Source organism: Actinosynnema sp. NPDC020468, from assembly GCF_040642015.1.
Taxonomy (GTDB): Bacteria; Actinomycetota; Actinomycetes; order Mycobacteriales; family Pseudonocardiaceae; genus Actinosynnema.
Genome location: NZ_JBFAEO010000003.1, coordinates 169,075 through 224,804, shown reverse-complemented (window position 1 = coordinate 224,804; position 55,730 = coordinate 169,075). Strand labels below are relative to the sequence as shown.

At 72.0% G+C, this 55,730-nt stretch carries 57 protein-coding genes and 2 tRNA genes (2 of these 59 only partly in view); 28 read left to right on the top strand and 31 right to left on the bottom strand.

The window, feature by feature from the left end; translation table 11 throughout:
• The 4 genes from AB0G50_RS04735 to AB0G50_RS04720 form a co-directional block, all read right to left on the bottom strand.
• Window positions 1–973, bottom strand: partial view of an FtsW/RodA/SpoVE family cell cycle protein gene (locus tag AB0G50_RS04735; protein WP_360102331.1) — the 5' portion only. It extends 425 nt beyond the left edge of the window; 973 of the gene's 1,398 nt are visible here — the first part of the coding sequence; its start codon is at window positions 971–973; its stop codon lies beyond the left edge, outside the window.
• A gap of 70 nt (window positions 974–1,043) precedes the next feature.
• Entirely contained in the window at window positions 1,044–2,465 is a 1,422-nt protein-coding gene (locus AB0G50_RS04730) for a protein phosphatase 2C domain-containing protein (protein WP_360102275.1), read from the bottom strand.
• Window positions 2,462–2,923 (bottom strand): FHA domain-containing protein, encoded by a 462-nt coding sequence (locus AB0G50_RS04725; RefSeq protein ID WP_360102273.1) that lies wholly within the window; start codon window positions 2,921–2,923, stop codon window positions 2,462–2,464. Before AB0G50_RS04725 ends, AB0G50_RS04730 begins: the two co-directional genes overlap by 4 nt.
• 47 nt (window positions 2,924–2,970) lie before the next feature.
• Window positions 2,971–4,170 carry a DUF3662 and FHA domain-containing protein gene (locus tag AB0G50_RS04720; protein ID WP_360102271.1) on the bottom strand — a complete coding sequence of 400 codons (1,200 nt, stop codon included), beginning with the start codon at window positions 4,168–4,170 and terminating at the stop codon, window positions 2,971–2,973.
• 118 nt (window positions 4,171–4,288) lie between these two features.
• Between AB0G50_RS04720 and AB0G50_RS04715 the strand changes: the two genes are divergently transcribed.
• A tRNA-Leu gene (locus AB0G50_RS04715) sits at window positions 4,289–4,374 on the top strand.
• A 268-nt stretch (window positions 4,375–4,642) separates the two neighbouring features.
• Here the strand turns inward: AB0G50_RS04715 and AB0G50_RS04710 are convergent.
• Both AB0G50_RS04710 and AB0G50_RS04705 read right to left on the bottom strand, forming a co-directional pair.
• Window positions 4,643–5,626: a hypothetical protein gene (locus AB0G50_RS04710; protein ID WP_360102269.1), complete on the bottom strand. Its 984-nt coding sequence runs from the start codon at window positions 5,624–5,626 to the stop codon at window positions 4,643–4,645.
• A gap of 37 nt (window positions 5,627–5,663) precedes the next feature.
• Window positions 5,664–6,401: a hypothetical protein gene (locus AB0G50_RS04705; RefSeq protein WP_360102267.1), complete on the bottom strand. Its 738-nt coding sequence runs from the start codon at window positions 6,399–6,401 to the stop codon at window positions 5,664–5,666.
• A gap of 544 nt (window positions 6,402–6,945) precedes the next feature.
• Between AB0G50_RS04705 and AB0G50_RS04700 the strand changes: the two genes are divergently transcribed.
• From AB0G50_RS04700 to AB0G50_RS04685, 4 genes are all read left to right on the top strand, one after another.
• Window positions 6,946–7,563, top strand: coding sequence for a hypothetical protein (locus AB0G50_RS04700; protein WP_360102265.1), 618 nt, complete (start codon window positions 6,946–6,948; stop codon window positions 7,561–7,563).
• A gap of 15 nt (window positions 7,564–7,578) precedes the next feature.
• On the top strand, window positions 7,579–8,211 hold the full coding sequence (locus tag AB0G50_RS04695; RefSeq protein WP_360102263.1) for an NAD(P)H-binding protein: 633 nt from the start codon (window positions 7,579–7,581) through the stop codon (window positions 8,209–8,211).
• Between the two features lie 354 nt (window positions 8,212–8,565).
• Entirely contained in the window at window positions 8,566–8,730 is a 165-nt protein-coding gene (locus AB0G50_RS04690; protein ID WP_360102261.1) for a hypothetical protein, read from the top strand.
• Window positions 8,731–8,733: 3 nt separating this feature from the next.
• Complete coding sequence (locus AB0G50_RS04685; protein ID WP_360102259.1) at window positions 8,734–9,384, top strand: helix-turn-helix transcriptional regulator; 651 nt, start codon at window positions 8,734–8,736, stop codon at window positions 9,382–9,384.
• On the opposite strand, the gene AB0G50_RS04680 is transcribed toward AB0G50_RS04685, so the two are convergent.
• Complete coding sequence (locus AB0G50_RS04680; protein ID WP_360102257.1) at window positions 9,350–10,627, bottom strand: D-arabinono-1,4-lactone oxidase; 1,278 nt, start codon at window positions 10,625–10,627, stop codon at window positions 9,350–9,352. The two genes, AB0G50_RS04685 and AB0G50_RS04680, sit on opposite strands and share 35 nt — an antisense overlap.
• Window positions 10,628–10,702: 75 nt before the next feature.
• Here AB0G50_RS04680 and AB0G50_RS04675 point away from each other — a divergent pair, with 75 nt between their 5' ends.
• On the top strand, window positions 10,703–11,890 hold the full coding sequence (locus AB0G50_RS04675; RefSeq protein ID WP_360102255.1) for an amino acid deaminase/aldolase: 1,188 nt from the start codon (window positions 10,703–10,705) through the stop codon (window positions 11,888–11,890).
• Here the strand turns inward: AB0G50_RS04675 and AB0G50_RS04670 are convergent.
• Entirely contained in the window at window positions 11,887–12,537 is a 651-nt protein-coding gene (locus tag AB0G50_RS04670) for a TetR family transcriptional regulator (RefSeq protein WP_360102253.1), read from the bottom strand. The two genes, AB0G50_RS04675 and AB0G50_RS04670, sit on opposite strands and share 4 nt — an antisense overlap.
• A gap of 85 nt (window positions 12,538–12,622) precedes the next feature.
• Here AB0G50_RS04670 and AB0G50_RS04665 point away from each other — a divergent pair, with 85 nt between their 5' ends.
• The 3 genes from AB0G50_RS04665 to AB0G50_RS04655 all read left to right on the top strand — a co-directional run bounded on the left by AB0G50_RS04665 (window position 12,623) and on the right by AB0G50_RS04655 (window position 15,907).
• Complete coding sequence (locus AB0G50_RS04665; RefSeq protein ID WP_360102251.1) at window positions 12,623–13,870, top strand: GH1 family beta-glucosidase; 1,248 nt, start codon at window positions 12,623–12,625, stop codon at window positions 13,868–13,870.
• The gene (locus tag AB0G50_RS04660; protein WP_360102249.1) at window positions 13,867–15,102 is read left to right on the top strand and encodes an MFS transporter; all 1,236 of its coding nucleotides are present in this window, start codon (window positions 13,867–13,869) and stop codon (window positions 15,100–15,102) included. Before AB0G50_RS04665 ends, AB0G50_RS04660 begins: the two co-directional genes overlap by 4 nt.
• Window positions 15,103–15,166: 64 nt before the next feature.
• Window positions 15,167–15,907 (top strand): SDR family NAD(P)-dependent oxidoreductase, encoded by a 741-nt coding sequence (locus AB0G50_RS04655; protein WP_360102247.1) that lies wholly within the window; start codon window positions 15,167–15,169, stop codon window positions 15,905–15,907.
• A 266-nt stretch (window positions 15,908–16,173) separates the two neighbouring features.
• Here AB0G50_RS04655 and AB0G50_RS04650 read toward each other — a convergent pair whose 3' ends face one another.
• Both AB0G50_RS04650 and AB0G50_RS04645 read right to left on the bottom strand, forming a co-directional pair.
• Entirely contained in the window at window positions 16,174–16,539 is a 366-nt protein-coding gene (locus AB0G50_RS04650; protein ID WP_360102245.1) for a hypothetical protein, read from the bottom strand.
• A gap of 13 nt (window positions 16,540–16,552) precedes the next feature.
• Window positions 16,553–16,867 (bottom strand): hypothetical protein, encoded by a 315-nt coding sequence (locus tag AB0G50_RS04645; protein WP_360102243.1) that lies wholly within the window; start codon window positions 16,865–16,867, stop codon window positions 16,553–16,555.
• A gap of 276 nt (window positions 16,868–17,143) precedes the next feature.
• Between AB0G50_RS04645 and AB0G50_RS04640 the strand changes: the two genes are divergently transcribed.
• From AB0G50_RS04640 to AB0G50_RS04630, 3 genes are all read left to right on the top strand, one after another.
• Window positions 17,144–18,466: a helix-turn-helix transcriptional regulator gene (locus AB0G50_RS04640; protein WP_360102329.1), complete on the top strand. Its 1,323-nt coding sequence runs from the start codon at window positions 17,144–17,146 to the stop codon at window positions 18,464–18,466.
• A gap of 14 nt (window positions 18,467–18,480) precedes the next feature.
• Entirely contained in the window at window positions 18,481–19,368 is an 888-nt protein-coding gene (locus AB0G50_RS04635; protein WP_360102328.1) for an aminoglycoside phosphotransferase family protein, read from the top strand.
• 91 nt (window positions 19,369–19,459) lie between these two features.
• The gene (locus tag AB0G50_RS04630) at window positions 19,460–19,732 is read left to right on the top strand and encodes a hypothetical protein (RefSeq protein WP_360102241.1); all 273 of its coding nucleotides are present in this window, start codon (window positions 19,460–19,462) and stop codon (window positions 19,730–19,732) included.
• A gap of 151 nt (window positions 19,733–19,883) precedes the next feature.
• Here AB0G50_RS04630 and AB0G50_RS04625 read toward each other — a convergent pair whose 3' ends face one another.
• The 5 genes from AB0G50_RS04625 to AB0G50_RS04605 all read right to left on the bottom strand — a co-directional run bounded on the left by AB0G50_RS04625 (window position 19,884) and on the right by AB0G50_RS04605 (window position 23,264).
• Entirely contained in the window at window positions 19,884–20,906 is a 1,023-nt protein-coding gene (locus AB0G50_RS04625; protein ID WP_360102239.1) for a CopD family protein, read from the bottom strand.
• Entirely contained in the window at window positions 20,903–21,448 is a 546-nt protein-coding gene (locus tag AB0G50_RS04620; protein ID WP_360102237.1) for a copper resistance CopC family protein, read from the bottom strand. The genes AB0G50_RS04625 and AB0G50_RS04620 overlap by 4 nt, the downstream gene beginning before the upstream one ends.
• Complete coding sequence (locus AB0G50_RS04615; RefSeq protein WP_360102235.1) at window positions 21,445–22,185, bottom strand: YcnI family protein; 741 nt, start codon at window positions 22,183–22,185, stop codon at window positions 21,445–21,447. The genes AB0G50_RS04620 and AB0G50_RS04615 overlap by 4 nt, the downstream gene beginning before the upstream one ends.
• Before the next feature lie 52 nt (window positions 22,186–22,237).
• Window positions 22,238–22,774: a hypothetical protein gene (locus AB0G50_RS04610; RefSeq protein ID WP_360102234.1), complete on the bottom strand. Its 537-nt coding sequence runs from the start codon at window positions 22,772–22,774 to the stop codon at window positions 22,238–22,240.
• Window positions 22,775–22,841: 67 nt separating this feature from the next.
• The gene (locus AB0G50_RS04605; protein WP_360102232.1) at window positions 22,842–23,264 is read right to left on the bottom strand and encodes a DUF6474 family protein; all 423 of its coding nucleotides are present in this window, start codon (window positions 23,262–23,264) and stop codon (window positions 22,842–22,844) included.
• 104 nt (window positions 23,265–23,368) lie between these two features.
• Here AB0G50_RS04605 and AB0G50_RS04600 point away from each other — a divergent pair, with 104 nt between their 5' ends.
• Window positions 23,369–25,006 (top strand): TM0106 family RecB-like putative nuclease, encoded by a 1,638-nt coding sequence (locus tag AB0G50_RS04600; protein WP_360102230.1) that lies wholly within the window; start codon window positions 23,369–23,371, stop codon window positions 25,004–25,006.
• 40 nt (window positions 25,007–25,046) lie between these two features.
• On the opposite strand, the gene AB0G50_RS04595 is transcribed toward AB0G50_RS04600, so the two are convergent.
• Window positions 25,047–25,799: an SDR family NAD(P)-dependent oxidoreductase gene (locus AB0G50_RS04595; protein ID WP_360102228.1), complete on the bottom strand. Its 753-nt coding sequence runs from the start codon at window positions 25,797–25,799 to the stop codon at window positions 25,047–25,049.
• Window positions 25,800–26,080: 281 nt separating this feature from the next.
• Here AB0G50_RS04595 and AB0G50_RS04590 point away from each other — a divergent pair, with 281 nt between their 5' ends.
• On the top strand, window positions 26,081–27,370 hold the full coding sequence (locus tag AB0G50_RS04590) for a UDP-glucose/GDP-mannose dehydrogenase family protein (protein WP_360102225.1): 1,290 nt from the start codon (window positions 26,081–26,083) through the stop codon (window positions 27,368–27,370).
• Between the two features lie 60 nt (window positions 27,371–27,430).
• Window positions 27,431–29,431 (top strand): gamma-glutamyltransferase, encoded by a 2,001-nt coding sequence (locus AB0G50_RS04585; protein WP_360102223.1) that lies wholly within the window; start codon window positions 27,431–27,433, stop codon window positions 29,429–29,431.
• A gap of 258 nt (window positions 29,432–29,689) precedes the next feature.
• Here the strand turns inward: AB0G50_RS04585 and AB0G50_RS04580 are convergent, their stop codons facing one another.
• A complete protein-coding gene (locus AB0G50_RS04580) occupies window positions 29,690–30,025 on the bottom strand; it encodes a hypothetical protein (RefSeq protein WP_360102221.1) in 336 nt (111 codons plus the stop codon).
• Window positions 30,026–30,314: 289 nt separating this feature from the next.
• Between AB0G50_RS04580 and AB0G50_RS04575 the strand changes: the two genes are divergently transcribed.
• The gene (locus tag AB0G50_RS04575; RefSeq protein WP_360102219.1) at window positions 30,315–31,223 is read left to right on the top strand and encodes a sensor histidine kinase; all 909 of its coding nucleotides are present in this window, start codon (window positions 30,315–30,317) and stop codon (window positions 31,221–31,223) included.
• A complete protein-coding gene (locus AB0G50_RS04570) occupies window positions 31,114–31,779 on the top strand; it encodes a response regulator transcription factor (protein ID WP_360102217.1) in 666 nt (221 codons plus the stop codon). Before AB0G50_RS04575 ends, AB0G50_RS04570 begins: the two co-directional genes overlap by 110 nt.
• 269 nt (window positions 31,780–32,048) lie before the next feature.
• Here AB0G50_RS04570 and AB0G50_RS04565 read toward each other — a convergent pair whose 3' ends face one another.
• Window positions 32,049–32,423, bottom strand: coding sequence for a hypothetical protein (locus tag AB0G50_RS04565; RefSeq protein ID WP_360102215.1), 375 nt, complete (start codon window positions 32,421–32,423; stop codon window positions 32,049–32,051).
• Window positions 32,424–32,809: 386 nt separating this feature from the next.
• Here AB0G50_RS04565 and AB0G50_RS04560 point away from each other — a divergent pair, with 386 nt between their 5' ends.
• Window positions 32,810–34,111: a hypothetical protein gene (locus AB0G50_RS04560; protein ID WP_360102213.1), complete on the top strand. Its 1,302-nt coding sequence runs from the start codon at window positions 32,810–32,812 to the stop codon at window positions 34,109–34,111.
• A 49-nt stretch (window positions 34,112–34,160) separates the two neighbouring features.
• Entirely contained in the window at window positions 34,161–35,447 is a 1,287-nt protein-coding gene (locus tag AB0G50_RS04555; RefSeq protein WP_360102211.1) for a UDP-glucose/GDP-mannose dehydrogenase family protein, read from the top strand.
• Window positions 35,448–35,460: 13 nt separating this feature from the next.
• On the opposite strand, the gene AB0G50_RS04550 is transcribed toward AB0G50_RS04555, so the two are convergent.
• The 3 genes from AB0G50_RS04550 to AB0G50_RS04540 are packed head-to-tail and all read right to left on the bottom strand — an operon-like array spanning window position 35,461 to window position 39,818.
• On the bottom strand, window positions 35,461–36,393 hold the full coding sequence (locus AB0G50_RS04550) for a UDP-glucuronic acid decarboxylase family protein (protein ID WP_360102209.1): 933 nt from the start codon (window positions 36,391–36,393) through the stop codon (window positions 35,461–35,463).
• Window positions 36,394–36,430: 37 nt separating this feature from the next.
• Window positions 36,431–38,374, bottom strand: coding sequence for a glycosyltransferase family 2 protein (locus AB0G50_RS04545; RefSeq protein WP_360102207.1), 1,944 nt, complete (start codon window positions 38,372–38,374; stop codon window positions 36,431–36,433).
• The gene (locus AB0G50_RS04540) at window positions 38,367–39,818 is read right to left on the bottom strand and encodes a glycosyltransferase (protein WP_360102205.1); all 1,452 of its coding nucleotides are present in this window, start codon (window positions 39,816–39,818) and stop codon (window positions 38,367–38,369) included. Before AB0G50_RS04540 ends, AB0G50_RS04545 begins: the two co-directional genes overlap by 8 nt.
• An 86-nt stretch (window positions 39,819–39,904) precedes the next feature.
• Here AB0G50_RS04540 and galE point away from each other — a divergent pair, with 86 nt between their 5' ends.
• Window positions 39,905–40,897, top strand: coding sequence for a UDP-glucose 4-epimerase GalE (galE, locus tag AB0G50_RS04535; RefSeq protein ID WP_360102203.1), 993 nt, complete (start codon window positions 39,905–39,907; stop codon window positions 40,895–40,897).
• Here the strand turns inward: galE and AB0G50_RS04530 are convergent.
• The 6 genes from AB0G50_RS04530 to AB0G50_RS04505 all read right to left on the bottom strand — a co-directional run bounded on the left by AB0G50_RS04530 (window position 40,872) and on the right by AB0G50_RS04505 (window position 44,825).
• Window positions 40,872–42,017, bottom strand: coding sequence for a hypothetical protein (locus AB0G50_RS04530; protein ID WP_360102201.1), 1,146 nt, complete (start codon window positions 42,015–42,017; stop codon window positions 40,872–40,874). The two genes, galE and AB0G50_RS04530, sit on opposite strands and share 26 nt — an antisense overlap.
• 246 nt (window positions 42,018–42,263) lie before the next feature.
• Complete coding sequence (locus tag AB0G50_RS04525) at window positions 42,264–43,283, bottom strand: hypothetical protein (RefSeq protein ID WP_360102199.1); 1,020 nt, start codon at window positions 43,281–43,283, stop codon at window positions 42,264–42,266.
• 44 nt (window positions 43,284–43,327) lie between these two features.
• Entirely contained in the window at window positions 43,328–43,735 is a 408-nt protein-coding gene (locus tag AB0G50_RS04520) for a hypothetical protein (RefSeq protein WP_360102197.1), read from the bottom strand.
• 91 nt (window positions 43,736–43,826) lie between these two features.
• The gene (locus AB0G50_RS04515) at window positions 43,827–44,252 is read right to left on the bottom strand and encodes an OsmC family protein (RefSeq protein WP_360102195.1); all 426 of its coding nucleotides are present in this window, start codon (window positions 44,250–44,252) and stop codon (window positions 43,827–43,829) included.
• 77 nt (window positions 44,253–44,329) lie between these two features.
• A tRNA-Gly gene (locus tag AB0G50_RS04510) sits at window positions 44,330–44,402 on the bottom strand.
• Between the two features lie 27 nt (window positions 44,403–44,429).
• Window positions 44,430–44,825 (bottom strand): hypothetical protein, encoded by a 396-nt coding sequence (locus tag AB0G50_RS04505; protein WP_360102193.1) that lies wholly within the window; start codon window positions 44,823–44,825, stop codon window positions 44,430–44,432.
• 246 nt (window positions 44,826–45,071) lie between these two features.
• On the opposite strand from AB0G50_RS04505, the gene AB0G50_RS04500 reads away from it, so the two are divergent.
• The 3 genes from AB0G50_RS04500 (at window position 45,072) to AB0G50_RS04490 (ending at window position 47,877) form a co-directional block, all read left to right on the top strand.
• Window positions 45,072–46,415: a sigma-70 family RNA polymerase sigma factor gene (locus AB0G50_RS04500; protein WP_360102191.1), complete on the top strand. Its 1,344-nt coding sequence runs from the start codon at window positions 45,072–45,074 to the stop codon at window positions 46,413–46,415.
• Window positions 46,416–46,499: 84 nt separating this feature from the next.
• Window positions 46,500–46,934 (top strand): DUF983 domain-containing protein, encoded by a 435-nt coding sequence (locus AB0G50_RS04495; RefSeq protein WP_360102190.1) that lies wholly within the window; start codon window positions 46,500–46,502, stop codon window positions 46,932–46,934.
• Window positions 46,935–47,013: 79 nt separating this feature from the next.
• A complete protein-coding gene (locus AB0G50_RS04490) occupies window positions 47,014–47,877 on the top strand; it encodes a DNA-formamidopyrimidine glycosylase family protein (RefSeq protein WP_360102187.1) in 864 nt (287 codons plus the stop codon).
• On the opposite strand, the gene AB0G50_RS04485 is transcribed toward AB0G50_RS04490, so the two are convergent.
• The 3 genes from AB0G50_RS04485 to AB0G50_RS04475 are packed head-to-tail and all read right to left on the bottom strand — an operon-like array spanning window position 47,878 to window position 50,580.
• Window positions 47,878–48,477, bottom strand: coding sequence for an LUD domain-containing protein (locus AB0G50_RS04485; protein WP_360102185.1), 600 nt, complete (start codon window positions 48,475–48,477; stop codon window positions 47,878–47,880). It lies immediately after the preceding gene.
• Entirely contained in the window at window positions 48,470–49,882 is a 1,413-nt protein-coding gene (locus tag AB0G50_RS04480; RefSeq protein ID WP_360102183.1) for a LutB/LldF family L-lactate oxidation iron-sulfur protein, read from the bottom strand. The genes AB0G50_RS04485 and AB0G50_RS04480 overlap by 8 nt, the downstream gene beginning before the upstream one ends.
• Window positions 49,861–50,580 carry a (Fe-S)-binding protein gene (locus tag AB0G50_RS04475; protein ID WP_360102181.1) on the bottom strand — a complete coding sequence of 240 codons (720 nt, stop codon included), beginning with the start codon at window positions 50,578–50,580 and terminating at the stop codon, window positions 49,861–49,863. The genes AB0G50_RS04480 and AB0G50_RS04475 overlap by 22 nt, the downstream gene beginning before the upstream one ends.
• An 85-nt stretch (window positions 50,581–50,665) precedes the next feature.
• Between AB0G50_RS04475 and AB0G50_RS04470 the strand changes: the two genes are divergently transcribed.
• Window positions 50,666–51,928, top strand: a complete 1,263-nt coding sequence (locus AB0G50_RS04470; RefSeq protein ID WP_360102179.1) for a histidine kinase — start codon at window positions 50,666–50,668, stop codon at window positions 51,926–51,928.
• 15 nt (window positions 51,929–51,943) lie between these two features.
• On the opposite strand, the gene AB0G50_RS04465 is transcribed toward AB0G50_RS04470, so the two are convergent.
• Window positions 51,944–52,111 carry a hypothetical protein gene (locus AB0G50_RS04465; RefSeq protein WP_360102177.1) on the bottom strand — a complete coding sequence of 56 codons (168 nt, stop codon included), beginning with the start codon at window positions 52,109–52,111 and terminating at the stop codon, window positions 51,944–51,946.
• Between the two features lie 36 nt (window positions 52,112–52,147).
• Here AB0G50_RS04465 and AB0G50_RS04460 point away from each other — a divergent pair, with 36 nt between their 5' ends.
• The 4 genes in view from AB0G50_RS04460 to AB0G50_RS04445 are tightly spaced (at most 52 nt apart) and all read left to right on the top strand, a layout consistent with a single transcriptional unit that may run on beyond the window.
• Window positions 52,148–53,011 (top strand): S49 family peptidase, encoded by an 864-nt coding sequence (locus AB0G50_RS04460; RefSeq protein WP_360102175.1) that lies wholly within the window; start codon window positions 52,148–52,150, stop codon window positions 53,009–53,011.
• A 52-nt stretch (window positions 53,012–53,063) separates the two neighbouring features.
• Window positions 53,064–53,921 carry a LytTR family DNA-binding domain-containing protein gene (locus AB0G50_RS04455; RefSeq protein ID WP_360102173.1) on the top strand — a complete coding sequence of 286 codons (858 nt, stop codon included), beginning with the start codon at window positions 53,064–53,066 and terminating at the stop codon, window positions 53,919–53,921.
• Complete coding sequence (locus tag AB0G50_RS04450) at window positions 53,918–54,361, top strand: hypothetical protein (protein WP_360102171.1); 444 nt, start codon at window positions 53,918–53,920, stop codon at window positions 54,359–54,361. The genes AB0G50_RS04455 and AB0G50_RS04450 overlap by 4 nt, the downstream gene beginning before the upstream one ends.
• Window positions 54,358–55,730, top strand: the 5' portion of a protein-coding gene (locus AB0G50_RS04445; protein ID WP_360102166.1) for a cation acetate symporter. Its footprint extends 409 nt past the window's final position; only the first 1,373 of its 1,782 coding nucleotides appear in the window; the start codon lies at window positions 54,358–54,360; the stop codon falls past the right edge of the window. The genes AB0G50_RS04450 and AB0G50_RS04445 overlap by 4 nt, the downstream gene beginning before the upstream one ends.

The window sequence follows — 55,730 nt, the reverse complement described above, 5'->3', positions numbered from 1 at the left end:
CGCCGCCGAGACCCGCGCCGAACAGACCGCCCGTGCCGAGGCCGAACAGCGACTGCACGATCTGGTAGCCCGAACCCGACGGGTCCACGAACGGGTCCAGCCAGTTCTGCACGCGCACCTGGACGTGGGTGAACAGCTTCCACGCCACGAACGCGCCACCGCAGAACAGCACCACGCCCAGCACCACCCACGCGGCGCGCTCCGTCGCCACGTACAGCAGCACCAGCACGATGCCGAAGAACAGCAGCGACGAGCCGAGGTCCTTCTGCAACACCATGATCGACACGCCGACGGCCCACGCGGCCACCAGCGGACCGAGGTCGCGGGCCCGGGGCAGGTCGAGGCCGAACACCCGGCGGCCCGCCGCGGTGAACAGGTCCCGCTTCGACACCAGGAACGCCGCGAAGAACACCATCAGCAGGATCTTCGCGAACTCGCCCGGCTGGATGGAGAACGCGCCGAAGCTCAGCCAGATCTTCGCGCCGTTGATCTCCGGCGCGATGAAGCTCGGCAGCACACCGGGCAGCACCAGCGCGATCAGACCCAGGAAGCCGAACGTGTAGCCGTACTTGGCCAGCGTCCGGTGGTCGGTCAGGAACTTCAGGCACGCGCAGAACAGGGCGAGCGCGATCGCCGTCCACAGCACCTGCTTGGGCGCGGCGGGCGACCACATCGACCCGTCCGGCATCTTCACGTCCGCCATGGCCAGGTCGATCCGGTGGATCATCACCAGGCCGAGGCCGTTGAGCAGGCCGACGCACGGCAGCATCACCGGGTCCGCGTACGGCGCCCACCGCCGCACCGCGAGGTGCGCGATCGACAACAGCGCGAGGTAGGCCAGGCCGAGCCAGACGATGTTCATCGTCAGCTCCTGCTCCTGGTTGGCCTCCACCAGGATCAGCGCACCCGTCACGAGCACGGCCGCGAAGCCGAGCATGATGAGTTCGGTGGTCCGTTTCGTGGGCGGCCTCATCCCGGGTGACGTGCTGCTCGCCGCTGCGAGCGGGGTGCTCTCCGCGCCGGGACCCGGCGAACTCATGTGACTACTGACCCTTCCGGCAGTCCACGCCCGGCTTCTGCACGGGCGTCGGGAGCGGCGTCCCCTCCACTGTGGTGGACGTGGTCGGCGCGATGGAGGTTGCCGACGGATCCGGGTTTCCCGTCACGCCGGTGGTCGGCGCCGGCGTCGTCGTCGTGGTCGGGACGGCCGTCGTCGTGGTGGTGGTCTCCTTCGGGCAGAACGGCAGCGTCTGCTCGGTCCGCAGCCGGCGGATCGCCTCCCGGGCGCCCTCCAGGCCGTCCACGTCGGTGATGCCGTTGCGCACCACGTCCCGCGTGGACACCTTCAGGTCGTCCACCCTGATCGGCTCGCACGCCTGCGCGCCGGGTGGGCACGAGCCCTCCACCAGCGAGTGCAGCCCGATGCCGAACACGCTGCCGGTGACCCCGCGGAAGATCGACACCTGGCCGTCCTCCGTCGCGCCCACGTAGTACTGGCGCAGCACGTACCACCGGGTGCCCAGACCCGCCGCGGCCAGCACCAGCAGCAGGAACACCACCAGCGCCAACGCCTTGACCCGCCCGCCGCGACCGCGCTTGGCGTCCACCGGCGGCGGCGGCTCGACCCGCTGCGGCACCGGCCTCGGCCCGGTGATCGAACTCGCCCGCGAGGCGGGCGAGTCGGGCGGCGGCGGGTCCTCGCTGCCGTCACCCGCGGCGCCGCCCACGATCGGGGCGTCCTCGCCGAAGTCCACGTCCACGACGTCGGCGATCACCACCGTCACGTTGTCCGGTCCGCCGCCCTTGAGCGCCAGCTCGATCATCCGGTCCGCGCACGCCTGCGGGTCCGGGATGCGGATCGCCTCGTCCAGGGTCTCCATGCTCACGACGCCCGACAGGCCGTCCGAGCACAGCAGGTAGCGGTCGCCCGGCCGGGCCTCCCGCACCATCAGCCGGGGCTCCACCTCGTGGCCGGTCAGCGCGCGGAGCAGCAACGAGCGCTGCGGGTGCGTCGCCGCCTCCTCCTCGGTGATCCGACCCTCGTCGATCAACGACTGGACGAACGTGTCGTCGTGCGTGATCTGGGTGAACACGCCGTTGCGGCTCATGTAGGCCCGCGAGTCGCCGATGTGCACCATGCCCAGCCTGCTGCCCGCGAACAGCACGGCGGTGAGCGTCGTGCCCATGCCGTCCAGGTCCGGGTCGGACTGCACCAGCTCGGAGATCGCGCCGTTGCCGGCGATCACCGCCTCGCGCAGCTGGCCGAGCAGGTCGTCGCCGGGCTCGTCGTCGTCAAGGGGTGCCAGCGCGGCGATGACGACCTTGCTGGCCACCTCTCCCGCGGCGTGGCCGCCCATGCCGTCGGCGAGCGCCAGCAGTCGCGGACCGGCGTACACCGAGTCCTGGTTGTTCGAGCGCACCAAGCCCCGGTCACTGCGGGCCGCGTAGCGAAGGACAAGCGTCATGAGCGCAGCTCGATCACCGTTTTGCCGATCCGGATCGGGGAGCCGAGCGGGACCCGGAGTGGGGCCGTGACCTTCGCCCGGTCGAGATAAGTGCCGTTCGTGGAGCCGAGGTCCTCCACGTACCAGTCGGTACCGCGCATGGACAGCCGCGCGTGCCTGGTCGACGCGAAGTCGTCGTCCAGCACGAGCGTGGAGTCGTCGGCGCGACCGATCAGGATCGGCCTTCCGTCGAGGGAGATCCGGGTGCCCGCCAGCGCGCCGTGCGTCACGACGAGCTGCCGGGCGGCCTTGTTGCCCTTGACGGCCCCCTTCGAACCCTTGCGGAAGCCCGGCGTCGGAACCCTGAGTCCCGACGCCGCGTACAGGTCCGAGCGGACCACTCGAAGCGCAGCCAACACGAACAACCAGAGCAGGACGAGGAAACCCGCTCTGGTCAGCTGCATCACCAGCTCTGGCACCGGTTGTAACCGCTCCTGACTTGAGTGCCGACTACGCCTTCTCGGCCTCAGCCCTGGGTGCGGAAGACCAGCGAGGAGTGGCCGATGCGGACGACGTCGCCTTCCGCGAGTTGCCAAGTCTGCACTGGAGTGCCGTTCACCGTGGTGCCGTTTGTCGAACCGAGATCAGCGAGCATCGCACTGTGCCCGTCCCAGGTGATCTCCAGGTGCCTCCTGGAGACCCCCGTGTCGGGCAGTCGGAAGTCGGCCTCCTGGCCGCGACCCACGACGTTGCCGCCCTGCTTGAGGTTGTAGGTGCGGTTCGAGCCGTCGTCCAGGTGCAGCGTCGCGTTCAGCTGGCGAGGACCGGACTGGACGGCCGGAGGCGCGTAACCCGCGCCCGCGTCGCCGTAGCCCTGCTGGCCGTAACCCTGGTCGTAGCCGCCCTGCTGCTGGCCGGCGCCGTAACCCTGGTCGTAGCCCTGCTGGCCGTAGCCCTGCTGCTGGCCGCCGGCGTAACCCTGGTCGTAGCCCTGCTGGCCGTAACCCTGGTCGTAGCCCTGCTGCTGCTGTTGGCCGTAGCCCTGGTCGTAGCCGCCGCCCTGTTGCTGGCCGCCGGCGTAGCCCTGGTCGTAGCCCTGCTGCTGGCCGTAGCCCTGCTGCTGCTGGCCGCCGTAGCCCTGGTCGTAGCCCTGTTGGCCGTAACCCTGCTCGTAGCCCTGCTGCTGCTGGCCGTAGCCCTGCTGCCCTTGGCCCTGGCCGTAGCCACCCTGCGCGTAGGGGTCGTAGCCGGGCTGGCCCTGTCCTTGTCCGTAGCCGGGAGGCTGGCTCATGGATCCGTCTCCTGCAGTGCGAAGTGGTGCTGACCGTCGGCTGGCAACTTTCACGTCGGGGTCGACGGACGAGCTGGTTCGGAACTGACCGGTGTGCAGCGCGTCGGAGCGCTCCAAGGAGACTACGACGTCACCATAGGTATCCCATCCGCTCTCTTCGAGGTGCTCCCGGATGGAGTCCTCCAGCGGCTGGGTGATGCGTAGTTCATCCTGCCCGTCACCGGCAAGCCGATCGTGGTCCTGTGGACCCAGCAGGACCTTGAAGTGGTTCGGGGCGAGCAACCTCCCGCCCGCGAGCTCGCGGATGTTGCTCTCGGCCTCCCGCTGTAGGGCCTGGGCCACTTCCTGCGGGTGGACGTTCCCGCCGAACACACGGGCGAAGGAGTTGCCCACTATGCCTTCGAGACGGCGCTCGAAGCGCTGTACGAGGCCCACGGCAAACCCTCCGACTTCGGTCGACTTCCGGCCCCGATCGTATCTGGGGTCACGGACCGGTACACGGGCCGATTTGGAGACGCGTGAACGCGACTGCTAGGGTTCTCCTCGTCGCTCCGGGCGAGTGGCGGAATGGCAGACGCGCACGGTTCAGGTCCGTGTGTCCGAAAGGACGTGGGGGTTCAACTCCCCCCTCGCCCACCAGCATAGTGAGGCCTCGCGGTTCGCGGGGCCTCACTGGCGTTTCGGGACGGTGACGGTGCCCGTGCCTCTCCCCGTGTGGCCTGAACCACTCTTTCGGACTAGCGCCTCCGTCTCGTCGTGCGCCCGGCCGGCGGAACCCGGCGTGACCTGTTTGTGACATGCGTTACGTCGCCCCGGCGGGCGCCGGTATCGCCCGATCGGGCCTGACATCACGGGGCGTGCTCAACCGGCCACGCAATTCCCCGTTCGAGTGACCTTCGTCGCACCACTACTGCCCTCGCAGGTAGCGCTCACTCTGCGCTTCGCCCACCGGCGGCAGGTGCGGCAGGAGCCGGTCGAGGCTCGCGAGGCTGTCCAACCCGGCGGCGGAGAGGAGCGTCGTCACCGGCACCCGCTCCGCCAGACGCGCGGAGAGCCAGGTGTTCCGCAGCCGGGAAACCCGGATCGGCGGCGTGTCCTCGCGGCGGTGCGCACGGGCGAGAACGGTCGCCGTCAGGTTCTTCGTCCGCACGGCGTTGTGGCTGAAGAGGTATCCGGCGGCGGCGCCCTCCGCCAGTTCGGCGAGTTCGTCCTCCTCGGTGTGCCGGCAGACGACCAGCCGCTCCCGCCGCCCGACGACCGCCACCACGACGGCCCCGTTGCTCTCGGCGGTCCGGATGCCGGCCGTGCGCAGGCCGACGATCTCCTCCGCGGTCAACCCGCAGCCGAGGCCGAGCGCGAGGAGCAGTCGGCAGTCGAAGCGCAAGGCCTCGGTCGACTGGCTCCGCGCCCAGGACCAGAGGGCCCGTTGTTCCTCCGCCCGGTAGGGGCGGGAGCAGTCGGACGCGGACAGCGGGACGGGCTTGGCGCCGTCGACGCCGAAGATCGCTTCGGACAGCCTGCGCAGACGTGCCCGGTAGACCGAGCGGGTCTGCGGTTTCAGGTCTCCGCAACCCGTGTCGAGGAACCAGGCGACGGTGTCGGGCTCCGGCCAGGAACCCGGGTCGAGTCGGCGGTTGAGGTGGCAGTGCAGGGCCAGCCTCGCCACCACGAGCAGGAGTTCGGTCGCCTCTTGCGGAGTGCCAGGACCCGCTTTCCACACCAGGGCCCGCACGTCGTCCGCAACCAGGTTCCAGCGCCGGGGCGCGTGACGCGGGACGTAGTCCGCGATCCGCTGCCGGACCAGGCGCTGCGGCGAGTAGACGCCGGGCGCGAAGACGAGTCGCTCCCGGCCGTCCGGCGGGGGATTCGACTCAGGTCGGCGACTGGGCAAGGTGCTCCCCCGGTAGGCACGTGTCATGGGCGTCCGATCAAGTGGTCCGCCCGTCGTCCGCGGGTATCTGGCGCGCCGCGACGTACCACCCGTTCCTGGTCGCGACGACGGTGCCGTCCTTCACCAGGGCCTTCAGCGTCTGGTCGATCGCGCGTGATGTCGTTCGCAGGGTTTTCGCCAGATCCCGCGGTCGCCAGGCCCGCTGGTCCTGCTGGAGCACCGACACCACGTCCCGCCGAACCCCGGAGGTGCCGGTCGCCAGTCGGTACGCGCCGGCGCGCGGCTTCCCGTCGTCGAGCCGCACGACCAGTCCCCTGTCGCGCAACTTCCGGAGGATCTGGCCGAGTGTGTGCTTGTCCGTGCCCGGAAACCGTTGTTGCAGCGCCGTCGACGTCCACGTCCCGTCCGGCTTGGAGTTGATCACCTCGATCACCCTCGCGGTCATCGTCCGGTCGTCCGCGCGGTTGCGGGCCTTCGGCGGCGTCCGGCGGGTGGGCCGGGAAGGTGCGCGTGCGGGCAGGGCCGGCTCGAACGCTTTGTCGTCCGAGGCCCCGAGTTCCGTTCGCACGGCGTCGAGACGGGTGGCTTTCGTCCGTTTCGCCTCGGCCAAAGCCATCAGTTCGTCGGCTTTCGCGGTCAGTTCGTCGGCTTCGCGGAGCGTGCGGCGCATCTCCTCCTCCAGCGCTTCGAGCAGGTTCCCGGTGGCGGATTTCGGGTTCTTCGATCTCACGGGGCTGCAACGTAATGCCTGGATCAGGCCGGGGTAGGCCGTCACGAGCGGTTCACGCGAAGGAAGGGATGCCGGACCGCGACGGGATGATTTCCGCATTCCGACGGGATTTCGCGGCCCTCGGGCCGGCATGGGTGCGGTCGGTGCGCGGCTGGTCGCCCGTTCGGGGGTAGTCGGCGGTGGGGTGGGTTGGCAGGGGTGGGGCAGGGGAAGTCCTTGAGCGGCCGTTCGGTGGCTCTGTCGGCGAACGGTCGGTGGAAGGCGGTCGGTCGGTCTGGTGCGGCGAGCGGTCGGTCGGGGAGGGTTCTGTTCGGGGTTCCGGGTGGGTTCGGGGGTTGTTCCAGGCGTCGGAAGCACACTCTGAGCACGAGTTTTGGTCTGCACCGCCGGTCGTTGTCACCCGGACGGCAGCATCGTCGGACTGAACTCCGCTTACCGCGGTTCGACCGGTTACCGACCGGTCGACGCCGTCGATCGCAGGAGCCCGGTCGGGCCGCCGGCGTGGGCGTTCCCACCTGGTACGCCTTATCCAGAGCACGAGTCGAAGCACGGCGGGCCGCCCCGCCGAGCCTGCCGAGGAGGCCCTGGCGTGAGCAGCACACCAGCACGGATCGCGGACACCGACGACGCCAGGGCGCAGTCGACGATCGCGGTTCCCGTTCCCGAACTGCCCGGCTCCGTCGAGGAGCTGGCTGCCGCGGCGGCCGACCGCCTCGGCTGGCACGGGGTCGTGCTGCCCGAGATGGTGCTCATGGGGCGCAAGGTCGTCGTCGTGGCCGAACTGCTCGCCGACGCGCACGCCGAGCGGGTGTGCCTGGGCGCGGCTCCCGAGTCCGACCGCACGACCGTCAGCACCTGGGTGTGGCCGGAGATGGACGGGCGCGTGCCGCCCGCCGCCATCCGCATCGTCGGCGTCCTGGCCGTGGCACGGCACTGGCGCACCGCGCTGGCCTCCGCGGTCCCCTTCGCCCGCTTCGGCAACGCCGCCGCCGTGCTGCCCACCTCGGTCGCCTTCACCCACGACTACCTCGCCAATTGCCTCCCGCGCGTGCGCCGCTACGGCGTCTCGGTGCTGCTCGCCGACGACGACCGCGCGCTGACCACCGACGTGGCCGGCCGCAACGAGTGCGTCCCGGTCGAGGACACCGCCACCACCCGCTGGGTGAACGAGCTCGTGTACGAGCAGGTGCTGGCCTCCGCCGTGTGACCTACCGTGGCCGTCATGCGACTCGTGATCGCCGGCGGCCACGGCGCCATCGCCCTGCACGTCACCCGACTGCTCGCGGCCAGGGGTGACGCGATCACCTCCCTCGTGCGCAACCCGGACCACTTCGCCGACGTCTCCGCGGCCGGCGGCGTCCCGGTGCACTGCGACCTCGAGACGACCGACGCCCCCGCCGTCGCCGAGTACCTGACGGGCGCCGACGCGGCGCTGTTCGCGGCCGGCGCGGGGCCGGGCAGCGGCGCGGCCCGCAAGGACACCGTCGACCGGGCGGCCGCCGTGCTGTTCGCCGACGCGGCGACCGAGGCGGGCGTGTCCCGGTTCCTCCAGATCAGCGCGACCGGCCTGGACCGCGAGACCGGCGACGAGGTGTTCGACGCCTACCTCCGCGCCAAGGCCGCCGCCGAGGACGACCTGCGCCGCCGCGCGCTGGCGTGGACCGTCCTGCGCCCGGGTCGCCTCACCGACGACCCGCCGACCGGTCGCGTGCAACTCGCCGAAACCCCGCTGCGCGGCTCCGTGCCGCGGGCCGACGTGGCCGCCGTTCTGGTGGCGCTGCTCGACCACCCGTCGACCGCGCACCACACGTACGACCTGATCGCCGGCGACGTGCCGATCACCGATCTGTTCTGACCCGGTGATCGATCGCCGAATCGTCTTGGACGGATTTGGACGGCGTCCACCAGGCGTGACGGCACTTGAGCGGCCGTGTGGCGGGGAAATTCCGTTGCGTGGAAGCGCAATTGCTTGGACGAATTTGCACGGCCGGAGGAGGAATCCCGCGCCCGGCGCTTGGGCGTGGTGTCCGTCGATGTCAGGATGGTGCGGTCCCGGTCGCCGGGTTTCACCGAATACCGGCGCCACTCCGCGGTAATCGCACCAGGAAGAGACATGTCGTACAACGCATCCCGTGGTATTCCCCGACCCCGCCGGCAATGCGCGTCGAATCGACGGGCCGTCACCGTCGCGGAAACGATTCTCGTCGCCGTGGTGCTCATGTTCGTCGCCTGGTCGTCGGCGACCGGCCGCACGCTCGCGGACGCGGTGTGGACGGCGTCGGCCGTGGTCGGGTTCGTGCTGGTGGCGGCCCGGGTGGAGCCGGCGGGCACCCGGGACCTGGTGGGCCGGCTGGTCGGCCCGCGGGAGGGGTGACGGGTGGCCGGGGACGACCGGACGCCCGTCGACCTGTTCCACCGGGCCGTCCTGCGGCTGTTCACGGTCAAGCGCGCCGGGTCGCCCGTCGAACTGATCGACGCGCTCGACCGCCGGCGGCTGTTGCCGTGGGGCACCTACGCGACGTTGGTGTTCGAACTCGACACGACCGTCGAGGAGCGGAAAGCGCTCAGATCGGCGTGGGACGTCGCGTTCCGCACGAGTCCGGTGGTCGCTCGACTGGTCGACCGGGACGACCGGTCGGCGCTCACACCGGTGAACCCGGTGCTCGACTCCGAATTGCAGGCCACCGATCCCGCCGGTTTCACCGCGCTGCTCAAGGTGATCCAGGTCAGGTCCGGGTTGACGCCGGCACGGATCGGCGTGCTGACCGGGATTTCGCGCAGTCAGGTCTACTCGATGCTCTCCCGCGGCACGCTGCCGTCCAAACCCGGGCAGGTGGTGGCGCTGGTCGAGGCGTGCGGGTTGTCGCACGCCCAGGTCCGGCGGGTGATGGCGCTGTGGAGCGAGTTGCGGTGGCGCGGCCGGTTCCACTTCGCGGACGGCGTGGTGTTCGCGTCCGAGGAACCCGGGCCGCGCCGGCTCGCCGGGCTCGCGTTCAGCCCAGGACCCGCTCCAGGTGGGCGTTGGTGAACTTGCGGGTCGGGTCGACGGCGTCGCGCACCCGGCGGAAGTCGGCGAAGTGGGGGTAGCGGGGCTCGAGGTCCGCGGCGGTCAGGGTGTGGATCTTGCCCCAGTGCGGACGGCCGCCCACCGCGGTGGCGATGTCCTCGAAGGTCTTGAAGTACTGCTCGTGCGGCATGCCCAGGTACTGGTGGACGGCGATGTAGGCGGTGTCCCTGCCGTGGGCGGTGGACAGCCAGATGTCGTCGCCCTGTGCCACCCGCACCTCCACCGGGACGATGACGCCGTGGTGCAGGGACGCGACCGCGCGGCGGAGTTCGGTCAGCACGGCGTGCAGCGACTCGCGCGGGACGGCGTACTCCGATTCCACGAAGCGCACCCGGCGCGGGGTGACGAAGACGCGGTGCGAGACGTCCGAGTAGACGCGTTCCGAGATCAGCGAGCCGCACAGTCGGTTCAGCCGGGCGGTGAGCGGCGGGAACGTCCGGGCGGTGCGGCAGACCAGACCGAACGCGGCGTTCTCCATCACCTCGTACTCGTAGAAGTGCCGGAACCGGGACAGCGGGCGCGGCTGCTCGTCCACCCTGTTGTTGCGCTTCACGATCACCTGGTCGCCGTGCGGGAACCAGTGGAACTCGACGTGGTCCTCCACCGACGTCCAGTGGTCGAACTCCTCCAGCACCTCCTCGAGCCTGCCCGGCGTCTCCCGCGCGTGCAGGACGAACGACGGCACGCAGCGCAGCGTCACGGTGGAGATCACGCCCAGCGCGCCCAGACCGACCCGGGCGGCGGCGAACAGGTCGGGGCGCTCGGTGGCCGAGCAGCGGGCCACCGACCCGTCGGCGAGCACCAGTTCCAGCGCCACCACCAGGGTCGCCAGGCCGCCGAGCTTCGCGCCCGTGCCGTGGGTGCCGGTGGACAGCGCGCCCGCGATGGTCTGCGCGTCGATGTCGCCCAGGTTGGCCATGGCCAGGCCCAGCGTGTCCAGCAGTGCGTTGAGCTGCCGCAACGGGGTGCCCGACCGCACCGTCACGAGGTTGCCGGACACCTCGACCACGCCGGTCCACCCGTCGAGGTCCAGGGCGACGCCCGGCGCGACGGCGATGGCGGTGAACGAGTGGCCGCTGCCCCGGGGGCGCACGGCGGACGCACCCGAGACGGCGGCCGCGATCCCGTCGAGGCTGGTCGGGTGCTCGACCCGGTGCGGGTTCGCGGACGCGGTGCGCGCCCAGTTCGTCCACGGCGTACCCAAGACCCAACACCTCCGTTGTGACGGGATCCCCGCACCGTAGGTGAAACGTATTCACCTTTCAAGTACGGTGACCCCATGCAGCACCGAACCCGGCTCGACGCCGCGACCAAGGGGCTCGAAGCCCCGTTCGCGATAGTCGACCTGGACGCCTTCGACCACAACGCGGCGGACCTGGTGCGCCGCGCGGGCGGGAAGCCGATCCGGGTCGCGAGCAAGTCCGTGCGGGTCCGCGCGCTGGTGGAACGAGTGCTGGCCCACCCCGGTTACGCCGGACTCATGTGCTTCTCGCTGCCCGAAGCCCTCTGGCTGTCCGACCGGGACACCGCCGAGGACCTGCTCGTCGCCTACCCCACCGTCGACCACACCGCGCTGCGCGAACTCGCGGCCGACCCCAAGGCACGTCGGCGCGTCACGATCATGGTCGACTCGACCGCGCACCTGGACCTCGTGGACGCCGCCCTCGGGCCCGACCACCCCGACATCCGGGTGTGCCTGGAGCTGGACGTCTCCTGGCGCCCGGCGCCCGGTCTGCACGTCGGACCGCGCCGCTCGCCCGTGCACACCGCGGCCCAGGCGGGCAGGCTCGCCAGGGCCGTCGTGGCACGGCCGGGGTTCGCGCTGGTCGGGGTCATGGCCTACGAGGGCCAGATCGCGGGGCTCGGCGACGCGCCGCCCGGACGTCCGCTGCGCGCCGCGGCACTGCGGTGGATGCAGCGGCACTCGGCGCGGGAGCTGGTGGAACGCCGGACCGCGGCCGTCGCGGCGGTGCGGGCGGTGGCGGACCTGGAGTTCGTCAACGGCGGTGGCACGGGCAGCCTGGAGTCCACCGCGGCCGACCCGTCGGTCACCGAGCTGGCCGCCGGGTCCGGGCTGATCGGGCCGACCCTGTTCGACGGCTACCGGCACTTCCGCCCGCAGCCCGCCGTGCTGTTCGCGCTGCCGGTCGTGCGCCGTCCGACGAAGACCGTCGCGACGCTGTTCTCCGGCGGCTACGTCGCCTCGGGCACCGCGACCGCGGACCGCCAGCCCACCCCGTACCTGCCGCACGGCCTGAAGTTGCTGCCGCTGGAAGGCGCCGGCGAGGTGCAGACGCCCGTCACCGGCAAGGCCGCGGCCGGGCTCGCGCTGGGGGACCGGGTGTGGTTGCGGCACGCCAAGGCGGGCGAGTCGGCCGAGCGGTTCACCCACTACCACCTGGTGCGCGGCGACGTGGTGGAGGACGTGGTGCCGACCTACCGCGGCGAGGGCCGCTGCTTCGGCTAGTCCGGCAGCCGGGTGGACAGGTAGCCCCTGACCAGTGCCTTCGCCTCGTCCAGGATGCGCTGGTCGCCCGCCGGGTCGCGCCGGAACGCCAGGTTCAGCACGCCGTCCGCCGCCTCCACGGCGATCGAGATCGGCAGGTGGATGTCGGCGAGCGGGATGTCGAACTTGGTCGAGATCATCTCCGAGATGCGGTCGGAGATGACCGTGTTGTTGTCCCTGCGGTCGTCCAGCAGGCGCAGGTCGACGACGTCGCCGAAGTGCAGCTTGCTGAACGCCGGCACCTCGCGGTGCATCGACACGTAGACGTCGAAGATCGAGTCGACGGCGTCCCACCAGTGCTCCAACGTGGTGGACGTGAACTTGCTGTCGACGGTCAGCACGAACTTCTCCAGGTTGCGCAGCGTCAGCGCCTGCACGACGGCCCGCTTGTCCGGGAAGAACTGGTACAGGGAACCGACGGCGACCCCGGCCCGCTCGGCGATGAGCGTCGTGGTGACGCCGTCGTAGCCGACCTCCTCGATGAGGGAGGCGCAGGCTTCGAGCATCCGTTCGACGCGCTTGGCACTGCGCTGCTGCACCGGCTGTCGGCGCAGCGGGGTCGTACTGGTCACGGCGACTCCATGCGTTTCGGTGGTCGGGGACTTCATAGTGCCCGGTCGGCCGCCGTCGTACTTCCCAGTCGAGCACAACACGCCTACTATCCGAATCTCTTTCGCGTTTTGGGAGGCTCTGGTGACCCTGCCCGACCGGTTCCTGTGGGGTGTGTCCACATCCGCGTTCCAGATCGAGGGCGCGTTCGCCGAAGGAGGGCGCACACCCTCGGTGTGGGACCGGTTTCCGGTGCACGAGGGCCAGGACGCGTCGGTCGCGTGCGACCACTACCACCGGTACCGGGAGGACGTCGCGCTGCTGCGCGACCTCGGCGTCGGGGCCTACCGGTTCTCCGTGGCGTGGCCCAGAATTCAACCGTTCGGGCGAACCTCGGAAGGGCTCGACTTCTACGACCGACTGGTGGACGAACTGGTCGCCGCCGGCATCGCGCCCGTCGCCACCCTCTACCACTGGGATACCCCGCTGGCCCTCGAGGAAGCCGGGGGATGGCTGAACCGGGACACCGCGCACCGGTTCGCCGAGTACGCCGCCACCGTCGCCGACCGCCTCGCCGACCGGGTCGCGCTGTGGATCCCCGTCAACGAACCCGCGATGCTCACCCTCCAGGGCTACGCCGTGGGTCAGCACGCGCCCGGCAAGGCGCTGCTCTACGACGCGCTGCCCGTCGCGCACCACCTCAACCTCGCGCACGGGCTCGCGGTGTCCGCGCTCCGCTCGGCCGGTGCGCGCGCCGTCGGCACCGCCAACAACCACACCCCCGCCTGGCCCGCGACACCCGACCCGGCCGACGTGGCCGCCGCGCAGGCCTACTCCGCCGTGCACAACCTGCTGTTCTCCGACCCCGTGCTGACCGGGCGCTACCCGGACGCGCTCGCCGACCGCTTGCCGATCCTGGACGGCGATCCGGCGATCGTCTCCGCGCCGCTCGACTTCTACGGCGTCAACTACTACAACCCGACCCGGCTGCGGGCACCGTCACCGGGCAACCCGCTGCCGTTCGAGCTGGTCGACATCACCGAGCACCCGCTCACCGGGTTCGGCTGGCCGGTCGTCCCCTCCGGGTTGACCGAGGTCGTCACGTGGCTGCGCGACCGGTACCCCGACCTGCCGCCGGTCTACGTCACCGAGAACGGGTGCAGCTTCCCGCACGCCGCCGACGACACCGACCGGGTCGACTACCTGTCCGCGCACGTCGACGCCGCCCTCGAAGCCGGGGTGCGCGGGTACTTCGTGTGGTCGGTGATGGACAACTTCGAGTGGGAGGCCGGGTACTCGCAGCGGTTCGGCCTGGTGCACGTCGACTACGACACCGGGGTCCGCACGCCGCGCGCCTCCTACCACTGGTACCGCGATCGGATCGGCCGATGACCGCCCCGTCCGCGGACACCGCCCTCGCCGAACCGGTCGTGCCGGTCCGGCGCTCCTGGATGACCTGGCTGTTCCTGGCCAACCTCGGGCTGTGGCTCGGCATCTACGCGCCCATCCAGGTGCTGCTGCCACAACAGGCCGCCGACCTCGGCCCCGGCGCCAAGGAAGCGGTGTTCGGGCTGGTCACGGGAGTGGGCGCGATCGTGGCCCTGGTCGCCAACCCGCTCATCGGGTTGTCCTCGGACCGCACCACCTCGCGGTTCGGCAGGCGGCACCCGTGGACGCTGCTCGGCGCCCTGCTCGGCGCGTCCGGACTCGTGGTGCTCTCGATCGCGCCGTCCGTGCCGGTCATGACCCTCGGCTGGTGCCTCGTGCAGGCCGGTTTGAACGGCATGCTCGCGTCCCTCACCTCCGCCGTGCCCGACCGGGTGCCCGTGCGGCAGCGCGCCCAGGTCGGCGGGCTCGTCGGGGTCAGCCAGATGCTCGGCACCGTCCTCGGCGCGGTCCTGGTGACCGTCGTGGTGTCCGGGCTCGTCGCCGGCTACCTCGCGTGCGCGGTCGTCGTGGTGGCGGGCGCGCTGCTGTTCGTGCTGGTCACGCCCGACGCGCGGCTGCCGCCCGCGCACCGGCCCGCGTTCCGGGCCGCCGACCTGTGGGTCTCGCCGCGCCGGCACCCCGACTTCGCCTGGGCGTGGGCCACCCACTTCGCGATCAACCTCGGCAACGCGTTCGGCACCCTCTACCTGCTGTACTTCCTCGCCGACGAGGTGCACCACCCGTCGCCCGAGGACGGGCTCCTCGTGCTGATGCTGCTCTACGGGGTGGCGCTGGCGGGCGGCGCGTTCGTCGTCGGACCGTGGTCGGACCGGATCGGGCGGCGCAAACCGTTCGTCCTCGCCGCGTCCGGCGTCATGGGGTTCGCCGCGCTGCTGCTGGTCGTCTGGCCGACGTGGCCCGCCGCCCTCGTCGCCGCGCCGCTGCTCGGCGTCGGGTTCGGCGGGTACTGGGCGGTGGCGCTCGCGCTGCTCACCCAGGTGCTGCCGGCCGCGTCCGACCGGGCCAAGGACCTCGGCGTCGTCAACATCGCCAACTCGTTGCCGCAGGTGGTGGCACCGTTGCTGACCACGTTCGTCCTCGCCGGACTGGGCGGCTACCGGGGGCTGTTCGCGGTGTCCGCCGCCGCGACCCTGCTCGCCGCCGTGCTGGTGACCCGCGTCCGCTCCGTCGCCTGAAGCCGCCCGAAGTCGCCCGAAGTCGCCCGAAGTCGCCCGAAGTCGCCTGAACGGGGAGAACCGCTTGCCCACCGTCCTGATCACCGGCGCGTCCCAGGGCATCGGCCTCGCCACCGCCCGACTGTTCGCGGCACGCGGCGCGCACGTCGTGCTGGTCGCCCGCACCGCCTCGAAGGTCGACCTGCCCGGCGCGACCGCCCACGACGTCGACCTCGCCGACCCCACCGCGATCGCCGACCTGGTCGCCGCCGTGCCCACGCCCGACGTGCTGGTGAACAACGCGGGCGTCGGGCGGTGGCTGTTCCTCGAGGACACGCCCGTCGAGGAGCTCGCGACCATGGCCGCGCTGCCCTACCTCGCCGCGCTGCACGTCACCCGCGGGTTCCTGCCCGGGATGCTCGCGCGCGGCAGCGGGCACGTCGTCACCGTCAACTCGCCCGTCTCCCGCATCCCGATCCCCGGCGCGGCCGGCTACACCTCGTCCCGGTACGCGCTGCGCGGACTCGCCGCGGCACTGCGCCTCGACCTGCGCGGAACCGGCGTCGGCGCGTCCGAGGTCGTGCCGGGGAAGGTGTCGAGCAACTACTTCGCCAACAACCCCGGCGCGGAGGAGCGGATCCCGCTCGTCGCCCGGCTCATCCCCACCGTGTCACCCGAACGGGTGGCGGAGGAGATCGTCCGGGCCGTCGCCCGGCGCCGCGCGGAAGTGGTGTTCCCCTGGCAGCTCAAGGCGTTCGAGGTCGCCGGGCGGCTGTTCCCCGGCGTGACCCGGTACCTCACCTGGAGGACCGGCGCGCGCCGCTGACGTGGATACGGCCCCGATTGCCTGTGCGGGAGGGACAGGCAATCGGGGCCGACGTGGTGCCCGCGGACCGGTGCCGGTCGGGGAGGGAGGTGCACAGCACCGGCCCGCGGATGTCTTCTGTTGTGCCCGCCGGGTGTGAGCCGGTGGGTATGACCTGGCCGACGGTCCGTTCGTCGCGGTCGGGGGTTCGCTCGTCCCGGACCGCCGGCCAGTAGGCGGGTGATCGAGCCTGTCGCGTCGGGGGAACGACAGGTCGGTACCGCCCGTTAGTGGGCTCGGAGCACAGCCGCGGCTCGACGACTCCGGGTGACAGGAGGGGTCACCGGTGCCGAGCGCAGGTGCCGAGCCGGGCGCGGGGCCAAACCGCCCGCGACCAGGTGTTCGTACGCGGCGCGCCACACCGAGCAGGGGCTCTTCTGCTGCCGCCAACGACCGGAGCACTCGGGGCAGTTGCCCTTGTCGTCCGGTTCGTGCGCGGCGAGCAGCGCCCGCCACCCCTCGGTCAGCCGAGGGAGCTCGGATCGTGCCACCGACAGGAGGGACGGGGCGTCGGCCTCGTTGGCCAGCTCGGTGAGCAGGTCCAGCCGTTCCCACACCGCGTTGCGAAGAACTTGTCCGAGGATCTCGTCCACCGAAACGTCACCGTCACCTTTCCGCCTGCTCGGCGGCTTCACGTAGCGCAGCCCTGAGCTGTACGAGTTGGTCTGCCGACAGCACCGCCGTCTCGCCGGGAGGACCGACCAGGACCACACGGCCCCGGTCGACCAGCACGGTGAGGCAGCGCTCCCGGTCGACCACGTCACTGCAACGGATCCGCCACGAGCGACGTTGCCCGGTCGAGCCGCGCCATCCGGAGTCGAGGTCGGTCGACTCCCGGACGGACAGGGGAGCGGAGGGGGACACAGCCGTGGCGACCGCGGAGGCCGGTACCGCAGGCACCGCCCGTTCGATCAGGTCCACAACCAGGTTCCTCTCCGTACTCACTCGCTTACCGGAACCTAGATTGCGATGATTCAACCCGGATCGGGGCGGCGCAGCGTTGGCCGGTACCCGTTCCACGGTAAGCGGTCACCGGAGTTCGGCAGAGCCGATCAGCCTCGCCGATCGGTACTTCTCGCAGTCGGGGGAGTGCCCTTACTCTGCGGTTGACGCCCGAAGGACTGTGAGGGGGCGCAATTGAACACCATCGGTTCGTCAGGCTCTCCTGTTACACCCGAAGTGTGGGATCAGCAGGAGATGCGGGACGCGCTGGCCAGGCGCGAGATCAGCTCGGTGTACCGGCTGCTCCGACGGCACGGCGTGTCCCAGCGCCAGATAGCGGCGCTCACGGGCCAGTCGCAGTCCGAGGTCTCGGAGATCCTCAAGGGACGTCAGGTCATGGCCTACGACGTCCTGGCGCGGATCGCCCAGGGCCTGGGTGTCCCCAGGGGATACATGGGCCTCGCCTACGACGAGGCCACGGCAGTGAGGGTCGCCGCCTCGGCGGAGACACCTCATTCGGAGGAGGACGAGTCGGTGAAGCGTCGGAAGTTCCTCGCGCACGCCGCCGCCATCACTGTTGGCGCGGCCGTGTTCGGTACGGACTCCGGTTCGTGGGCGTCCTCGCCCGCGCAGACCCCGGCACCCGGGCGCATCGGCATGACCGACGTCCGCCAGGTCGAGGCCGCGACGAGGGCTCTGCGCACGCTGGACTACCAGTACGGCGGCGGTTCGTGCCGGGACGCGGTGGTCGCACAGCTGTCGTGGGGGCAGCAGATGCTCGGCGCGAACGCGACCGACCTGGTGAAGGAGCGCCTCTACGTCGCCCTCGCCGACCTGCACAACCTGGCCGGCTGGACGTCGTTCGACACCGGTCTGTACGACTCCGCGCGCAACCACTTCGGCCAGGCCCTCGGGCTGGCCAAGCAGGGTCGCAAGGAGGAGCTGGTCGCGAACATCCTCTACCGGATGGGTCGCGTCTACCTGCACCAGAACGCGCCGGACGACGCGCTCAAGGTGTTCCAGCTCGGCCAGCTGGCCGCGCAGAACTCCGGTTCCGAACTGGCCGTCGGCATCCTGTGCGCCAACGAGGCGTGGGCCTACGCGAAGATGGGCAGCGACCACCAGGCGCTCAAGCTCCTGGGTCGAGCGCGCGACGAGTTCGCCCGCGCCAACATCGGCGAGGCGCCCGCGTGGGCCAAGTTCTTCGACAGCAACGACCTGTCGGCGATGATCGGCACCGTGCACACCGAGCTGGCCCAGACGGTGGACGTCAAGTACACCCGCACGGCCATCCCGGCGCTGTCCAAGGCCATCAGCGGGTACGGCGAGGACATGAGCCGGAGCAGGTCGTTCAACCTCACGTCGTTGTCCATCAACCACCTGCTGGACGGCGACATCGACCACGGCGCCCGCATGGGCCGGCAGGCCATCGACCTCTCGGAAGGCCTGAAGTCGGTGCGCACCAAGGACCGCATGAAGCCTCTCCAGTACGAGGCGGAGAAGCGCCGCAACAACCCCGAAGCCCGTGAGCTGGCCGACCGCGTCGCCAAGTTCACCGGCAGCGACAGCGCGGCTTGATCGCGGGAGTCGGCCTGGACGGCAGGTTCACCCCCGCCGCGCTGACCGCCGTGCTGGAGCGGTTGTGCGCAGATCTGGGCCTTTCGCACCGCGACGCGCGGCTCGTGAAGTTCACCAGCAACGCCGTGTTCGACCTGCCGTCCGAGGGTGTCGTGGTGCGCATCGTCGGGTCCATGGCGCTGCGGCACCGGGCGCGCAAGGTGGTCGACGTCGCCCGCTGGCTCGCCTCGCACGAGGTGCCGGCGGTGCGCCTGGTCGACGTGCCGCAGCCGTTGGCCGTCGGCGAGCACCTCGCGACCCTGTGGCACACCGTGCCGTCCACCGGGCGCGCGGTCGACGGCCGTGACCTGGGCCGGGTGTTGCGCGCGGTCCACGCCCTGCCGCCGCCCACGTTCGCCCTGCCGCACTGGGCGCCGCTGGACGACGTGCGCCGGCGCATCCTCGACGCCGAGGAGCTGTCCGCGTCGGACCGGGCGTTCCTGGAGGAGCGCTGCGCCGCCCTGGACTCGCGGCTGAGGTCGCTGGAACCCGCGCTGCCCGTCGGCGTGGTGCACGGCGACGCCCACCTGGGCAACCTCATCCCGTCCCCCGACGGGCCCGTGATCTGCGATTTCGACTCCACCAGCATCGGTCCCCGGGAGTGGGACCTCAGCACCCTGCCGGTCGGCGTCGCCCGCTTCGGCCACCCGGCCCGGTGGCACCGGCAGCTGGCCCGCGAGTACAAGTTCGACGTGACGCGGTGGCCCGGGTTCGGCGTGCTGCGCGACGTGCGCGAGCTGAAGCTGACCACCAGCGTGCTGCCCATCATGCGGAGCCACCCGCACGTGGGTCCGGAGCTGCGGCGTAGGTTGCAGGCGTTGCGTGCGGGCGACACCACGACGCCGTGGTCCCCGTACCGTTGACGGTCGTAACACCGGGGACGTGGAATCCGACTGACGCCGTGACGGGTTTCGCCGGTCGGGGTCTTGTGGCGAGGTGCGCGTGATCGAAAAGATGCTCGGAGTCAGGCGCAGGCGCGCACTCAAGTCCGCCCGCATGCTGGACGAGGTCGTGGACACCCAGCTGCCGCTGCTGGCGTCGTTCGACGAACCGCGCCGCCGCCGTTCGGCGGACTACCTGGCGGAACTGGTGAAGCTGGCCCAGGACTACCGCTACTACGCCAACGGCTGGATCGACTCCCGCGAACTCGACCGCCGAGGCCGCGTGACGATGGCCACCCTGACGCGGATGCGCGAGGACCCGACCGCCCACCTCACCGCCGACTAGCCCGTTCGGTCTGCAACTCACCGCACCGAACGGTCCACTCACCGACGCGCCCTGCGCGTGCACTCTGCGCATTTTTGCGGAGGCCGCCGATCGGTGATCGGCTGTCCGCGGCGGTCGAGCGGCGGCGCGGACCGGCGTCGGGCCGAGACCCTCAGGTGACCGACGCGCGGGACAGCACGACGGCCAGGCCGAAGGCGATGCCCATCACGACCAGTTCCACCGTCGCCCACGCCACCACGGCGGTCGTCCTGTGGGCCGCGATGTGCGGCAGCAGGCGCCACCGGATGTTGGCTCCCAGCAACGCCAACAGGCCCGCGCACACGAACTTCCCCACCAGCACCAAGCCGTACGAGGTGGTGAACAGGGAACCCGGCAGGGGGTTCACCGGGTTCAGCGCCAACTCCAGCAGCCCGTTGAACAACCCCGTCACCGACACCAGGACCAGCGACACCGTCGCCAGTGTCGAGAACTTCGGCAGCGCGTCCGCCAGCAGCGCCTTCCGGTGCGCCACCAGCACGATCAGCGCCAGCAGGCCCCCGGTCCACGCCGCCGCGCCCAGCACGTGCAGCTCCATCGAGATCATCGAGTAGTCGTGGTACTTCCAGTTCGACGCGTGCCCCGTCACCGGCAGCGGCAGCAGGCCGAACATCGCGACCAGGATCCGCAGCTCCGCCGGGACCGACTCGCCGCGGCGCACCGCCATGATCCCGATCCACACGTACAGCAGCGCGCACACGGCGCTGAACAACAAGCCTTGTCCCGCACCGACCTTCTGCACGTAGTCGGCGACCGAGGACAGCGTCACCGGCACGTCCGGACGCGTCTCGTAGGCGCGCATCGCCAGCGACACCAACGCCGTCACGACCCACACCGCGGCCGCGATCACCGCCGCCGGTCGGGCCACGCGCATCACCGGCTCGGTCGCCGCGGGCCGGGAGAAGCCGAGGAGTTTCGGCAGCAGCGACAAGCCGACGACCGCCGTCGCCGACAGGTCCAGCAGCGTGCGCACCACGTGCTGGGCGAACTGGACCACCACCCCCGCCTCGGCGACGCCGACCGACTCGGCCGGTGCGTTCGACAAGGTCAGCGCCAGCACGACGCCGAGCAGGCCGCCGCCGAACAGGCCGACTGCCGCCCAGTGCCGGCTGGTGGGGGTGGTGGTCCGGTTCGTCATCTCCCGGCGTTCTCCTTCGGTCCCTTGAGCGCGAAGTACACGCCGCCGCCCAGCAGCACGACCGCGCCCGCGATCCACACCCAGATCGGCACGCCGCCGTCCGACTCCGGCGAGGACGACTCGGCCGGCGCCGCCGTGGCGGTCGCCGGGGTGCCGGTGCCCGCCTTGGTGAGGGTGAACTTGAGCGTGCCCGTCACCGGGTGGCCGTCCGCGGACAGGATCCGGTAGCCGACGGAGTACTCCGCGGCCGGACCCAGCGGGCGGACCGGGAAGGTGACCGAGTTGTTCTTCACGGTCGGCTCGCCGTCACCCTGCCACTGGGTGCTGTCCGGTCCCGTCACGGTGATCGTGTTGAACCGCTCGCCCGCCTGCACCGGCTGGTCGAACGTCAACGTGATCTCCGCGGGACCGGCGTCGAGCGACGCGCCGTCCTTCGGGGTGCTGTCCACCAGCACGTTGTGCGCGAGCGCGGTGCCCGCCGTGCCGAGCGCCAGCCCGCCCGCGACCAGCGCGGCGAGCGCCAGGGAGACGACGCGCTTCATGCCGACGGCTTGGTCGTGCGCCGCGACTTCAGCACCGCGCCCGCGCCGAAGCCCAGGCCCAGCGCGCCGACCACGAGGCCGGCGCCGGCGAGCCAGCGCGCGGTGGAGTCGTTGCCGTTGATCGTCACGCCGTTGTGCGTGTCGTCGGCGGCGGCGGTGGCGGCCGAGTCGTGGTGGTCGTCGGTGTCCGACGTCTTCGCGACCAGCTTCAGCACCGGCGCCGGGTGCTCCGGCTCCTCGGCGCCCGCGGCGGCCGGCGCCGCGTTCCAGTCCACGACCTCGCCGCTGGAGTACGTCTGCTTCGTCGGCAGCAGCAGCTTGTCGGTGTTGTCCGGCAGCGGGCCGACGGAGATGTCGAACTCGTTGAACTGGCCCGGTTCGATCCGCACGCCCGCGTCGGCCGTCCACACGACGGTCCGCACCGCCTCGGTGACCTCGCGGCCGTGGCTGTTGACCGGCTTGTCGAGCTTCGCCTTGATCGCCTCGACCTTCCAGCCGGCGGTCGGCTTGGTGCTGACCGACGCCAGCGGGTACTCGGCGGGCAGGGTCAGCTCGAGCTTCACGGTGCCCGCGTCGGGGCGCTCGTTCGGCACCCGCAGCGTCACCTTGGCGTACCCGCCCTGGGTGGCGGGCGCGGTGGTGTTGGCGGTGACGTGCGCGGACGCGAGGCCGGCGGTGGTCAGCGCGAGGAACGCGGCGGTCGCGAGCACGGCGCCGCCCTTGGCGAGCGTGCGCACGCCAAATCGATGTGTCGACATGGAGTTGTGGCTCCTGATGGCCAGAGGGGGTTTAGGGGACTCGGGTGCTCAGGAGTACGGGCGGTCCCCGCCGGCCGTTCACGCGCCGCAACAGCACCTCGACGCACGTGCCCACGACCGTGACGACTACGGGCGCGGCGGCCGGCCGGGTCGCGGGACGGGGTGGCGCGAGCACCGGCACGAGCGTGCGCACCGCCGAGACCAGCGCGGACAGCGCCGTGTCGGCCCGGGCCAGCAGCAGACCGGTGAGCAGCGCGGCCGCCACGTGCGCGGCGGTCATCGCGGTCGGGTCGAACTGCGGCACGTGCGCCGGGTGGAACCCGAGGTTCAGCAGCGCGTGCTGACCCAGTTGGGCGACGCCCAGAGCGGTGAGCATGGTCCACGGGTTGCGGACCCGTTCGGACAGCGCCGTGCAGCCGAAGGCGATCAGCAGCGTCAACGGCAGCGCGGGTACGACATCGCCCAGCTCACCACCGGCCGCGCCATGTGCCGCGACGGTGAGTGACAATGACGTGACGGCCAGTAGCACACCGCGCGCGAAGCGGGTGGGAGCCGGCCGTCTGGTCACGGAACAGAGAGTAGGAGACGCGGACCCGCGCGCGTAAGGCGCTCCAGCCTCCGGGACCCCCAGTGGTCTAGGCCACACCCAGTCGCTTGAGCAGTTCCGACTCCAACGCGCCCAAATCGGCGTCCACCGCGCGGTGCGCCGCACGCCGACGCGACGTCGGCATCCGCTCCGCCGCCTGCACGGCCGCCGCGAGCTGCGCCAACCGCTCGTTCGCGACCCGCGCGAACTCCGCGTCCCGAACCTCCTCGAGCGCCTTCGCGAACCCCGCGATCCGGGCGTGCAACCGCGCGCCCTTGCCGGAGTACCGGGCCAACTCCGCCACCGGCACACCCAGCCGCCTGGCCCGGAAGACGTCGTAGCGGTCGCTCACCAGCGCCGCCGCGCGCACCGCCAACGGCGCGACGACCGGGATCAGCGCCGGCGCCACCACCTTCGCCACGCCGACGAGGTTCTTCGCCCGGCCCGGCGTCAACCGCTGCCTGCCCGCCATGACCCACCTCCTTGTCCGCACCCTAGGCCCGATCGGGCAAAAGATCGATTCCGGCACCGCAGGTTGCGCGTACAACAGTCGGCCGTCCGGCATAGGCTCTACCGGTGACTTCCCAGGTGCAGCTCGACGCCGGCGTGGTCACTCGTTGCCGGCGGCGGGTGCACCTCGAGAACGACCCCACGATGTACGAGACGCCCAAGGCTCCCCCGGATCCGACCGGCGTGCAGCGCAAGGCCGACGCCACCGGCCACCGCCGCGCCGTCGCGGACGCCCTCGGCCGGGTCGTCGGGTCCGACCTCCTGGAGGTGCCGGCCGACGCGCCCACCGCCGACCGCGAGCGCGTGACCACGGCCGCCATGGAGTCCGGGGTGCGCTACATCTGGGGCGCCGCCCTGCCCCGCGACCCGCTCGGCGGCCGGCGTGGCGGCATCGACCTGCTCGTCCGCACCGACACCGGGTACGTGCCGATCCTCGTGGTGCGGCACAAGGTCACCGACCCCGGCCACGGCGCCCGCACCTCACCGCTCGCCTCGCCGCTGCCCGCCGGCGCGCGGACCGACCCGCTGCGCAAGGTCCGGCCCCAGCCGCGCGACCAACTCCGCCTCGCGCACGCCCAGCGGCAGCTCCAGGCCTCCGGGTTCGCCGCGACCGGCCGGGCCACCGGCGGTGTCGTCGGCATGGACGCCGACGTCGTCGTCTGGCACGACCTGGAGTCGCCGACCTGGCCCGCGTCGCGCACCGCCCTGTCCGAGTACGACTCGCGGTTCGCCGACCGGCTCGCCGTCGCGACCGCGGCGGCCACCGGCGCCGAACCGCTGGCCAGGCCGTCCCGGATCGTGGAGTGCCGCAGCTGCCCGTGGTGGCCGGTGTGCGAGGTCGACCTGCGCACCTCGAGAGACGTCAGCCTGGTCGTGCGCGGCGAGGACGCCGCCGCCCTGCGCAAAGTCGGCGTGTGCACCGTGGACGACCTCGCCGCCCTCGACCCCACCGCGTCCCCGGTCGTCCCGCTGGTCGGGATGCCCTACCCCGACGCGGTGATCCTCGCCCGGGCGTGGCTGCGCGACCTGACCGTGGTGCGCCGCGTCGCCCGGATGGACGTGCCGCGGGCCGACGTCGAGGTGGACGTCGACATGGAGAGCTTCGGCGACCTCGGCGCGTACATGTGGGGCTGCTGGCTCTCCGGCGCCGACGTCGGCCAGGAGCACGGCTACCGCGCCTTCGCCACGTGGGACCCGCTGCCGTGCGACGACGAGGCCCGCTCGTTCGCCGAGTTCTGGGGTTGGCTCGCCGACGTCCGCGCGACCGCCCGCGCCCGCGGCCTCACGTTCCGCGCGTACTGCTACAACGAACTGGCCGAGAACCGCTGGCTGCTGGGCTCCGCCGACCGCTTCAAAGGCCGACCCGGCATCCCGACGACGGGCCGGGTGCGCGAGTTCATCGGGTCCGACGAGTGGGTCGACCTGTTCGGCATCGTGCAGAACCAGTTCCTCTGCGCGCACGGCAAGGGCCTCAAGACCATCGCGCCCGTCGCGGGCTTCCGCTGGCGAGACCCGGAGGCGGGCGGCGAGAACTCCATGCGCTGGTACCGCGACGCCGTCGGCCTCGACGGGCAGCGGCCGGACCCCGACCAACGCCGCCGACTCCTCGAGTACAACGAGGACGACGTCCGCGCCACCCACGCCCTGCGCGACTGGATGACCTCCGACGCGATGGCCGAACTCCCCTTCGCGGGCGACCTCTGAGCGCCCGCGGACGCCCGGCGCGTCCGCGGGCCCGGGTCGACTAGCGGGGCGCCATCCGCAGCGCGCCGTCCATCCGGACGACCTCGCCGTTGAGGTAGTCGTGGTCCACGATCGCCAGCGCCAGCTTCGCGAACTCCTCCGGCAGCGCCAACCGCTTCGGGAACGGCACACCCGCCGCCAGACCCGCGCGGAACTCGTCCGACACCGTCGCCAGCATCGGCGTGTCCACGATGCCCGGCGCGATCGTCATCACCCGCACGCCCACCGACGACAGGTCGCGCGCGGCCGGCAGCGTCATCCCCACCACCGCCGCCTTCGAGGACGCGTACGCCACCTGGCCGATCTGGCCGTCGTACGCCGCGATCGACGCCGTGTTGATCACCACGCCGCGCTGGCCGTGCTCCAGCGGCTCGGTCTTCCCGATCGCCGCCGCCGCCAGCCGCAGCACGTTGAACGTGCCCACCAGGTTGACGTCGATCACCTTGCGGTACAGGTCGAGCGGGTGCGGACCGGACTTGCCGACCGTGCGCGTCGACGGCCCGATGCCCGCGCAGTTCACCACGATCCGCAGCGGCTCGCCCGAGCCCGCCGCCGTGTCCACCGCGGCCTGCACGTCCTCCTCGGACGTGACGTCCGCGGCCAGGTACGTGACGCCCTCGACGGGAGGCGCGCCGTCGACCGAGATGTCCAGCGCGAACACCTTCGCGCCCGCCGCGGCCAACGCCCTCGCCGTCGCACCGCCAAGACCGGACGCGCCGCCGGTCACGATCGCCGCGGTTCCCGAGATCTGCATCAGTCCTCCTCGACCTGTTGCCCAGGAGGTTAACGCTCGTTCAGCCGCGGCGGTCGGAGTAGTGCAGCAATGCGACCAACGGCACGGCCGCCACCAGCGCCAAAGCCGCGAACACCAGCAGGAACACCACCATCTCCATACCTGCACCCTGCCCGCCCGGCCCGTCGGCCCGCGTCCACCGGCGGTGGTGTTCCCGCGTACACCCAGGGGACTACCCACCTCACTCTCCGCATACAACTGGTGTTTGACCCTCGGCCAACTTCGGGTGCCACCGTCGACACATGTTCGGACGGCGGATCGCGGTCGTGGGTACCGGTTACGTAGGACTGACGACGGGGGCCTGCCTCGCCTCCCTCGGCCATCACGTCGTGTGCGCCGACGTCGACGCGCTCAAAGTCGCCAGACTCGACGTCGGCCAGGTCGACATCCTCGAACCCGGACTCGCCGACCTCGTCCTCGAAGGCCGCAAAGCCGGCCGGCTCGAGTTCGTCGTCGGCGCCGAGAACGCCGTCGGCGACGCCGAGGTCGTGTTCCTGTGCCTGCCGACGCCCATGGGCGCGGGCGGCGCCGCCGACCTGTCCGCCGTCGAGTCCGTCGCCGAGGCCGTCCGCGACCAGCTGCCCTACGGGTGCGTCGTCGTGTGCAAGTCCACCGTGCCCGTCGGCACCTCCACCCGCGTCGCCGCCCTGCTGCGCCGCGAGGACGTCGCCGTCGTGTCCAACCCCGAGTTCCTGCGCGAGGGCAGCGCCGTCCGCGACTTCCTGCACCCCGACCGCATCGTCGTCGGCTCCGACTCGCCCCAGGCCGCCGAACGCGTCGCCGCCCTGTTCGCCAAGCTCGGCGCGCCCACCGTGCTCATGGACGCCGCCAGCGCCGAGATGGTCAAGTACGCCGCCAACTGCTTCCTCGCCATGAAGCTGTCCTACGTCAACGCCGTCGCCGAGCTGTGCGAACTCGTCGGCGCCGACGTCACCTCCGTCACCGAGGGCATGGGCCACGACCGGCGCATCGGCCAGTCGTTCCTCCAACCCGGACCCGGCTGGGGCGGCTCGTGCCTGCCCAAGGACACCCACGCCATGGTCCGCATCGCCGAGTCCGTCGGCGTCGACCTCGACCTCGTGCGCGCCACCATCGACACCAACCACCGGCAGCAGCAGCGCGTCGTGGACAAGCTCCGCGACGCCGTCGGACCCCTCGCCGGCACCCGCGTCGCCGTGTACGGGCTCGCGTTCAAGGCAGGCACCAACGACCTGCGCGACTCGCCCGCCCTCGCCGTCGCCGAACTGCTCGCGTTCGAAGGCGCCGAACTCGTCGCGTACGACCCCGAGATCAGCCGACCCCTCGTCGGCATGACCGTCGTGGACGACCCGTACGAGGCCGCGCGCGGCGCCGCCGCCGTCGTGCTGCTCACCGAGTGGCCGCAGTTCCGCACCCTCGACTGGGCGCGCGTCGCCGCCGCCATGTCCGGCTCCGTCGTCCTCGACACCCGCAACCACCTCGACCCCGACGCGCTCCGCCGGGCCGGACTCGCCCTGCACGGCGTCGGGCGGCGGGCCATCGCGAAGATCTAGATCGCAACGATCCAGTTAGCCGGGGTAACCAATTGCGTGCGGAACACGTACTTTGTCGACGTGTTCACCACCCGCCCCGAACTCGCCGGCACCCACGGCATGGTCGCCTCGACGCACTGGCTCGCCTCCACCGCGGGCATGGCCGTCCTCGAAGACGGCGGCAACGCCTTCGACGCCGCCGTCGCGGCGGGGTTCGTGCTCCAGGTCGTGGAGCCGCACCTCAACGGACCCGGCGGCGAGGTGCCCGTCGTGTTCTCCGCCGCCGGCGCCGCACCCCGGGTGCTGTGCGGCCAGGGCGTCGCGCCGGCGCGCGCCACGATCGGCGCGTACCGCGACCTCGGCCTCGACCTGGTGCCCGGCAGCGGCCTGCTCGCCGCCACCGTGCCCGGCGCCTGGGACGGGTGGTTGACCCTGCTGCGCGACCACGGGACCCGCTCGCTGCGCGACGTCCTCGGGTACGCCATCGGCTACGCCCGCGACGGCTTCCCGGTGCTGGCCAACGTCACCCGCACGATCACCGCGGTGCAGGACCTGTTCCGCGACCACTGGACCACGTCGGCCGCCCTGTGGCTGCCCGGCGGCCGCCCACCCGCGGCCGGGAGCGTGTTCCGCAACCCGAAGCTGGCCGACACGTGGGAGTGGCTCCTCGCCGCCGGCGAAGCCGCGGGCCCGGACCGCGAAGCCCAGATCGAAGCCGCCCGCCGAGCCTGGTCCCAGGGCTTCGTCGCCGCGCAGGTCGACGAGTTCTGCCGCCAACCGTTCCGCGACGACTCCGGCCGGGACCACGCGGGCCTGCTCACCGGCGACGACATGGCCGCGTGGTCGGCGTCCTACGAGGACCCGGTGTCGGTGGACTTCGGCTCGTGGACCGTGTCGAAGCCCGGGTTCTGGACCCAGGGGCCCGCGTTGTTGCAGCAGTTGTTGCTGCTGGAGGGTTTCGCGGACCGGTTGTCGTACGTGGACGGGGTGCCGTCGGTCGACACGGTGCACCTGGCGGTCGAGTGCGCGAAGCTGGCGTTCGCCGACCGCGAGGCGTGGTACGGCGACAGCGCAGGCCCCCTGGACACCCTCCTGACCCGCGAGTACGCCCGTTTGAGGAGCTCACTTGTGGGTGAAACGGCGTCCCTTTCCCTGCGTGCCGGTTCACCCGACGGCATGATGCCGGTGTACCCAGGGCACATTTTGCGCGGCCCGCACGTTGCCGAAAAACAAGGCAGTGGCGCTCTCGGCGAGCCAACCGTGTCAGCGGCCCGCGGAGGCACCCACCCCGACCCGAACCACCCGTCCCACCCCACCGCCGGCCGATACGACAACCCGCTGGACCCACTCGCCCAGGCCGCCACCGCCCGCGCGGGTTCGGCAGGTCAGGGTGCGGTCGGTTCGGGCGCGGTCGGCCCGGACGGCGCGCGCGGGTCGTTCGGCGGGGCGGGCCTGTCGCGGTCGGCGCTCGGCGAGCCGATCGTGGGCCCGGACGGCACGGTGCGCGGCGACACGGTCCACATCGACGTGGTCGACCGCTGGGGCAACCTGGTGTCCGCGACCCCGTCGGGCGGCTGGCTCCAGTCGTCCCCGACCATCCCGTCCCTCGGGTTCTGCCTGGGGAGCCGGGCGCAGATGTTCTGGCTGGAGGAGGGGCTGCCGAACTCGCTCGTCCCCGGCCGTCGGCCGCGGATCACGCTGTCGCCGACGTTGGCGTCGCGCGACGGCGTGCCGACGATGGCGTTCGGCACGCCCGGCGGGGACCAGCAGGACCAGTGGCAGCTCGCGTTCTGGTTGGCGCACACGGTCGGCGGGCTGGGGTTGCAGGCGGCGGTGGACTCGCCGATGTGGCACACGAACGCGTTCCCGAGTTCGTTCTACCCGCGTGGTTGGACGCCGGGTGAGGTGATGGTGGAGTCGCGGTTCGGGGCGTTGGACGCGCTGCGCGAGCGTGGGCACACCGTGGTGGATGCCGGGGCCTGGACGTTGGGGCGGTTGTCGGCGGTGTCGCGGTCGGTGGACGGGTTGTTGCGGGGGGCCGCTGATCCGCGGGGTGGGCAGGGGTACGCCGTCGGGCGTTGAGGCATGGCTGGGGAGGGCAGGCCGTTTGGCCGGGGGCCGGGCGGGGTTTGGCCGGGTCCGAGGGCCTCGGGCGGCCTGCTGAGGTTCGGGCGGCCCGCTGAGGGGTGTGGCCTGCCGAGAGGTGGAACGGCCTGAAGGCCGGGTGCCGGGTGCCTGGGTGTCAGTGGCCTCGCCGAGTGGCGGGGGGCTGGGGCTGGGTGGCGGTGGGCAAGGGGAACGAGCCCGGCCTGGGGTGGCGGGCTCGTTCCCGGGGGTCGGTCAGGCGTTGCCCCACAGGCCCAGGACCGCGGGGGCGGTGGGGTGGGAGTCGGTCAGGAGGGTGTTCAGGGGGTTTGCTTCCAGGTTGTTCGCCAGGGCCTCGACCGTGGCGTTCTGGTTGTTCAGGACGTCGACCTTGCCGTTCGGGTTGGTGGTGTCCACCTTCGCCAGGTCGCCTACGGCGAGGAACTTGCCCAGGTTCGCATCCACGTTCGGGGTGACGTGGGCGTTCGCGTCCGCGTCGGTCGACGCCATCGCGGTGCCGCCCAGGCCCAGCATCATCGCGGTGCCGCCCAGGGCGGCTGCGGCGCCCACGAAGGTCTTCCTGAGGTTCATGGGGTCGGAACGTTCCGTACCTGGTCAGCGGGGTTCAAGTCCGGTCACCCTGGTGGGCGGGAATGTTCACACCTGTGGGTAGCCGCAAGAGATGGGCAGCACGGGACGAGCAGTACGAAGGCGGCACGACGGCCGGTCGAGGGTGCGGCAGTCGAGGGTGCGGCGGGGGAACCGGACCGGGAGGCTCGGCAGCGGGTGAGCAGGGCGCGGGAGTACGGCGGTGGGCGTACGTGGCGGGTGCGTCGTCGGGTGGATGTCGGCGTGGTTCGGGTGACGTACGGTCGCACGGGTGTGGGGGTGGCTCTGGTTCGCGGCGACGTTCGTGCCACTGGCGTGGCGACGGCGGTACCCGGCCGCGGTCATCGGGGTCACCGGCGGGTCGACCTGGCTCTACTACGTCACCGGGCACTGGGGTCCGCTGGTCGTCGCCCCCGCGTTCGCGGTCCTGTCCCTCCGCCGGACCCGGCTGATCGAGCGCCGGCACCGGCAGGTCGAGGAGGAGCGGTTGCGGATCGCGCGGGAGGTGCACGACGTGGTCGCGCACAGCCTCGCGATGATCAACGTCCAGGCCGGGGTCGCCGCGCACGTCGCGGACCGGCGGCCCGAGGAGGCGGTCAAGGCGCTCAAGGCCATCAAGGTCGCGAGCGGTCAGGCGCTGGAGGACCTGCGTGCCACGCTCGGCGTGCTGCGCACCGGCGAGGGCACCGCGCCGGCACCCTCGCTGCGGCACCTGGACGCGCTGGTCGCGCCCGTCCCGAACGTCGCCGTCCGCGGTGCGCCCGGCGACCTGCCGGCACCCGTCGACGCCGCCGCGTACCGGGTCGTCCAGGAGTCGCTGACCAACGCGCTGCGGTACGCACCCGGCGCGGACATCACGATCGTGTTCACTCGAAATGACGACGCACTCGAACTGACCGTCACCGACACCGGAACCGCGACCGAAACCGAGGGCGCGAAGAAGCAGGGCACCGGCGCCGGCCTGACGGGCATGCGCGAGCGGGTCGAGGCGTTGGGCGGGGTGTTCGAGGCCGGGCACGTCGACGGTGGCGGGTTCGCGGTGCGCGCGGTCCTTCCGTGGGAGGTGGGTAGTGGCTCCGGTACGGGTGGTGCTGGCCGACGACCAGGCGCTGGTGCGCGCGGGTTTCCGGCTGCTGCTGGACACCGAGGACGGGTTCGAGGTCGTCGGCGAGGCCGGTGACGGAGAGCAGGCCGTCGCGCAGGCGCACGCCCACCGGCCGGACGTCGTCGTCATGGACATCCGCATGCCCGGCACCGACGGCCTCCAGGCCACCCGCCGGATCTGCGCCGAGCTGCCCGACGTGAAGGTCCTCGTGCTCACCACGTTCGACGTGGACGAGTACGTGTTCGAGGCGCTCCGGGCGGGCGCGAGCGGCTTCCTGCTCAAGGACACCGACCCGGTCGACCTGCTCAACGGAATCCGGTTGGTCGCCGCGGGTGACGCCCTCCTCGCGCCGAGCGTCACCCGGAGGTTGATCGCCGAGTTCGCCGCGCGCCCCGAGCACCGCCGGCCCGAGCCCGGCGCGCTGCGCGAGCTGACCGCGCGCGAGCGGGAGATCCTCGCGCTCGTCGCGGGCGGGCTGTCCAACGACGAGATCGCGGCGCACCTGGTGATCAGTCCGGCCACCTCGCGCACGCACGTCTCGCGGGTGATGACGAAACTGGGCGCGCGGGACCGGGCGCAACTCGTGGTGCTGGCCTACGAATCGGGATTGGTCACCCCGCGCCGGCCGTGATGAATTGTTGCCGATCCGATCACGTTTCGTGCTGGCCGTATTGGCCGCGGTTTATCCACGTTCACTCGGCCAGGTCACGGAATGCAACTGCGGAGTGAAGATTCCATTGGTTAACGGGTACTTAACGGCACCTGTGCGGGAACCGCATTTTTGCTGGTACGCGGGGTGCGGCCGGGTACGCCGAAGCCGCTCTACCGCAGGTGGGAGGCGGCGAGCGGCACTCACGGACCGTGATGGGACGGGTGCTGGAACGGGGCCGAGCCGCGGTGCTACGCGATCGCGCCGGGCGGCAGCTTCAGCTTGAACGGCAGCGTGGTGACCACGGCGAGGTCCGACGCGGTCCGCTTCATCAGCGACGGCGCGTTGCGCGAGCCGGGCTCGGGCAGGTCCAGCAGCCGGTCGACCGCCTCGACCAGCGGACCCTCGTAGATCCACACGGCCTGGGCGGCGCGGGTGCTGTCCCGCACGGCGGGCAGGCGTCCGGCGCGGGCCTCGGTCTCCGACCAGAAGAGGATGGAGTCGATGAAGCCTCTGCGCTGCTTGAACGCCATGATGCGGTCGAGCTGGCCGTCCTCGTCCCGGAGGTGGAGGAACTGGAATCCGCTTTCGCGCAGCTCGATCACCTTGCTGAGTGCGAGATCCATGGCGCACCTACCTCTGTTCTGAGGTCCCCTAGCAGGTACAGGTCTGATGACCCGGAAATGATCGTACGGCAAGCGTTCAATCCGCCATAGGGACTACCCGGTCGGGAGAGGTCTCAATACGGCGTTGACCGTCGCTGTTTTTCCGGGCTGTTCGCAGTACGCGGACGGTACGCAGCAGAAATGCGCCGGCGGCCATGGTGACGAGGCTCACAGTGACCACTTCGCACCACCCTCCGCCACCCGGGGGTCCGTCCACCCCTGTAGACGCCCGTCCACCCCTGTAGACGCATACGGCGACGCTGGGGTTGCCCGGACCGACCCCGGCGAATCCACCCGAACCGGCGAACCACGTTCGGGTGAGGCCGGTGCCGGCTACGCTGCGGGGTGTGAGCGCTGAGTCGTCCAAGGCCGCGGAGCGGGCACCCCTCCCGGCGCTGAACGAGTCGTTCCTCCCGCGCGAGCACGCGATGTACCGGCCGAGGCACTCCGCCCGCCAGCACACCGCCCTCACCGCCGCCGGCGTCTTCTTCTGCGTGCCGCTGCTGCTGTGGGTCTTCGGCGTGCGGCCGGGCGAGTTCGAGAACCGCAAGCTCGCCCCGTTCCCCACCGGCTGGAACCTGCTGACCGGGCTGGACGAGTGGGCGGGCGACCACCTCCCGCTGCGGCAGCAGGCCGTGTCCGCCGTCGACGGCATCAGCCGCGGCGTGTTCGGCGAGCCCTACCAGTTCGGTCAGCAGCACCCGACCGGTCCCATCGACGACACGAAGGCGCCCGCGCCGCCGAAGACGCCGGCCGACCGGCCGAACGCGTCGCTGTTCCCGAAGGTCGTGGAAGGCCGCGACGGCTGGCTCTACCTCGGCCTCGACGCGCTCAACGCGTGCCACCCGGAGAAGCCGCTCGACCAGGTCCTGGAGTCGGTCCGCGCGCTGCGCGACGCGGTGGAGAAGTCCGGCCGCACGTTCGTGTTCACCGTCGTGCCGGACAAGAGCACCCAGGAACCCGGCCGGCTGCCCGCGTCCTACCTCGGCAAGTCCTGCCACGACGAGGTCAACGCCGACCTGTGGCAGCGCCTGGGCAAGGAGAAGGGGCTGCTCGACCTGCGGCCGGTGCTCACCCAGGCAGGCGTCGACACCAAGGCGCCCACCTACCAGGCGCTCGACTCGCACTGGACCTACGGCTCGGCGACGGTCGCCACCAAGGCGCTCGCCGAACGCGTCCAACCCGGCGTCGCGAAGACCTGGCACACCACCACGGGCACCGTCGAGCGGCTCGCGCCCGACCTGCCGAGGCTGCTCGGCCGCGCCGACGAGGTCGACGTGCAGACCTACGACCTCGCGCCCGACGGCATGGCGATCCAGGGCCACGACGTCGCCGAGGGCACGTTCCGCGAGCCGACGCGGGTGACCCGGTTCCCCGGCACCGGGCTGGTCCGCGGGTCCGTCGGCCTGATCGGCGACTCGTTCCTGTTCAACTTCGCGCCGTTCACCACCGCGCCGTTCGCCGACCTGCGCCTGGTGCACAGCGACACCGCGGGCACCGACCCGCAGGCGGTCGCCGCCATGCTCGCCGACCGCGACGTGGTGGTCTTCGAGACCGCCGAGCGCAGCCTGGTCGGCGGCACGAACTCGTTGCTGGACAAGGAAGCCGTCGACGTCATCGCCGCCGAACTGGCGAAGCGCCCGCGCTGACGGGCGTGTGCGACGATCGCGGGACCACTCATGTCGGTTGGGGGAACAGGTGTTCGTTCGTCGGGTAGCGGTCGTGGGAGTGGGCTACGTCGGGTTGACCACCGCGGCGTGTCTGGCCTCGCTCGGCCACCGCGTGGTGTGCGCCGACATCGACAAGCGGAAGGTGGCGCGCCTCCTGGAGGGGCACGTGCCGATCCTCGAGGAGGGCTTGACCGAGCTCGTCGCCGAGGGGCTCGCCTCGCGCCGGCTGGACTTCGTGGTGGGCGCGGCGAACGCGGTCGGCGACGCCGAGGTGGTGTTCCTGTGCCTGCCGACGCCGATGGGCGCGGGCGGCGCGGCCGACCTGTCCGCGGTGGAGGCGGTGATCGCCGAGGTGCGCGAGCTGCTGCCCGCCGACTGCGTGCTGGTCACCAAGTCGACCGTGCCGGTGGGCACCGCGGCGCGGGTGGTCGAGCTGCTCGGCCGCGACGACGTCTCCGTGGTGTCGAACCCGGAGTTCCTGCGCGAGGGCAGCGCGGTCCGCGACTTCATGCACCCCGACCGGATCGTGGTCGGCTCCGACGTGCAGCACGCGGCCGAGCGGGTTTCCGCCCTGTACGCGCGGGTGGGCGTGCCGACCGTGCTCACGTCCGCGGCCAGCGCCGAGATGGTCAAGTACGCGGCGAACTGCTTCCTCGCCATGAAGCTGTCCTACGTCAACGCGATGGCCGAGCTGTGCGAACGGCTCGGCGCGGACATCGCGGACGTCGCCGAGGGCATGGGCTTCGACCACCGGATCGGGCAGTCGTTCCTCCAGCCCGGACCCGGCTGGGGCGGCTCGTGCCTGCCCAAGGACACCCACGCGCTGTTGCGGATGTCCGAGGCGGCCGGGTTCGACTTCGCGCTGGTCCGGGCCACCATCGACACCAACGAGCAGCAGCGCGACCGGGTCGTGGAGAAGGTCGTCGCTGCGGTCGGCGGCTCGCTCGACGGGGTCCGGCTCGGGCTGCTCGGGCTCGCGTTCAAGGCGGGCACCGACGACCTGCGCGACTCGCCCGCCCTCGCCGTGGCCCGGAAGCTGCGCGAGCGCGGCGCCGACCTGGTCGCCTTCGACCCGGCCGTGCCGGCACCGGTCGCGGGCGTCACCGACGACGTGCTGGTCGTCGGCGACCCGCAGCAGGCGGTGAAGGACGCCGACGCCGTCGTGCTGCTCACCGAGTGGCCCGAGTTCCGCAAGCTCGACTGGGCCGACCTGGCCGAGCGGATGGCCGGGCGGGTCGTCGTGGACACGCGCAACCTGCTCGACCAGGACGTGCTGCGGCTCGCCGACCTGGACACCGTCGGCATCGGCCGCTAGCCGGCCCCGCGCCCTAGCCCCGGGCCCGGAACCACTCCACGGTCCGGGACAGGCCGTCGCGCAGCGACACCTCGGGCTTCCACCCGAGGAGCTGGCCCGCCCGGGTGATGTCCGGGCGGCGCTGCGTCGGGTCGTCCGCGGGCAGCTCCGAGTGCACCAGTTCGACCCTGGTGCCGGTCAGCTCGCCGACCAGGGTCGCCAGGTCCAGCACGGTGACCTCGTGCGGGTTGCCCAGGTTCACCGGACCCAGCTCGCCCGGTTGCGCGGCGAACGCCAGCACGCCGCGCACCAGGTCGTCCACGTAGCAGAAGCTGCGGGTCTGGTTGCCCGTGCCGTACACGGTCAGCGGCTCGCCGCGCAGCGCCTGGTCCACGAAGTTCGACACCACCCGGCCGTCGGACGCGCGCAGCCGCGGGCCGTAGGTGTTGAAGATCCGCACGATGCCCACGTCGACCCGGCCGAGCCGGTGGTGCGCGGCCAGCAGCGCCTCGGCGAACCGCTTCGACTCGTCGTAGACGCTGCGCGGGCCGATCGGGTTGACGTTGCCCCAGTACTCCTCGGTCTGCGGGTGCACGGTCGGCTCGCCGTAGACCTCGCTCGTCGACGCCTGCACCAGGCGCGCGCCCTTGGCCGCGGCGAACTCCACGACCTTGCGCACGCCCGTCGAGCCGACGTCCAGCGTCTCCAGCGGTCGCTCCAGGTACCGGGGCGGCGACGCGGGACTGGCGAAGTTCAGCACCAGGTCCACGTCACCGGCCACGGTCCAGTCGCCGCAGATGTCGACCTCGTGGAACTCGAAGCCCTCGACACCCCGGTGCGCCTCGACGTTCGCGGTGTCGCCGGAGGACAGGTCGTCCAGCACGACCACCCGCCACCCGTCCGCGACCAGCCGGTCCACCAGGTGCGAACCCACGAACCCGGCGCCACCGGTCACCACCGCGCGCATCTGACGCCTCCCTCGGATGTGGAACAGCCCAGCGTACTCACGCGCGCTCGCGCTCCCAGTCGGTCAGCCAGCCGTCCCGCAGCGTGCGGGCGCCGCGCACGTCGTTCAGCCAGTCCGCGAGCCGGTCGCCGGACAGCTCCAGCGCGCCGGACATGACCCGCGGGCAGCTCTCCCGCAGCGCGTCGTAGCCCGCGTCGGTGGACACGTTCGTCAGGCTCAGCATGGACGTCGCGGACGACCGGTACCGGCCGACGACGGTCTGCACGTGCGCCGCGTGACCGCCGTTCTCCGCGATCCGGCACCACAGCTGGTAGTCCTCCCAGCCGTGCAGCCGCCGGTCGACGGTGTACCCGCCCAGGTCGGCCAGCGCCTCGGCGCGCACCAGCGCCATCGCGTCGATGTAGTTGTAGTAGCGGAACCGCCACGGCTCCCACGGCCACACGCCCATCAGCCCGAGCGGGCCGGTCGGGTCGAACCGCTGGAGCACGCCGTAGGCGAACGCCGCCTCCGGGTCCGCGTCCAGCGCCGCCACCAGCCGTTCCAGGCCGGTCGGGGTGATCGCGTTGTCCGCGTCCAGCACGAACACCAGCTCGCCGCGCGCGTGCGCGATCGAGGTGTTGCGGGCCCTGGGCAGACCGCGGTTCACCGGGTGTCGCACCAGGGTGGCCGCGACCTGCGGCGACCGCAGCATCCACTCGCGCACGGCCGCGCCGGACCCGTCGGTGGAGCCGTCGTCGGTGACCACGATCTCCAGGTCGGTGTACGAGCCGGACGCGGCCGACTCCAGCGCCTCCACCACGTACGGCTCGTGGTTGTACAGCGCCATGATCACCGAGACGCGGGGCTTGGGGCGGCGGTCCCACGACGGCGTGCGCAGGTCCACCACCGGCGTCGGGTCGATCGACGGGTCCGCCGACACCCGGCGGCGCAGGTCGACCAGGTCCAGCCGGATCTCCCGGATCGCCTGCCGCACCACGTCGGTGCCGTCCCGCTCGCGCTCCCACGGCGCCACCAGGTTCGGCCGGAACGGGCCGGGCCGCGTCGGGCCGACGTGCAGGGCCACCGGCCGCGCGCCGCGCCGGACGTCCTTCGCGACCTCCAACAGCCGTTCCACGCCGCGGGCGAACGGCGTCTCCTTGATCAACCCGTACGCGGCCAGGCGCAGCGCGGCCAGCCGGTCCGGGTCGTCCAGCAGCGCGTCGAGCCGGTGCGGCAGCGCGGACAGGGCCGAGAACTCCAGGTGCTCGCCGCCGACGAAAGGTTCGGTGTGCAGCGACGTCTCGGACAGCGTCACGGCGCCGGTGTGCGCCGCCTCGACGGCCCGGAGCCACTCGAAGTACGGCTCTTCCGCCTGGTGGATGTTGAGCAGCACCTTGGTGCCGGCGAGCAGGTCGCGCTTCTTCTCGCCCGTGACGAAACCGCCGTGGTCGGAGGTGTTCGGCGCGGCGTTGTCGGAGATGATCAGCCGGCTGTTCGTCGACCACAGCCGACGGCCGAGCTTGGCCAGCGCGTGCTCCCGGCGCGGCGTGCCGCAACCCAGGAACAGCACGTCGAGGTCGCGCTCGCGGGTGGCGTCGAACCGGTCCCACGACGGCGTCCAGCCGAACTGGAGGTGCCGCGCCCGCACGCCGCGCGCCTCGTAGGCCTCCACGGCGTGCTTGCTGAAGTCGAACACCGCCGCGAGTCGGCCGCCCAGGTGGACGTTGGTGTCGAAGTGGCTGGACGACGGCTGCTCGGCGGTGATGCCGATGACCCGCTGCGCGATGCGCTCGTTCTCCAGCCAGTGCGAACCCTCCAGCGCGGCGTACTCGTGCGTGGGCAGCAGCACGAACACGTCGTCCGGCTCGGTCTCCACCATCGTGGTGACCACCTCGGCGTCCGCGCCCAGCGCCGTCGCCTCCGCGACCAGCGCGTCGGCCAGCTCGTGGAAGAACGCGTTCTGGAAGGGCGACTGGAGCACCCTCAACCGCGGCTCAGCCACGCTTGTCACCCCGCATCCGGTCGCTGGCCCTGCGCAGCGGCGCGGTGACCTTCCAGCTGGTCGAGTGCTCCAGCTCGGCGACCCGCTCCTCGAGCGTCCGGCGCACGTGCGTGGCCTGCCGGATCTCCTCGTCCAGCCGCCGGTTGAGCCGGTCGTTGTCGCGGGTGTACTGGGCGAGCAGCGCGGCGGTCTGGTCGAGCGCGGTCAGCCGCTCGGCGGCGGTGCCCAGCTCCTTGTACTCCACGCGCAGGTCGGCCAGCTCGTTCTCCAGCCGGTGCGCCTTCTGCCTGGCCGCGGTCAGCTCGCCGAGCGCGGCCTGGAAGCTGTCCTCCAGGTTCTGCGCGATCGACTCGGCCCGCTCGCGCGCGGCCGTCTGCTCCTCGGCGAACGCCTTGGCCCGCTCCCGGGCCGCGGCCTGCTCCTCGGCGAACTCGGTCGCCCGCTCCACCTGCGCGGCGGCCTCCGCCAGGTCGTCGCCGGACTCGGTGTCCACGCGGGCCAGCGGGTGGGTCGCCGTGCCGCCGTCGGCGGGCATCGCCAGCGCCACGTCGATCGCGCCGAGCAGCGCGTCCGCCATCCGGGCCGTCGAGTAGCGCTCCAGCACCCACGACCGGGACGCGGCGCGGTCGGGTTCGGAGTCCAGCAGCCGCGCCACCTCGTCCACCACGGCCAGCACGTCCGCGTCGGCGATCTCGTGCGCGTTCGGCGCGGTGAACAGCTCCGCGCCGCCGCCCGCCGGGTAGCCGACGACCGCGCAGCCCGCCGCGAGCGCCTCCGGCACCGGGAGGCCGAAACCCTCCTCCGCGCCCAGCGCCACGAACACCGACGCCTCGGCCAGCACGTCCGCGGTGTGCGCCTCGCTCGCGCCGTCCAGCGGCACCAGCTCCACGTCGGCGAACCGCGGGTCGTTGCGGAACAGCACCTCCAGCAGCGCGGCCTCGCGCCGGCGCTTGCGCGGCATCCACACCACGCGCCGCTTCCGGGTCGCCGCGGACCGGAACACGTCGCCGTCGATCGCGTACGGCACCTGGAGCACCGCGAGGTCGGGGTGCAGCCGGCGCAGCACCGCGACGCTGACGTCGGACGCCGTCCACACCGCGGGCGCCGGGCTCCAGCCCGGGTAGGCCGCGCCCTCGAAGTTGTCGAACGTGTAGAAGTGGTTCTGGTTGTAGACCACCTTGCGGACGCCCGGCGCCGGGTCGAACCCGGTCAGCACCATCACCTCGGGCACCACCAGCAGGTCGTTCGGCCCGAGGTCGAGGGACGCGCCCCGCACCACGGTCGCCGACGTGGCGAACCAGTCGCACTTGAAGTCCTCGGCGAAGTGCCAGACCTTGGCGTCCAGCCCGGCCGCCCGCGCGGTCTCGGCGTGCCGGTAGATGGCGCGCATCCCGCCTGACGGCTCCGCGAAGTCAGGCGCCAGGTACACGACTTGTCCGGTCATGGCTCGCAATCTTTCCCCTCGTGTGCTCCGACCCGTCGCATGGCCTAGCGTTTCGCCCGCCGATCACGCGGACGGGAGGACGGGTCGTGACGATTCTGGTCACTGGTGGCGCCGGGTACGTCGGGTCGCACGTGGCGCACGCGCTGGTCGCGGCGGGCCGGGAGGTCGTCGTGGTCGACGACCTGCGCACCGGCGCCGCGTCCGCCGTGCCGCCGGGCAGCCCGCTGGTCGAGTTGGACGTGCTGGACACCGCGCGGCTCACCGCCGTGGCGCGCGAGCACGGCGTGACCGCGTGCGTGCACCTCGCGGGCTTGAAGAACCCGGGCGAGTCGATGACCGATCCCGGGCGGTACTTCAAGGTCAACGTGTCCGGCACGCTGTCCGTGCTGGAGGCGCTGGTCGCGGCGGGCGTGCGGGACCTGGTGTTCTCGTCCAGCTGCTCGGTCTACGGCGCGGCGCGCGACCTGCCCGTCACCGAGGACAGCCCGCTCGCGCCGGTCAGCCCGTACGGCCTGAGCAAGCTCACCGCCGAGCGGATGATCGAGGCGTTCGGCGCCGCGCACGGCCTGCGCTGGATGTCGCTGCGCTACTTCAACGCGGCCGGCGCGAGCCTGGACGCGTCGATCGGCGAGGACTGGGGCCCGACCCGCAACCTGGTGCCGCTGCTGGCGAAGGCCGCGCTCGGGTTCCGGGACGAGGTCGTGCTGTTCGGCGCGGACTACGACACGCCGGACGGGACCGCGGTCCGCGACTACACGCACGTGGTCGACCTCGCGGACGCGCACGTGAGCGCGGTGCGGCACCTGGCCGACGGCGGCGCGTCGGGTGCGCTGAACCTCGGCACCGGCGACGGGTACTCGGTGCTCGCGGTGGTGAAGGGCCTGGAGGAGGTGGCGGGCGTGCCGGTGCCGGTGCGGTTCGGCGAGCGACGGGCGGGGGACCCGCCCGTCGTGTGGTCGGACCCGGCGCGGGCCGAACAGTTGCTCGGCTGGCGCGCCCGGTTCGGGCTGCCGGAGATCCTCGCCACCGCGTGGGCGTGGCACGCCCGCGGGGTCACTTCGCCGGGTAGCCCTTCGTGATGGCCGCGTAGACCTCGCTCATGCCGGTGTTCGCGGCCTCCTTCGTGCGGCCGCGGACCTCGATCCGGATCAGCGAGGTGCCCGAGGAGTAGAACGCGCGCTGGTCGAACGGCACGTCCGGCACGTCGGTCGCCTTGTCCGCGAACATGATCGCGAGGCCGGACGGGCCGGTGCCGGGCCCGAAGCCGTAGCCCGCCTGGAGCTCCATCAGGCCCTTGGCGGCGGTGGCCGCGGTGGTCGAGTCGCCGCACTTGAAGACGTGCACCTGGGTGTACCAGTCGGTCTGGAACAGCACCTGCGCGAGGCCCGCCTTCGCGCCGCAGTTGGTCATCAGCGTCGCCTCGTCCGGGCTGAACTGGCTCTTCTGCTGCGCGGCGCTGACCGTCGTCTCGCCGCTGGACGCCGAGTCGAGCTTGCCCTTGACGCCCTCCAGCGGCAGCTTCGGCCCGGCGCTCGTGGTCGTGGTCGGCGCGGCCGTGGAGGCGGAGACGGACGTGGTGGGCGTGCTCGACGTGCCCGGCTGCGCGGCCTCGTCGGACTTGCCGGCGGTCAGGAAGTAGACGCCGACGCCGATGCCCGCGAGCACCGCCACGACGCCGATGATGGCGAGGATCTTCTTGCCCTTGCCCGACGGCTTGTCGTCGAACACCTCGGGGCCCTGCGCGATCCAGCCGTGGCCGCCGTCGCCGAACGAGTCGCCGCCCCACGGCGGGGTCGTCGGACCGGCCTGCCAGTTCGGCTGCTGCGGTTGCTGGGGCTGCTGCGGCGGCGGGAAACCGCCGGTCTGCTGCACCGGGCGGACGAACTGGGTGCGCTCGGCGTCCGGGTTGCCCGCCCGCACCACCTGGGTCTTCTCGGGGTTGTTCTGGTCGGCGGGCACGGCCGCCGCGCCGGTGCCGACCACCTGGGTCTGCTCCGGGTTGCCCGCGGGCTGGGCCTCCTGCGGGCGTGCGGCCTCCCACCGGAAGGGCTGGCCGAAGGGGTTCTGCTGCTGGGCCGGCGGTTGCGCGTTCGTGGCCGAGGCAAGGATCTCGTCGCGGCGCCGCCGGTACTCGTCGGCGCTGATCCGACCCTCAGCCAGGGTCTTGTCCAACTCGGCCAGATCCTCTTGCCAGGGCATTCCCGCTCCTCCACAGTAGCCGCGTGCGACATTGTGACGTATGTGCCGCAACGGCCTGACCCGATCCACCACTTGTGACCCGGTCGTTGTGGCGCTTGGCGCGCGGACCTGCGGCGCGGCCCGGCGAGGTCGTGACAAAACACCGGCGGTGACGGCCGGCGCGAGCGCGCGTCGACCCCGCCTCGGCGGTGTCGCCGGGCGAATTTCACGCACCGTGTCCGGTGGACCGGGAAAAGTGACTCGCGGCTACTTCTTGGTCAGGATCGTCGGGCCCACGATGCGGCGGGCGATGCGGCGCAGCGCGCTTTTCGGCGGTTTCGGCGCGGGCTTGGCCGCGGGTTTCGGCGCGGCGACCGGTTCCGGGGTCGGCGTCGGCGTCGCGGCGGGCGCGGGTGCCGCCGGTGCGGGTGCCGCGACGACCGGTGCCGGCGGCTCGTCGGGCGACGTCGTCGGCCAGGCCTCGGCGTCCTCGGGGGTGTGCGTGGGCCAGCCCGGCTCCGCCGCGGGGCGAGGTGCGGGCGGCGGCGTGACCGGGGTGACCGGCTTCAGGTAGGCGGTGCGGGCCGCCGACGGGTCCTCGGGTTCCGGCGCCGGGTGGCCGTTGAGCCGGGAGGTGAGCGGCGGCGCGGGCGCCGGGTCGGCCGGCACGTGGTCGGCGAACATCGAGGACGCGACGGGCTGCTGCGGCGCCTGCACGTAGGAGTCGGCCGGCGGGGCCACCGGGACGCCGTTCACCGGCCGGGGCGCGTGCGTGCCGTTCGGGGCCGGCACCGGGGTGGTGTCGAAGGGCGCGGCGTCGACCGGCGTGCCGTTGAGGGGGACACCGTTGACCGGGACGCCGTTGGTCGCGGCACCGTTGGTCGGGGGCGCTTCGGGGAGCGGTGCGGGGAGCTGGTGCGCGACCGCCGGCGCGGAGATCGGCGGCGGCACGGGCACGGGCGTGGTCACGGGCAGCGACGAGGTCTGCGGTGGTGCCGTCGGCTGCGGCATGGCGGGCTCGTCGGACGGCGTGTGCGGTGCGAACAGGTCCGGGCCGCCGGTGGTCGGCTGGGGTGCCAGAAGGGCCGAGAAGAGCTTGCCGGAGAGCTGGTCCGGCGCGGGGCGGGACGGCTGGGCCGGTACCTGCGCGTCCGGCGCCTGGTCGGCCGGGACCTCCTGGAACCAGGACTGCTGGATCGGACCCCGGTTCGGCACCGGTGCGGTGCGGACCGTCGGTGAGTTGTGGCTCGGCTGGGGCTGATGATGATGTTCCTGGCTGAACGTCACGTCCCGATCCTGCCAAACTCCGATCCGTTACCTAAACGGGGGATTTAGCAGAAGATCAGCCCGCAGGGCTTGCGCGTGGTGGTCGTGGTCGTCGTCGGCGGCGTCGTGGTGACCGGCTCCTCCGTCGTCCCCTCGGTGGTCGTGGTGGGTGCGACCAGGGACGTCGTGGTGGTCGTCGACGTGGTCGTGGTGGTCGTCGCGGAGGACGGCGCGCTCGTCCGGGAGGACGGGCGAAGTGTGGTCGACACCACGCCGGTGGACGTCACCGGAGTCCGGCCGGGCTGCTCGCTGCCGCGCACCACGACGATCGCGGCGCCGCCGTCGGGTTCGTGCTCGGACCGGACGACGCGCGGGGCGGAGACGACCAGGCTCGACGCCCACAGGGCCGCCAGGACCACGCCCAGCAGCGATCCGAGGGCCAACCGCCCCGGAGCGCCGAACGAGGCGACCATGTCACTACGAGTACTGGTTCGACCACGTTGGGGTCAAATCAACCCCGAAGGGGTGGTGCCGGCTCCTGGGACACCGGCACCACCGACGGCGTCACACCAGTTCGGCGGTCAGCGTGATCGTCGTGCCGGCGAGCGCCTGGCTCACCGGGCAGTTCTCCTTGGCGTTCTGCGCGGCCGCGGCGAAGCCCTCCGCGTCCAGGCCGGGCACGCTCGCGCGCACGGTCAGGTGGATGCCGGTGATGCCGGTGCCGGGCTGGAACGTCACCTCGGCGGACGTGTCGACGGTCGTCGGCGGGGTGCCCGCCTGCGCGAGGCCGTGCGACAGCGCCATCGAGTAGCACGACGAGTGCGCCGCCGCGATCAGCTCCTCGGGGCTGGTCTTGCCGTTCGCGGCCTCGGCGCGCGACGGCCAGCTGACGTCGTAGGTGCCGATGCCGGAGGACTCCAGGGCGACGGTGCCCTTGCCCTCCAGCAGGTTGCCTTCCCAGTGGGTCGTCGCCTTGCGGGTGGTGGCCATGCTCAACACTCCCTTTCCCGGAAACGTCGAAGGCCCGGTTCCCCCAAACCAGCACTGGGGAACCGGGCCTTCGCGAGAGCGGATGACGAGACTCGAACTCGCGACCCTCACCTTGGCAAGGTGATGCGCTACCAACTGCGCTACATCCGCCTGACACGAAGAACTATAGGGCACGGCTCAAACCGCGTTGCGACCGGGGGGTCCCGAACCGGCCAGCAGCCGGTCGACCTCGGTCAACCGCTCCTTCGACCAGCGCCACTCCCACAGCGGCCGCACCTTGTCGACCACCTCGGCGGGCAACCACGGCGCCACGTCGTCGCGCAGGTCCCACTCGTCGAACACGTGCTCGTAGAAGCTGACCACCGACGCGTTCGACAGGAACTGCTCCTGCCGGAAGCACCAGTGCGCGAACCCGTAGACCCGGCCGAGCAGTTCCCGGTCGCCCTCGCGGTGCGCGTCCAGCGCCAGTTGCCACAGCTCCGTGAGGAACACGTGGCACGACCACGACTCGCGCTCCACCACGCCGCTGAGCTCCGGGACGAGGGTGGAGGCCCTTGTGCGCCAATCGACCACCCGGCGGACGGTACCCGTCATTCCTGTGCGGCAAGGACTCCACGTCGTCACCTGACGCCCACCTGTGATCGGGTCGTCACCGAAAGCGAGCGAATCGTTGCGGAACGCAGCTGTCCGGGCTGCTCCGAACGGCTCACGACGACCGGATGGTCTTCGGTCTCGGGTGGCTATCGCTTCGGAGCGCATCGATTCCGTTGTGGCATCTTGACGGACGGACCATTCGGGGGGCGGGAGGTGCCGGGCGGGATGGCCGGAGAAGCCGATTTCGACCGGGAACTGCTCGCCAGGGTCAGGGCCGGTGACGACGCCGCGTTCGGCGAGCTGTTCTCCCGGCACGCGGACGCCGTTCGTCGGTTCGCGTCCCGGCACGTCCGTGAACACGCGGAGGCCGACGACCTGACCGCGGAGGCGTTCTTCCGGGTGCTCCAGGCGATCCGCCGGGGCAGCGGTCCCAACGACCACGTGCGCACCTACCTGCTGACCGTCGCGCGCCGGGTGGCGTGGGAGTGGAGCGGGCGGCGGCGCGACGTGCCGGTCGAGGACGAGGAGCTCGACCGCCGGGTCGAGCCGTTCCCGGACATGGCGGCGGCGCGCGCCGAGCACGTGCTGATCTCGCGGGCGTTCACGTCGCTGCCCGAGCGGTGGCGCAGCGTGCTGTGGCAGGTCGAGGTGGAGGGCGAGCGGCCGGCGGCGGTCGCGCCGAACTTCGGCCTGAGCCCGAACGCGATGGCGGCGTTGGCGCGGCGGGCCCGGGAGGGGTTGCGCGCGGCGTACCTCCAGGCGCACCTCGCGCAGGACGTCGGCCCGCGCGCGTGCCACTCGGTGGTCGCGAAGCTGGGCGTCTACACGGCGGGCGGTGTGCAGGGCGCCGAGCAGCGCCGGATCCGCAAGCACCTCCAGTCCTGCACCGCGTGCAACGCGCTGCACGCCGAGCTGACCGAGGTCTGCTCGACGCTGCGCGCGCACGCGGCGAGCGTCGCGGTGCCGGTGGCGGCGACCGCGCTGGCCGGCCCGGTCGTGCTGGGCAAGGCCGCGTGGCTCACCGGACGGGTGAAGCTGGTGCTGGCCGCGACCGCCTCGGCGACCGCGGTGGGGTTGTTCGGCGTGCTCGCGGGCACGTTCACCGGCGGCCCCGGTCCGGCGCTGGTGGAGTCCGGGCCGAACGGGACGCACGGCGACCAGGTGCTGGCGCTGTGCTCGACCGAGGTGACCGTGACCGGGGTGGCGGCGACCGAGCCCGAGCCGAAGCCGCCGGTCGCCCAGCAGGTGGACAACCGGTCGCAGGCCGTCTGGCAGCAGGCGCCGGTCGTGGCCCGGACCACGACGGCCGCGCCGCCGACCGCGGTGCCGGCGCAACCCGCGCCCTCGACCACCGCGAAACCGCGTTCGCGCTCCTTCGGCACGTCGGGCACCTCGGGGACGTCGGGCACCTCGCCGACCACCACGACCACGACGCCCGCGCCGACCTCCGCGTTCGCGACCACCACCGACTCGCAGCCGGTCCTGGTCGCGACGACGCTGACCCCGACCACGACGCAGCCGACACCGCCCGCCTCCACGACGGCGCCGCCGACGTCGAGCGGTCCGTGATCGGTCGCGTTCCGGGGTTCACCCGCCCGGCGCAGCGATCACCCGGTAAATTCGGACCCGTTGCCCCGGCTTGAGGAGACGGTGATGACGCGGCTGGTGCGCGGTGCTGACGGCCGGATGTGGACGGTGCGCAGCCAGATCGAGTGGCGGAACCCCGCGGCGGACGCGGATTTCGAGCACGACGTGAGCGGCGGGCACGGTCCCGGCGTGCTGATGCTCGCCATCGTGGTGGCGCTGGGGGTCATCCTGATCGCCTGGACACCGGAGAGCGTCATCGTGCCCGCGTGGCTGGTGGTCGCGCTGCTCCTGCTGTTCCTGTTCTTCCCGGCCCGCTGGGCGCTGCGCCGGCCGTGGGTGGTCGCGGCGGAGTCCAAGAAGACCGACGAGCTGCCGCCGGAGCGCTGGGTCGGCCGGATCCGCGGGATCATGACCGTCCGCAACGAGGTGTCGACGGTGGCCCGGAAGATCGAGATGTACTCGCTGCCCGACCTGGACGGCCCGCTGACCCCGGTCGACTAGCCGGGCGCCGGCCCGGCCGGCGTGGATCGGGTCGGGCGCACGGCTCGACCGATCGGCGCGTTCGGGTGACACTGGTCGCGTGCCGGAGCTACCCGAGGTCGAGGCGCTCGCCCACCACCTGCGCGAGCACGCGGTGGGCCGGGTCGTGCACCGCGTCGACGTGGCGTCGTTGCAGGTGCTCAAGACGTTCAGCCCGCCGTGGACCGACCTCCAGGGTCGGACCGTCACCGGAGCGGGCCGGTTCGGCAAGCACCTCGACCTGGACTGCGACGGCGTGCACCTGGTCGTGCACCTCGCGCGCGCCGGGTGGCTGCGCTGGTCGGAGACCCTGGCGGCCGCGCCGCTCAAGCCCGGCAAGGGGCCGTTGGCGCTGCGCGTGCACCTGGGCCCGCCGGGGCAGGGGCCCGGGTTCGACCTCACCGAGGCCGGCACCAAGAAGGGCCTGGCCGCGTGGATCGTGACCGACCCGGCCGAGGTGCCGGGCATCGCGCGGCTCGGGCCGGACGCGCTGTCGATCACCCGGACCGGGCTCGAGGACCTGTTCCGGGGGCGCGGCGAGCGGTTGAAGACGGCGCTGACCGACCAGACGGTGCTCGCGGGCGTCGGCAACGCCTACTCCGACGAGATCATGCACACCGCCCGGCTGTCGCCGTACGCGACGGCGGGCCGGCTGCCCGACGAGGCGCTCGACCGGCTGCACGAGGCGCTGATCGGGGTACTGACCGACGCCGTGGCGCGGTCGGTGGGTCAGGGCGCGGCGAAGCTCAAGGGCGAGAAGCGCTCCGGGCTGCGGGTGCACGCGCGGACCGGGCTGCCGTGCCCGGTGTGCGGCGACACGGTGCGCGAGGTGTCGTTCGCGGACAAGGCGTTCCAGTACTGCCCGACCTGCCAGACCGGCGGCAAACCGCTGGCCGACCGGCGGATGTCGCGGCTGCTGAAGTAGTCACGCGCCGCGGACCAGTACGACCTCCAGCGTGCGCGGGCCGTGCACGCCCTCGACCCGGTCCAGCTCGATGTCGCTGGTGGCGGACGGGCCGCTGACGAACGTGAGCGGCCGGTGCGGGTCCAGGCGCTCGAGGGCCTGCGGCACGGTGGTGACGACCTGGGACTCCAGCACCACGCACACGTGGTGGTCGGGCAGCAGGGTCAGCGCCCGCCTGCCCTGCGCCACGCCCGCGTCCAGCACGATGGTGCCGGTCTCGGCGATCGCGGTCGCGCAGCCGGTGAGCACCCCGTCCGCGCCGTCCAGGTCGGCGACCGGGAGCGGTTCGCGCAACCACGTGACACCGCTGTCGGCCGGCAGCCACGGCACGTCGTCGGGCACCACGATCCGCCGTCCGGCGAGCAGTCGGCCCAGCAGCGGCACCAGTCCGGGCTCGGTGACCTCGTGCACCACCGCCCGGTAGTCGGCGACGCGCTCGGCGAACAGCGCGACGTCGGGCGGCGCCTCGCGGACGTAGTCGCGCGGGATCTCCGGCGGCGTCGGGCGGTCGCGCAGCGCGCGCCGGATCCGGGCCAGCACCTCGGAACGGGCGTCAGCCACGGGTGCGCCTCCACCACTCGCGGAACGACTCGGCGGGCGGCACCGGCGCGTCGCGGGACGACGTCCAGGCCGCGCCCGGTCCCGGCAGCCGGGAGATCCGGCCGTCCCGGGCCAGCAGACGCGCCAGGGTGCCGAGCCTCTGGGCCTTCTCGTAGCGGGCGGGCGAGGCGAAGACCCACTTCGCGAGCGCCATCGCGACCGACTCGGCGGTGCGGCCCTTCTCCCGCACCACCTTCGCGCGCAGGTGGGTCAGCACCTCGGGGATGTCGATGCGGACCGGGCACGCCTCGAAGCACGCGCCGCACAGCGACGACGCGAACGGCAGCGACGCGGCCTGCTCGTCGTGCACGCCGACGAGCTGCGGGGTCAGGATCGCGCCGATCGGGCCGGGGTAGACCGAGCCGTAGGACTCGCCGCCGGTGCGCTCGTAGACCGGGCACACGTTGAGGCACGCCGAGCAGCGGATGCACCGCAGCGCCTGCCGGCCGACCGGGTCCGCGAGCACGTCCGTGCGACCGTTGTCGACCAGGACGAGGTGGAATTCCTGCGGGCCGTCGCCGGGGGTCACGCCGGACCACACCGACGTGTAGGGGTTCATCCGCTCCGCCGTGGACGAGCGCGGCAGGAGTTGCAGGAACACCTCCAGGTCGCGCCACGTCGGCACGACCTTCTCCAGGCCCATCACGGTGATCAGCCGGCGCGGCAGGGTCAGGCACATCCGGCCGTTGCCCTCGGACTCCAGCACCACGACCGAGCCCGTGTCGGCGACCGCGAAGTTCGCGCCGGACACCGCGACCTCGCAGGACAGGAACTTCTCCCGCAGGTGCAGCCTGGCCGCCTCGGCGAGCGCGCGCGGGTCGTCGGTCGGCGCGTGCAGGCCGTTGCGGCGGAAGATCTCCCGGATCTCCGCGCGGTTGCGGTGGATCGCGGGCACCAGGATGTGCGACGGCCGGTCCTCGCCCAGCTGCACGATCAGCTCGGCCAGGTCCGTCTCGACCGCGTGCACGCCGCACGCCGCGAGCGCCTCGTTCAGCCCGATCTCGGCCGTCGCCATCGACTTGACCTTGACGACCTCGCGCGCGTCGCCGACCAGCCCCAGCACGATCGCGTTCGCCTCGGCCGCGTCCCGCGCCCAGTGCACGACACCGCCGCGCGCGACGACCGACTCCTCCAGCCGCACGAGGTGCTCGTCCAGCCGCGCCAGCACGTCGTTCTTGATCGCCTCGCCGGCGCGCCGCAGCCGTTCCCAGTCCGGCACCTCGGCGACGGCCCGCGACCGGCGCTCGCGGATGGTCGTGGTGGCGTGGCGCAGGTTGCGCCGCAGCTGGGTGTCCGCGAGCGCGGTGCGCGCCGCGTCCGGGAACTTCGGGCTGCCCAGCCAGGTCACCGGGTTGCGGGTGCCCACGGCTCCTCCTCGGTGCTCGCCAGGATTTCCGCCAGGTGCACCGGGCGGACGCCGGCGCGCAGCCGGGACAACCCGCCTCCAACGTGCAGCAGGCACGAGTTGTCGCCCGCCGTCAGTACTTCCGCGCCGGTGCCCAGCACGTGCCGCATCTTGTCGGTCAGCATCGCGGTCGACGTGTCGGGGTTCTTCAGCGCGAACGTGCCGCCGAAACCGCAGCACTGCTCGGCGGCGGGCAGCGGCACGAGGTCGAGCCCCTTCACCGCGCGCAGCAACGCCAGGGGCTTGTCGCCGACGCCGAGCACCCGCAGCGAGTGGCACGTCGGGTGGTACGTCACCCGATGAGGGAAATATGCGCCGACGTCTCGGACCTCCAGCACGTCCACCAGGAACTCGGACAGCTCGTAGGCGTCGGGCGTCGGCGAGCCGAGCCGGGGGTGCACGTCGCGGACCATGCCCGCGCACGAGCCGGAGGGCGCCACCACCGCGTCGTAGCCCGCGAACACCCGGGCGAAGTGGCGTGCCAGGTCTTTTGCCTGGTCCGCGTACCCGGTGTTGAAGTGCATCTGGCCGCAGCAGGTCTGGTCGAACGGGAATTCCACGTCGCAGCCGAGCCGTTCGAGCAGCGTCACGACGGCGCGCGCGGTCGCCGGGAACAGCGTGTCGGTCAAGCACGTGGCGAACAACGCGACCCTGGGCACGCGGCCCACTCTTGCGGCATGGTCATCGGATGTCTACTCGACGTGAGGCCTGACCCCTTGCCTACACACCACCACACGGCACAGCATGGACTCCGTGCGTGACCTCCTGACCGAGCGGTTCGTGCTCGGCGTCATCGCGACCATGGCCGTGCTCGGTCTGTTCGTGATGCTCTGCCGGGCCCGACGAGTGAGCACCTCGGTCGAAGACGCCGTGATGGACATGCTGCACCGCATGTCGAAGGCGTCCGCCGACCTGCGGGAAGGCCTGACCGAGGACGCGGCGAACAAGGCGACGCCACACCTGCGGGAAATGCTGCGGTGCGTCGCGGTCGGCATCACCGACCACGAGGGCACCCTGCTGTCCTGGGACGGCGGTGCGAACGACCACTACGAGGCCTTGCAGGGATTCATCGAGAGCGCCATCCGGGACGGGCACAAGGAACACGTCGAGCACCGGAGGCTGGAGTGCGAGCTGGCCGGGCCGTGTTCCCTGCACAGCGCGGTGATCGTGCCGCTGGTCGTCGAGGGCGACGTCGCGGGCACGCTCATCGTGGTGTCCGGCGTCGCGAACAAGCGGCAGATCCGGATGGCCGAGGAGACGGCGCGCTTCGTCTCGACGCAGTTGGAACTCGAGGTGCTCCAGAAGTCCCGGCAGGCGTTGGCGCAGGCCGAGGTCAAGGCGCTGCGGGCGCAGATCTCGCCGCACTTCGTCTACAACGCGCTCAACACGATCTCCTCCCTGATCCGGACCGACCCGTCGCACGCCCGCGAACTGCTCCAGGAGTTCGCCGAGTTCACCCGCTACTCCTTCCGCACCGAGGGCTTCTTCACCACGCTGTCCGACGAGCTGACCAACATCCACCGCTACCTGACGATCGAGCAGGCCCGGTACGGCGCCCGGCTCAACGTCCGGCTCAAGATCGCGCCCGAGGTGCTGGCGGTCGTGCTCCCCTTCCTGGTGCTGCAACCCCTCGTGGAGAACGCGGTCCGGCACGGCCTCGCCAAGAAGCCGGGCGGCGGACTGCTGACGATCATCGCCGAGGACAACGGGGCCGAGGCGCTGATCTCGGTGGAGGACGACGGCGTGGGCATGGACCCGGACCGGTTGTTCGACGACCTCAAGGATGCCCACCAGACCGGCGCGCACGTGGGTCTGGGGAACATCAATCACCGGATGAGGGCAGTATTCGGCGACGACTACGCGCTCGTCGTGGAAACCGCGCCGGAGGCCGGCATGAAGATCATCCTGAAGGTGCCCAAGTACAGCCCGGGCGTCCGGACGAACCTGCCGATCGTGCCGCCGAAGCTGGACGACACCACCGAGCAGCCGGTGATCAGCGCAGGTTGAGCGGTGGCGGAGGGGTCAGGCCGCGGCCACCGCGAGCACCGTGACGACCATGACCGCGCAGACGCACCAGGTGATCCACATCCAGTAGATGTGCATGGGCGACGGGCCGTCCGCGTTCTTCCGACCGCGTTCGTCCCACCACTCGACGTACCGCTCCAGCCACCGGATCGGGTTGAACGTCACCGGCCGATGTTAGCCCCGCCACGTAAGGTCGACGCCATGAGCGTGACCGACAAGATCGCCTCCCGGCTGCCGCGGATCGTGGGCGAACGCGCCGAGCGCGGTCCCGTCGTGGCCGCCGTCCGGCTGCACGGGGTGATCACGCCCTCGCCGTCGCCGGTGGCGCGCAACGCCGTCAACCTGCACACCGTCGAGAGCGCGCTGACCCGGGCGTTCGACCACGACCGGCTGGTCGCGGTCGCGCTGCTGGTCAACTCGCCCGGCGGCGCGCCGACCCAGTCCGCCCTGGTGGCGGAGCGGATCCGGGAGTTGGCGGCGAAGCGGAAGGTGCCGGTCCTCGCGTTCTGCGAGGACGTTGCTGCCTCCGGTGGTTACTGGCTCGCCTGTGCCGGTGACGAGATCTACGCCCACGGCACGTCCATGGTGGGATCCATCGGAGTCGTGAGCGCCGGTTTCGGGCTCGCCGGGCTGATCGAGCGGCACGGCATCGAGCGCCGGGTGCACGCCGCCGGCGAGCACAAGGTCAGGCTGGACCCGTTCGAGCCCGAGAAGGCCGAGGACGTGGAGTGGTTGAGGGGATTGCACGCCGAGTTGCACGCGCAGTTCGTCGAGTGGGTCCGGCACCGCCGGGGGCACCGGCTCGCGGCGGACGCGGACCTGTTCTCCGGCGAGGTCTGGACCGGCGCGAAGGCGCTCGAACTGGGTCTGGTGGACGGGATCGGGACCCTGCGCTCCGTGGTGGCGCAGCGCTACCCGGACGCGGAGATCGTGCTCGCCGAGCCGAGGAAGAACCTCCTGAGCCGCCTCGGACTGGCCGGTACGACCACACGATCGGGCGACTTCCTGCTGGACGGGTTGTCGGCCCTGGAGGAGCGGGCGCGCTGGTCGCGATTCGGCTTGTGAGGTCACGGCCGGGCAGAGGTCCGGCAACCGGCGTAGACACACACACGGGTACATGGGCAAGATGCGCGGCACAGTGACTACCCAGGACAACACCGGCCTCCTCGTACTGGCGGTGGACGACGAGGCACCCGGTCTGAGCGAGATCAAGTACTTGCTCGAGAGCAGCCCGCACATTCGGCGTGTCCTCACCGCCTTCGACGCGGCCGAGGCGTTGCGCATCCTGAGGGGCGACTACGACGCCGAGGTGATGGACCGCACCAGGGTCGGGCTGCCACCGGTGGACGCGGTGTTCGCCGACATCAACATGCCCGGGTTGAGCGGCACCGACCTCGCCCGGGTGCTCGGCGCGTTCCGCGCGCCGCCCGCGCTGGTCTTCGTGACCGGCGTGGAGCACTCGGAGGCCGTCGTGGCGTTCGAGGTCGGCGCGCTCGACTTCGTCACCAAGCCGATCAACGAGGAGCGCGTCGGCAAGGCGATCGACCGCGTCGTGGAACGGGTGGCCTCGACACCGGCCCTGGCGCCGGAGCCCGCCGCGCCCGCCGAACCGGTGGACGAGGAGGTCATCCCGGTCGAGCTGGGCGGCACCATCAAGCTCGTGCCCCGGGCGACCGTCCGCTACGTCGAGGCGCAGGGCGACTACGCGCGCCTGCACACCAACGACGGCGCGAGCCACCTGGTGCGGATCCCGCTGGCCCAGCTCGAGGAACGCTGGGAGAACGCCGGTTTCGTGCGCATCCACCGGTCGTACCTGGTCGCGCTGCCGCTGGTGACCGAACTGCGGATGACGTCGAACGGGTACGCGGTGGTGATCGGCTCCGGCGAGGGCGCCAAGGAGCTGCCGGTCAGCCGGCGGCACACGCGTGAGCTGAAGGAACGGATCGTGCGGCCTCCCAAGAGCGGTTGGGGATGACCGGGCACTCGGGCCCACCGGGCCAGCCCGAACAGCCGCAACCCGGCGAACGCGACGCCGCGGCGGCGGACGCGGGCGCGCGCAAACCGCGTCGCCGGCGCGTCGTGCTCGCGGACCCGCGCGGTCGGGGTCGCGTGCTGCGCACGATCATCGAGCCGGAGGAGCAGACCAGCGTCGGCGAGAAGCTCATCCGCGACCTGATCACCACCCAGCTGCGGTCCGCGTTCCTGCTCGGCGGCGGCGCGCTGGCGTTCCTCGCCCTGCTGCCGCTCGTGTTCTACTTCGTGCCCGTGCTGAACGACGTGCAGCTGGTCGGCGTCCGGCTGCCGTGGATCGTGCTCGGCCTGTTCCCCTTCCCGATGTGCTACGCGGTGGGCTACGCGTACCGAAGACTCGCGGAGTCCCACGAGCAGGACTTCGTCAACTCGGTGGACCGGTGACGCAGAACCTCTGGAGCCTGGGTCTCGTCGCCCTGGTCGCGACGCTGACCTTCCTGCTCGGCTACGTGGGTTCGCGTCGGGCCAACACGACACCCGACTTCCTGGTGGCCAGGCGGGCGATCCCGGCCACCCGCAACGCCGCGGCGATCTCCGGCGAGTACCTGTCCGCGGCGTCGTTCCTCGGCGTCGCCGGGCTCGTGCTCAAGGACGGCATCGACGCGCTGTGGTACCCGATCGGCTTCACCGCCGGGTACATGGCGCTGATGCTGTTCGTCGCCGCGCCGCTGCGCCGGTCCGGCGCGTACACGCTGCCCGACTTCGCCGAGGCGCGGCTGGGTTCGGCGGCGTTGCGGCGCTGGTGCACGTTCTTCGTGATCTGCATCGGCGTGCTGTACCTGGTGCCGCAGTTGCAGAGCGCGGGCCTGACGCTGAACACGATCACCGGGCTGCCCGCGTGGCTCGGCGGCGCGGCGGTCACCGTGATCGTCGTGGTCAACGTGCTCGGCGGCGGCATGCGCGCGATCACGCTGGTGCAGGCGTTCCAGTACTGGGGCAAGCTCTTCGCGCTGGCCGCGCCGACGTTCGTGCTGTTCACCGTGTTCCTGGCCGGGCCGGGCAACGGGGCGCAGTCGGTCGACGAGTCCGGCGTGCTGCGGTTCCACGAGCCGGTGTCGGTGACCGCGGCCGACCCGGTGAAGGTGCAGGTGGACGTGCCGATGCGGCTGTCCGCCACCGGCGACGTGGACGGCGGGCGGGTCGACGGCGAGATCTACTGGGACCGCGGCGTCTACTCGATCGGCAAGGGCACCGAGCTGCGGTTCGAGCCGGGCAGCCCGGTGCCGGTGGTCGAGGGCTCGCCGACGTCCAACGACCACTGGCTCACCCCGCAGACCGGCGGCGTGGGCGGGTTGTTCGAGACCTACTCGCTGATCTTCGCGACGTTCCTCGGCACCATGGGCCTGCCGCACGTGCTGGTGCGCTTCTACACCAACCCGGACGGCAAGGCGGCCCGCCGGACGGCGCTGCACGTGCTGTACCTGCTCGGGTTGTTCTACCTGTTCCCGACCGTGCTCGGGGTGATCGCGCGGCAGTACCTGCCGCAGCTGCTGGTGAACGGCAAGACCGACGCGGCGGTGCTGCTGCTGCCGATGAAGATGATGCCGAACCTGGGCGGGCAGATCCTCGGCGCGGTGGTCGCGGCCGGCGCGTTCGCGGCGTTCCTGTCCACCTCGTCCGGGCTCGTGGTGAGCGTGGCGGGCGTGGTGTCGACCGACATCCTGCCGGGCAAGGTGCGCGACTTCCGGTGGGCGACGGTGCTGACCGGCGCGGTGGCCATCGGGTTGGCGTTCGTGCTGCCGCGGTCGGACGC

What these genes read in the sequence shown, in the direction of transcription:
- AB0G50_RS04595 (WP_360102228.1), bottom strand. Translation starts at nt 25,799, where the DNA reads ATGCAGATCTCGGGAACCGCGGCGATCGTGACCGGCGGCGCGTCCGGT.
- AB0G50_RS04520 (WP_360102197.1), bottom strand. Translation starts at nt 43,735, where the DNA reads ATGGTCGCCTCGTTCGGCGCTCCGGGGCGGTTGGCCCTCGGATCGCTG.
- AB0G50_RS04590 (WP_360102225.1), top strand. Translation starts at nt 26,081, where the DNA reads ATGTTCGGACGGCGGATCGCGGTCGTGGGTACCGGTTACGTAGGACTG.
- AB0G50_RS04550 (WP_360102209.1), bottom strand. Translation starts at nt 36,393, where the DNA reads ATGCGCGCGGTGGTGACCGGTGGCGCCGGGTTCGTGGGTTCGCACCTG.
- AB0G50_RS04470 (WP_360102179.1), top strand. Translation starts at nt 50,666, where the DNA reads ATGGACTCCGTGCGTGACCTCCTGACCGAGCGGTTCGTGCTCGGCGTC.
- AB0G50_RS04605 (WP_360102232.1), bottom strand. Translation starts at nt 23,264, where the DNA reads ATGGCGGGCAGGCAGCGGTTGACGCCGGGCCGGGCGAAGAACCTCGTC.
- AB0G50_RS04730 (WP_360102275.1), bottom strand. Translation starts at nt 2,465, where the DNA reads ATGACGCTTGTCCTTCGCTACGCGGCCCGCAGTGACCGGGGCTTGGTG.
- AB0G50_RS04625 (WP_360102239.1), bottom strand. Translation starts at nt 20,906, where the DNA reads ATGACGAACCGGACCACCACCCCCACCAGCCGGCACTGGGCGGCAGTC.
- AB0G50_RS04460 (WP_360102175.1), top strand. Translation starts at nt 52,148, where the DNA reads ATGAGCGTGACCGACAAGATCGCCTCCCGGCTGCCGCGGATCGTGGGC.
- AB0G50_RS04660 (WP_360102249.1), top strand. Translation starts at nt 13,867, where the DNA reads ATGACCGCCCCGTCCGCGGACACCGCCCTCGCCGAACCGGTCGTGCCG.
- AB0G50_RS04670 (WP_360102253.1), bottom strand. Translation starts at nt 12,537, where the DNA reads ATGAAGTCCCCGACCACCGAAACGCATGGAGTCGCCGTGACCAGTACG.
- AB0G50_RS04580 (WP_360102221.1), bottom strand. Translation starts at nt 30,025, where the DNA reads ATGAACCTCAGGAAGACCTTCGTGGGCGCCGCAGCCGCCCTGGGCGGC.
- AB0G50_RS04695 (WP_360102263.1), top strand. Translation starts at nt 7,579, where the DNA reads ATGCGACTCGTGATCGCCGGCGGCCACGGCGCCATCGCCCTGCACGTC.
- AB0G50_RS04565 (WP_360102215.1), bottom strand. Translation starts at nt 32,423, where the DNA reads ATGGATCTCGCACTCAGCAAGGTGATCGAGCTGCGCGAAAGCGGATTC.
- AB0G50_RS04495 (WP_360102190.1), top strand. Translation starts at nt 46,500, where the DNA reads ATGACGCGGCTGGTGCGCGGTGCTGACGGCCGGATGTGGACGGTGCGC.
- AB0G50_RS04630 (WP_360102241.1), top strand. Translation starts at nt 19,460, where the DNA reads ATGCTCGGAGTCAGGCGCAGGCGCGCACTCAAGTCCGCCCGCATGCTG.
- AB0G50_RS04500 (WP_360102191.1), top strand. Translation starts at nt 45,072, where the DNA reads ATGGCCGGAGAAGCCGATTTCGACCGGGAACTGCTCGCCAGGGTCAGG.
- AB0G50_RS04675 (WP_360102255.1), top strand. Translation starts at nt 10,703, where the DNA reads ATGCAGCACCGAACCCGGCTCGACGCCGCGACCAAGGGGCTCGAAGCC.
- AB0G50_RS04530 (WP_360102201.1), bottom strand. Translation starts at nt 42,017, where the DNA reads ATGCCCTGGCAAGAGGATCTGGCCGAGTTGGACAAGACCCTGGCTGAG.
- AB0G50_RS04515 (WP_360102195.1), bottom strand. Translation starts at nt 44,252, where the DNA reads ATGGCCACCACCCGCAAGGCGACGACCCACTGGGAAGGCAACCTGCTG.
- AB0G50_RS04455 (WP_360102173.1), top strand. Translation starts at nt 53,064, where the DNA reads ATGGGCAAGATGCGCGGCACAGTGACTACCCAGGACAACACCGGCCTC.
- AB0G50_RS04620 (WP_360102237.1), bottom strand. Translation starts at nt 21,448, where the DNA reads ATGAAGCGCGTCGTCTCCCTGGCGCTCGCCGCGCTGGTCGCGGGCGGG.
- AB0G50_RS04540 (WP_360102205.1), bottom strand. Translation starts at nt 39,818, where the DNA reads ATGACCGGACAAGTCGTGTACCTGGCGCCTGACTTCGCGGAGCCGTCA.
- AB0G50_RS04640 (WP_360102329.1), top strand. Translation starts at nt 17,144, where the DNA reads ATGCGGGACGCGCTGGCCAGGCGCGAGATCAGCTCGGTGTACCGGCTG.
- AB0G50_RS04450 (WP_360102171.1), top strand. Translation starts at nt 53,918, where the DNA reads ATGACCGGGCACTCGGGCCCACCGGGCCAGCCCGAACAGCCGCAACCC.